General features: G+C 36.2%; 29 protein-coding genes (2 of these 29 cut by a window edge). 13 read left to right on the top strand and 16 right to left on the bottom strand.

Translation table 11 applies throughout. The annotated features are described in order from the left end of the window. The 3 genes from HGC4_RS16005 to HGC4_RS16015 form a co-directional block, all read left to right on the top strand. Positions 1-3,145, top strand: partial view of a glycosyl hydrolase gene (locus tag HGC4_RS16005; protein WP_050711144.1) — the 3' portion only. 236 nt of this gene lie to the left of the window's left edge; the window shows 3,145 of its 3,381 coding nt (coding positions 237-3,381); the start codon falls outside the window, past its left edge; the stop codon is at positions 3,143-3,145. A 25-nt stretch (positions 3,146-3,170) separates the two neighbouring features. Next, positions 3,171-4,604, top strand: coding sequence for a sialate O-acetylesterase (locus tag HGC4_RS16010; protein WP_050711145.1), 1,434 nt, complete (start codon positions 3,171-3,173; stop codon positions 4,602-4,604). A 101-nt stretch (positions 4,605-4,705) separates the two neighbouring features. Beyond that, the gene (locus tag HGC4_RS16015) at positions 4,706-6,955 is read left to right on the top strand and encodes a DUF5703 domain-containing protein (RefSeq protein ID WP_050711146.1); all 2,250 of its coding nucleotides are present in this window, start codon (positions 4,706-4,708) and stop codon (positions 6,953-6,955) included. 56 nt (positions 6,956-7,011) lie between these two features. Here the strand turns inward: HGC4_RS16015 and HGC4_RS16020 are convergent, their stop codons facing one another. Beyond that, positions 7,012-7,872 carry an AraC family transcriptional regulator gene (locus HGC4_RS16020; protein ID WP_050711147.1) on the bottom strand — a complete coding sequence of 287 codons (861 nt, stop codon included), beginning with the start codon at positions 7,870-7,872 and terminating at the stop codon, positions 7,012-7,014. A gap of 253 nt (positions 7,873-8,125) precedes the next feature. Between HGC4_RS16020 and fucI the strand changes: the two genes are divergently transcribed. The 4 genes from fucI (at position 8,126) to fucP (ending at position 13,560) form a co-directional block, all read left to right on the top strand. Continuing rightward, positions 8,126-9,913 carry an L-fucose isomerase gene (gene fucI / locus HGC4_RS16025; protein ID WP_050711148.1) on the top strand — a complete coding sequence of 596 codons (1,788 nt, stop codon included), beginning with the start codon at positions 8,126-8,128 and terminating at the stop codon, positions 9,911-9,913. Between the two features lie 187 nt (positions 9,914-10,100). Further along, the gene (locus tag HGC4_RS16030) at positions 10,101-10,745 is read left to right on the top strand and encodes a class II aldolase/adducin family protein (protein ID WP_050711149.1); all 645 of its coding nucleotides are present in this window, start codon (positions 10,101-10,103) and stop codon (positions 10,743-10,745) included. A gap of 6 nt (positions 10,746-10,751) precedes the next feature. Beyond that, positions 10,752-12,215, top strand: coding sequence for a rhamnulokinase (locus HGC4_RS16035; RefSeq protein WP_050711150.1), 1,464 nt, complete (start codon positions 10,752-10,754; stop codon positions 12,213-12,215). Between the two features lie 7 nt (positions 12,216-12,222). Next, positions 12,223-13,560 (top strand): L-fucose:H+ symporter permease, encoded by a 1,338-nt coding sequence (fucP, locus tag HGC4_RS16040; RefSeq protein ID WP_050711151.1) that lies wholly within the window; start codon positions 12,223-12,225, stop codon positions 13,558-13,560. A gap of 147 nt (positions 13,561-13,707) precedes the next feature. On the opposite strand, the gene HGC4_RS16045 is transcribed toward fucP, so the two are convergent. The 7 genes from HGC4_RS16045 to HGC4_RS16075 all read right to left on the bottom strand — a co-directional run bounded on the left by HGC4_RS16045 (position 13,708) and on the right by HGC4_RS16075 (position 27,722). Then, on the bottom strand, positions 13,708-14,265 hold the full coding sequence (locus tag HGC4_RS16045) for an NADPH-dependent FMN reductase (RefSeq protein ID WP_050711152.1): 558 nt from the start codon (positions 14,263-14,265) through the stop codon (positions 13,708-13,710). A gap of 172 nt (positions 14,266-14,437) precedes the next feature. Further along, positions 14,438-16,939, bottom strand: a complete 2,502-nt coding sequence (locus HGC4_RS16050) for a glycoside hydrolase family 2 TIM barrel-domain containing protein (RefSeq protein ID WP_050711153.1) — start codon at positions 16,937-16,939, stop codon at positions 14,438-14,440. A 23-nt stretch (positions 16,940-16,962) separates the two neighbouring features. Then, complete coding sequence (locus HGC4_RS16055; protein WP_050711154.1) at positions 16,963-18,435, bottom strand: cellulase family glycosylhydrolase; 1,473 nt, start codon at positions 18,433-18,435, stop codon at positions 16,963-16,965. A gap of 115 nt (positions 18,436-18,550) precedes the next feature. Beyond that, positions 18,551-19,909, bottom strand: coding sequence for a hypothetical protein (locus HGC4_RS16060; RefSeq protein ID WP_050711155.1), 1,359 nt, complete (start codon positions 19,907-19,909; stop codon positions 18,551-18,553). 26 nt (positions 19,910-19,935) lie between these two features. Continuing rightward, positions 19,936-21,552, bottom strand: a complete 1,617-nt coding sequence (locus tag HGC4_RS16065; protein WP_050711156.1) for a RagB/SusD family nutrient uptake outer membrane protein — start codon at positions 21,550-21,552, stop codon at positions 19,936-19,938. A 35-nt stretch (positions 21,553-21,587) separates the two neighbouring features. Beyond that, positions 21,588-24,767 carry a SusC/RagA family TonB-linked outer membrane protein gene (locus HGC4_RS16070; protein ID WP_050711157.1) on the bottom strand — a complete coding sequence of 1,060 codons (3,180 nt, stop codon included), beginning with the start codon at positions 24,765-24,767 and terminating at the stop codon, positions 21,588-21,590. Between the two features lie 126 nt (positions 24,768-24,893). After that, on the bottom strand, positions 24,894-27,722 hold the full coding sequence (locus HGC4_RS16075; RefSeq protein WP_050711158.1) for a TIM-barrel domain-containing protein: 2,829 nt from the start codon (positions 27,720-27,722) through the stop codon (positions 24,894-24,896). A 210-nt stretch (positions 27,723-27,932) separates the two neighbouring features. Between HGC4_RS16075 and HGC4_RS16080 the strand changes: the two genes are divergently transcribed. The 4 genes from HGC4_RS16080 (at position 27,933) to HGC4_RS16095 (ending at position 39,045) form a co-directional block, all read left to right on the top strand. Next, positions 27,933-32,054, top strand: coding sequence for a hybrid sensor histidine kinase/response regulator transcription factor (locus tag HGC4_RS16080; protein WP_082204213.1), 4,122 nt, complete (start codon positions 27,933-27,935; stop codon positions 32,052-32,054). A 142-nt stretch (positions 32,055-32,196) separates the two neighbouring features. After that, positions 32,197-34,386, top strand: a complete 2,190-nt coding sequence (locus HGC4_RS16085) for a glycoside hydrolase family 3 C-terminal domain-containing protein (RefSeq protein ID WP_050711160.1) — start codon at positions 32,197-32,199, stop codon at positions 34,384-34,386. A 47-nt stretch (positions 34,387-34,433) separates the two neighbouring features. Then, a complete protein-coding gene (locus HGC4_RS16090; protein ID WP_242047158.1) occupies positions 34,434-36,740 on the top strand; it encodes a glycoside hydrolase family 95 protein in 2,307 nt (768 codons plus the stop codon). Between the two features lie 103 nt (positions 36,741-36,843). After that, on the top strand, positions 36,844-39,045 hold the full coding sequence (locus HGC4_RS16095) for a glycoside hydrolase family 3 C-terminal domain-containing protein (RefSeq protein WP_050711162.1): 2,202 nt from the start codon (positions 36,844-36,846) through the stop codon (positions 39,043-39,045). A gap of 80 nt (positions 39,046-39,125) precedes the next feature. Here the strand turns inward: HGC4_RS16095 and HGC4_RS16100 are convergent, their stop codons facing one another. From HGC4_RS16100 to HGC4_RS16125, 6 genes are all read right to left on the bottom strand, one after another. Next, entirely contained in the window at positions 39,126-41,096 is a 1,971-nt protein-coding gene (locus HGC4_RS16100) for an alpha-amylase family glycosyl hydrolase (protein WP_050711163.1), read from the bottom strand. A 186-nt stretch (positions 41,097-41,282) separates the two neighbouring features. Next, complete coding sequence (gene glgP, locus HGC4_RS16105; protein ID WP_050711164.1) at positions 41,283-45,530, bottom strand: alpha-glucan family phosphorylase; 4,248 nt, start codon at positions 45,528-45,530, stop codon at positions 41,283-41,285. 33 nt (positions 45,531-45,563) lie between these two features. Continuing rightward, entirely contained in the window at positions 45,564-46,910 is a 1,347-nt protein-coding gene (locus tag HGC4_RS16110) for a glycoside hydrolase family 57 protein (RefSeq protein ID WP_082204214.1), read from the bottom strand. Between the two features lie 101 nt (positions 46,911-47,011). Continuing rightward, the gene (locus tag HGC4_RS16115) at positions 47,012-48,307 is read right to left on the bottom strand and encodes a glycosyltransferase family 4 protein (protein ID WP_050711165.1); all 1,296 of its coding nucleotides are present in this window, start codon (positions 48,305-48,307) and stop codon (positions 47,012-47,014) included. Positions 48,308-48,336: 29 nt separating this feature from the next. After that, positions 48,337-50,298 carry an amylo-alpha-1,6-glucosidase gene (locus HGC4_RS16120; protein ID WP_050711166.1) on the bottom strand — a complete coding sequence of 654 codons (1,962 nt, stop codon included), beginning with the start codon at positions 50,296-50,298 and terminating at the stop codon, positions 48,337-48,339. 213 nt (positions 50,299-50,511) lie between these two features. Then, positions 50,512-51,279: an RNA methyltransferase gene (locus HGC4_RS16125; RefSeq protein ID WP_050711167.1), complete on the bottom strand. Its 768-nt coding sequence runs from the start codon at positions 51,277-51,279 to the stop codon at positions 50,512-50,514. 219 nt (positions 51,280-51,498) lie between these two features. Here HGC4_RS16125 and HGC4_RS16130 point away from each other — a divergent pair, with 219 nt between their 5' ends. Next, on the top strand, positions 51,499-53,958 hold the full coding sequence (locus HGC4_RS16130) for a translocation and assembly module lipoprotein TamL (protein WP_050711168.1): 2,460 nt from the start codon (positions 51,499-51,501) through the stop codon (positions 53,956-53,958). 92 nt (positions 53,959-54,050) lie between these two features. On the opposite strand, the gene trmD is transcribed toward HGC4_RS16130, so the two are convergent. Further along, positions 54,051-54,731, bottom strand: a complete 681-nt coding sequence (gene trmD, locus HGC4_RS16135) for a tRNA (guanosine(37)-N1)-methyltransferase TrmD (RefSeq protein WP_050711169.1) — start codon at positions 54,729-54,731, stop codon at positions 54,051-54,053. A gap of 173 nt (positions 54,732-54,904) precedes the next feature. Beyond that, positions 54,905-55,645, bottom strand: coding sequence for a polyprenol monophosphomannose synthase (locus HGC4_RS16140; RefSeq protein WP_050711170.1), 741 nt, complete (start codon positions 55,643-55,645; stop codon positions 54,905-54,907). A gap of 168 nt (positions 55,646-55,813) precedes the next feature. Here HGC4_RS16140 and mfd point away from each other — a divergent pair, with 168 nt between their 5' ends. Continuing rightward, positions 55,814-57,671, top strand: partial view of a transcription-repair coupling factor gene (gene mfd / locus HGC4_RS16145; RefSeq protein ID WP_050711171.1) — the 5' portion only. The gene runs 1,475 nt beyond the window's last position; 1,858 of the gene's 3,333 nt are visible here — the first part of the coding sequence; the start codon lies at positions 55,814-55,816; its stop codon lies beyond the right edge, outside the window.

Consider the following 57,671-nt stretch of genomic DNA (forward strand, 5'->3'; position numbering starts at 1 on the left):
TTTTGTTACTCCTATAGTAGAACAACTTAGCCCACTTTGGTGGGAAATGGTCGAATTTGCGTTCAAAGAAGCCGACCGTGTAGGTGTAAAGATCGGATTTCATATCTGTGATGGATTTGCTCTAGCAGGAGGTCCTTGGATTACACCCGAATTATCTATGCAAAAAGTGGTTTGGAAGCAGACAAACATTAAAGGAGGAAAAACGATTAATCAGATGCTTTCTCAACCCGAAAGTTTCGAAGGATATTATAAAGATATTGCGGTATTTGCCTATCCTACTCCACAAGGAGAAGGAGTCTCGACAGAAACAGTAAAACCCAAAGTAACAACGAACATTCCAAATACTGATCCTCAGTTTTTGACAGATAAAAATAGCAAAGAGGTCTTCCGTAGTGAATCACCTTGCTGGATACAATATACATTTGATGAACCATTTACCTGTCGAACAATACAGGTACAAACTCCACCAAGGAGTTTTCAGGGGCAACGCCTAACTATCCAAGCCAGTGATGATGGTGTGAACTTTCGTAAAATAGTACAATTAGAACCACCACGTCAAGGATGGCAAAATGATGATTTTCCTATGACAAGTAGCATACCAAGCACAACTGCTCGCTATTTCCGTTTTTTGTACGATATATCAGGAACCGAGCCGGGAGCAGAAGATTTAGATGCAGCCAAATGGAAACAATCCTTGAAAATAAAAGGGATTTGGTTATCATCCGAAGCACGTATACATCAATATGAAGGTAAAAGTGCACAAGCATGGAGAATAAGTCCTCGCACAACCAATGAGCAAATAACTGCTGATTTGTGCATCAATCCTAAACAATTAATTGATATATCTCAATATGTAGATAAGGATGGAAAATTAAATTGGAAAGCACCCAAAGGAAATTGGACAATACTGCGCATGGGACATACTTCAACAGGGCATACTAATGCCACAGGCGGAAAAGGTATAGGCTTGGAATGTGATAAATTCAATCCCGAAGCTATCCGCTTGCAATTTAACTCTTGGTTTGGAAAAGCTGTGGAAGTGGCAGGCGAAGATTTAGCAGCTCGTGTCTTAAAAGTATTTCATGTAGATAGTTGGGAGTGTGGCAGTCAAAATTGGTCGTCAAATTTTAGGGATGAATTTAAGAAACGCAGAGGTTACGACATATATCCATATCTACCCGTAATGGCAGGTATTCCAATAGAAAATGCCGAAACATCGGAAAGAGTATTATACGATGTACGACAAACCATATCAGAGTTGGTCGTAGACAAATTCTATGCTGTGCTGAAAGAGGAAGCCAACGCTAAAGGAGCCCAATTCAGTGCCGAATGTGTATCGCCTACTATGATGAGCGATGGAATGATGCATTATAAGAATACTGATATCCCTATGGGCGAATATTGGTTGCAAAGTCCTACACATGACAAACCTAACGATGTTTTAGATGCTATTTCAGGAGGACATATCTATGAAAAAAATATCATTCAAGCCGAAGCTTTCACTCAACTCAGAGCAATGTTCGACGAGCATCCTGCCATGCTTAAGGCATTACAAGATAGACATTATGCATTAGGTATTAACCGTCTGAGTTATCACGTAAATGCGCTAAATCCATGGCTAGATCGTAAACCCGGTATGACTTTAGATGGTATAGGATTGTATTTCCAACGAGATCAGACTTGGTGGAAATTGGGTCGTGCTTGGGTAGACTATGCACAACGCTGTCAGGCATTACTCCAATTTGGTAGACCTGTTGTAGATATTGCCGTATTTACGGGAGAAGGGTTTCCTCGCAGGGCAATTCTACCCGATAGACTACTACCGTTTTTACCCGGAATATTCGGAAAAGAAAAAGTGGAATTCGAAAAACAACGTTTGGCTAATATAGGACAGTCTACCCGTCAAATGCCTGTTGGTGTAAATCATTCAGCTAATATAACAGGGGCCGAGGATTGGATAAATCCATTAAGAGGCTATCAATATGATAGTTTTAATCCTGATGTACTTCTTAATTTCGCAAAAGTAGTAGATGGACGTATTGTACTTCCTAATGGCATGAGTTATGCAGCACTTGTTATTCCAGGAAAGCATCCTATGCAACCCAATCCCGAATTCATATCAGAGCAGGTAGCAAATAAGCTTAAAGAGTTTGCTTTGCTAGGTGCTACCTTATTTATGGAGAATGACCTTAGAAGAGAAATATCTAATCAGACTAAAAGTGAAGATAAAATAATAAATTGGACAGAACAAGCTCCTAAAACGAAGAATCTTCCTTTAAATAACGATACATTTCTGAATATTGAACAAGATTTTATAGCTAAAGATTCGGGCTCTGAAGAATATGCACAAGATATAGCTTATACTCATCGACAAGGAGACGGAGTTGATATTTATTTTGTATCCAATCAAACCGATAAAATGAGAGATCTCAATATTTCGTTACGCGTCAGTGGAAAGACACCTGAAATATGGAATCCTGTGACAGGAGAAGTTTCTTCTATATCTACTTCTCATCATTTTAAAGATTCGGGGCATCGCTCAGATTTGCGAATATCATTAGATGCTTATCAGTCTTTATTTATAGTCTTTAAAGAAACAACAAAAGACATAAAAGAAAAAGTAACAAAAGAGGAAATGGGAAGGATTAGCGGCTACTCTCCTAAAAAAGCGTGGACAGTACAATTCGATCCTACACAACGTGGACCTGAAGAGCCTATTATATTTGAAAAACTTGCAGATTGGAGTACAAACTCAGATGATCGTATACGATATTATTCGGGTACAGCTATTTATAAGAATACTGTAAACCTAAAGGCTAACGCAAAAGATAAATTTACCATAGTATTCGACGAAATTTTCAATTTGGCAGAGGTGAAAATTAACGGAAAATCATGTGGTATTCTTTGGACTAAGCCATATAGTTTAGACATTACAGATGCTGTAAAAGATGGAGAGAATACAATAGAGATAGAAGTTGCAAATACATGGGCAAACCGTATTATGGGAGATGAAGATTTTGGAGCAGAAAAAGACGAGAGTAAGAAGATATGGACAAATGCACCTTTCCGTCTACCTGTCAAAGAATTGGTAAAAAGTGGATTAACAGGAAATGTAGTGATTCAAAAGTGGACTCCTATCCATTAATAAAAACCTTAACATTATATAAGTTATGAAGAATATATATATACTATTAATAACCTTTTTTGTCGTTATATCAGTTCACGCAGAACTAAAAACTCCTGCCATTTTCGGTAGAAACATGTTGCTTCAACAAAATACAGAAGTAAATATATGGGGATGGGCTGATAAGGGACAAACAATAACTGTAAGCCCCTCTTGGTCTACTCAAAAGTATGCTGGAAAAGCGGATAATGCTGGAAAGTGGATGATAAAAATTCCTACACCTGCAGCAAGTTATGAGACTTACGAAATAAATATATCTGACAATAAAAATAAGATAACTTTCGATAATATATTGATTGGCGAAGTATGGCTTTGTTCAGGGCAATCGAATATGGAAATGCCTATGAAAGGATTTAAGAACCAGCCTGTACTTGGTGGTAATGAAGCTATCTTAAAGTCTAAAAATAAAAATATACGGCTTATTACCGTAAAAAGAGCCTCCTCTTTAACCTCTCAAAATGACATTATCGGAGAATGGGCAGAAGCAACCCCCGAAACTGTAAAAGAGTTTAGTGCGACAGGCTATTATTATGGCAAATTATTAAATGAAATGTTGGATGTGCCTATTGGATTAATCCTTTCGTCTTGGGGAGGTTCTTCTATTGAAGCGTGGATGAGTAAAGATATGCTTGCTGAATTCAATGACATAAAACTTCCAACAACCAAAGAAGATATGAAAGTACCTAACCGTACTCCAATGGTATTGTACAATAGTATGATCAATCCAATTGCTGGTTATACCATTAAAGGCTGTATTTGGTATCAGGGAGAATCTAACTACGAACGATCAGATCAATACCCTCTGCTTTTCGGAAAAATGGTGAACGAGTGGCGAAAGGTCTGGGGACAAGGTGAATTTCCTTTTTACTATTGCCAGATAGCACCTTATAACTATGCATCTATTTCTACTCCTGATAAACAAGGAGGGAAATTCAATTCTGCATTTTTGAGGGAAGCACAATCTAAATCGGCAATACAAGTTTCCGACGTAGGAATGGTGGTATTGATGGATATTGGAGAAGAAAACTGCATTCACCCTCAAAATAAAAAAACAGGCGGCGAACGCCTTGCTATGATGGCTCTTGGTAAAACCTATGGATTAAAAGGATTTGCATACGAAAGTCCTACATTCAAAGAAATGGTACTCGAAGAAAACAAAGCTATACTTACGTTTGAAAATGCACCAATGTGGCTCACCGCTTTTGGAAAAGAGTTGAAAGAATTTGAGGTTGCAGGAGCAGACAAAGTTTTCTATCCAGCTAAAGCTGAAATTAAACGAAGCAAAGTAGAAGTATTCTCCGATAAGGTTAGTAAACCCGTTGCGGTTAGATACGCTTTCAAAGATTTCGTTGTAGGAGATCTTTTCAGTACAGAAGGACTCCCCCTATCCTCTTTTAGAAGTGATAATTGGGATAAATAAAAAAAGCTAAAGCTTCAACGTTTTAGTATAGATTCAGTAAGCATAGAAATATAACTATGAGATATAGCAATAAATATTTGATATCAATCACATTCTTTTTAATGTTCTGGGTCGTACAATCAATGGCTCAGAATATTTCAGATTACAATATTGTATGGCACAGTCCGAGTAAAAACTCATCGGAGAGTATGCCTTGTGGAGGTGGAGATATAGGAATGAATGTTTGGGTAGAAAACGGAGATGTGCTCTTTTATTTTTCACGAAGCGGTACTTTTGACGAAAACAATACTTTATTGAAACTAGGACGAGTAAGAGTAAGACTTACCCCGAATCCTTTTGGTGGGAATGATTTTAGTCAGGAACTAAAACTTGAAGAAGGTCATATTGTTATCAAAGGAAAAAACAATACTATTTCATCAGACATTCGTATTTGGGCAGATGTTTTTAATCCTGTTATTAATGTAGATATTTCTAACAACCAAAATCTAAAAGTGGAAGTCTTTTATGAAAATTGGCGTTACCAAGACAGATTATTGAGAAAAAACGAAAGTAATCAGAATTCTTATAAATGGGCAGCACCTAAAGATCTGGTTACAAAGAAAGACGAAATTCAATTTGAAGGGGATAAGATTTTATTCTTTCATCAAAATGATAAGCAAACTCTCTTTGATGTAGTTGTTCAGCAACAAGGACTAGAAGCTGTTAAATCAGAAATATTTAACCCAATAAAGAACCTTACTTTCGGTGGAGTTGTTGAAGCTAAAGGCTTTAAAGCATCCGATATATCAACAGGCATTTATGCTGATACGGATTATAAGGCATGGAAATTAGAAAGTAATAAACCAACTAAGAATGCTCAGATAAAAATAAAGCTACATACAGAACAAACAGAGAATATTGATGATTGGAAAACTAAGCTTTATAAGCCTATCGTATCTGATTTAACTAAGAATAAAACCTGGTGGAAAGCTTTTTGGGATAAGAGTTTCATACATATTCAATCTGAGAAAAAAGAGAGTAAAGGTTTCGAAATAGCCCGTAACTTTCAACTTTTTCGTTATATGCTAGGCTGTAATGCATACGGACAATATCCTACTAAATTCAATGGAGGATTATTTACTTATGATCCTGTTCATACAGACAGTACTTTAAATTTTACGCCCGATTTCAGGAAATGGGGAGGTGGCACACACACTGCCCAAAATCAACGGTTAGTTTACTTTCCTATGTTAAGAAGCGGAGATGCGGATATGATGAAACCTCAGTTTGATTTCTACAATCGTATACTTGCCACAGCAGAATTAAGAAGCAAAATCTATTGGGGGCATGAGGGAGCTTGTTTTACAGAGCAAATTGAGAACTTCGGATTACCTAACCCTAGTGAATATGGATGGAAACGTCCTGAATGGTACGACATGGGCATGGAATATAATGCTTGGCTCGAATACCAATGGGATACTGCCCTCGAATTTTGCTTTATGATTCTCGAAACTAAAAGATACACAGATAAGGATATTTCGACATACCTACTACTTATAGAAAGTACACTTCGTTTCTTTGATGAACATTATCAATATCTGGCAAAACAACGAGGACGAAAATCTCTAGATGAACAAGGCAAACTAGTCCTTTATCCGGGGTCGGCTTGCGAGACTTATAAAATGGCTTATAATGCAGCATCTACAGTTGCAGCATTACAAACCGTTAGTTCTCGCTTATTAGAATTGCCCCAAATACAATCTGATACTATTAAGAGTAAATATTTCAAGGAGTTTTTAACTAGAATCCCTGAAATTCGAACACGCGAAATTGACGGACAGACTACCATATCGCCTGCTTGGCTATGGGAGCGAGTTAACAATGTAGAAACACCTCAATTATATCCTGTTTTCCCGTGGGGTATTTATGGAGTAGGCAAACCCAATTTAGATATTGCTCTCAACACATGGAAATATGATAAGGATGTTATAAAATTCAGAAGTCATGTTGGATGGAAACAAGATGCTATTTGGGCGGCTAGGCTCGGTTTAATTAATGAAGCAAAGGAATTAGTTACAAAGAAGCTCGAAAGTGCTAAGACACGCTTTCCGACATTCTGGGGACCCGGATACGATTGGACTCCCGATCATAATTGGGGAGGAAGTGGAATGATTGCTTTACAAGAGATGTTACTTCAAACAGATGGAGAACGAATATTACTTCTTCCAGCGTGGGATAAATCATGGGATGTACATTTTAAACTTCATGCACCTTACAATACAATTGTGGAATGTAAACTCGAAAATGGTGAAATTACTTTATTGAAAGTAACTCCAGAAAATAGAAGGAAAGATGTAATTGAAGTCTTTTGATACTCATTTTTTAGATATATACTAAGAGAGCCGACAATTATAGTCGGCTCTTTTTGTTACCTATTATATTCCTCTCTATACTGAGTAGGAGTTTTTCCTATATGCTGTTTAAAGATTCTATTGAAATACGATATATTATCTATCGATAGATCAAAAGCAATACTTCGGATAGACATATCCGTAGTTAATAGAAATAGCTGAGCCTTTTCCATTTTCTTCAAATTGATATATTTAGTTGGTGTACAGTTCATCTCTTTCTTAAACAAACGAATAAAATGATCTTCTGTTATACAAGCTATATTCGCCAATTGATCGATAGAAATATCCTTATCTATATTTTCGTGTATATGAAAGAGGCTTTTATTGATACGAATATCTTTATTATTCGATTTCATCTTTATCAATTCGAGAAATTTCGACATCAGCATATAAAGAATGCCCTGTGTCTCAATATTAGAATGCAAAGCCATCTTATTGTTGTTTGCTATATACTGAGAGAATATAGGAGGATTGTCGTACAATTTCGGATCGAAATGATGTAAATACCTATCAGGATTTATTTCCAATAACCGTTGTGTTAATAATAAATCTAAAGAAGAGGCTTCTATTCCGATCGGAAAATCGTATTTATCAAATATGGATTCCTTGTTTAATACCTTTTCATAGAAATGGATATAGTATAGTGAGAAATAACTGTCGCATTCGTTATCGTGTAAAGTAAAGGGAGGTGTTAAATACAAATATCCAGGTTCTAAAATATATGTTTTATCACCAATCTTAGTTCTGGCTTTTCCCTCTTTTACATAATATATACGGGCAAAAGGGCTATGCACATTTTTCCAATTCCAGTTTGCATTAAGTTCAGAATAACCAACGTTGAGCAAAATAAGACTAAGGTCTTCATTAGATTTAAGCATATGGCATATCGTTTTAATATCATACCAAGAATGTGTAAATATACTTATATATAATTAATAACATATAATTCAAATATCAGAATATCGATATTGTATTAGTCGTCTGTCGAAATAGTGAAAGCGTTTCTAATATCTTAAACATATATTTGTCATATAAGTTATACCAATTTCTATTATTAAACCTTATTTATTATAAATGTCTCTAGCTACATAGTATCGGAGAGATTACTTTAACCTAACTATTGTAAATATCATGAAGAAAAACAGATTTCAAGGAGAATGGCCTAAGATCGGAATACGCCCAACTATAGACGGTCGTATGGGTGGTGTACGTGAATCGTTGGAAGTTCAAACTATGAACATGGCCAAAAGTGTAGCTACATTAATATCTGATAATTTAAAATACCCCGATGGTACTCCTGTACAATGTGTAATTGCAGACTCTACTATAGGTCGTGTACCTGAAAGTGCTGCTTGTGCAGAAAAATTCAGAAAAGAAGGTGTAGGTGTTACTATTACCGTTACTCCATGTTGGTGTTATGGTAGTGAGACTATGGATATGGATCCGCATACAGTTAAAGCTGTTTGGGGATTTAATGGAACAGAGCGTCCCGGAGCTGTGTATTTAGCAGCTGTATTAGCCGGACATGCACAAAAAGGATTACCTGCATTTGGTATATATGGTCACGATGTGCAAGAATCATCAGATACTTCTATTCCAAAAGATGTTACCGAAAAATTATTACGCTTTGCCCGTGCCGGAATGGCAGTAGCCACTATGAAAGGTAAATCATACCTATCAATAGGTGCTGTATGTATGGGTATAGCCGGTTCGATTGTGAGTCCAGATTTCTTCGAAGATTATTTAGGCATGCGTTGCGAAGGTATCGACGAAGTGGAAATAATTCGTCGTATGACCGAAGGCATATACGATAAAGAAGAATACGAAAAAGCACTAGCTTGGGCTAAAGCCAACTGCAAAGAAGGCGAAGATATTATCAACCGAAAAGACCTGATAAAAGACAGAGCCGGAAAAGATGCAGACTGGGAGTTTGTTGTAAAGATGGCTATCATTGTCAGAGATTTGATGGTGGGAAATCCAAAACTTAAGGAAATGGGATTTGGAGAAGAAGCTCTGGGACATAATGCTATTGCAGCAGGATTCCAAGGTCAACGCCAATGGACTGATTTCTATCCGAACGGAGACTTTGCAGAAGCAATTCTTAATTCATCTTTCGACTGGACAGGTGTTCGCGCTCCATATATGTTAGCAACAGAAAATGATGCTTTAAATGGAACGGTAATGCTATTCAGTTATTTGTTAACCAACACAGCTCAAATATTTGCCGATGTTCGTACTTATTGGAGCCCTGAGGCTGTAGAACGTGTTACAGGCAAAAAACTCGAAGGAGTAGCAGCTAATGGTATGATTCACTTGATAAACTCAGGTGCTGCAACATTAGATGGTTCGGGTCAGCAATCAGATAAAAATGGTAATCCGGCAATGAAAGCATTTTGGGATATTAGCGAAGCTGAAGCCAAAGCTTGTCTTGATGCAACTACTTGGATGCCTGCCAACCGTGAATATTTCAGAGGAGGTGGCTATTCTTCAAAATTCCTGACAAAAGGTGGTATGCCTTGTACTATGGCTCGTCTGAATTTAATTAAAGGACTTGGTCCTGTACTTCAAATAGCTGAAGGATGGACAGTAGACATTGATCCTGCAATTCATAAAATATTAGATGACAGAACAGATAAAGGCTGGCCTACAACTTGGTTTGTACCTCGTTTAACAGAAGACTCTAACTTCAAAGATGTATATTCTGTTATGAATAATTGGGGAGCCAATCACGGAGCAATCAGTTATGGACATATAGGTGCCGATATAATTACCTTAGCATCAATGCTTCGCATTCCTGTTTCTATGCATAACGTAGATAAAGAAGATGTATTCCGTCCTGCAGTATGGAGTGCTTTTGGAATGGATAAAGAAGGTGCCGATTATCGTGCTTGTAATACTTATGGACCTTTGTATAAATAAGGGCTGAGACCTTATTTCGGTTCATCTGAATACAACTATAATTGCACGTTATGAATTAAAAGTCCGAAGTCAAATTCGAGCTTCACTTTATTAACTGTTAAATAAGAACAAAAGTAACACTAATAATACACTAAAACGGATAGACTTTACGTTTATTCGTTTTAGTTGATATAAGCACATATATACCATGATAACAGACAAACATTTAGCTGAATTTATAGCACAAGCTCAAAGAGTAGGAAAAGAACGTCTACAACTTTGCAGCAGTGGCAACATATCCTGGAGAGTAGAAGAAGACTTAGCTTTAATCTCAGGAACAGGCTCTTGGCTTCCTCGCATTACCGAAAATAAAATAGCAACATGTCGCATTTCCGATGGCATGCCTGTACAAGGTGTAAAACCATCTATGGAAAGTTCTTTTCACTTAGGTGTGTTACGTAATAGAAAAGATGTTAATGTTGTTCTACACTTCCAATCTCAATACGCAACAGTAGTTTCGTGTATGAAGGATAAACCTACTAATTTTAATGTTATTGCAGAAGTTCCTTGTTATTGTGGTCGCGAAATATCGGTTGTGGACTATCATAGACCAGGATCTCCCGAACTAGCTAAGGCTGTAACAGCAGCTTTAACAAATAATAATACTGCATTACTCAGCAAGCACGGACAAGTGGTTTGTGGAAAAGACTTTGATGATGCTTTCCAAAAAGCAGTATTCTTTGAACTGGCATGTCAGATAATTGTAAATGCGGGAGCAGGCAATTATTTAACTCTTACGGAACAAGAAGTTGACGATCTTGATAAATATATTCTAGGCAAAACATCTAAATGACCACTTATGGCATATCTTGCTTTAGATCTGGGTGCTGGCAGTGGTCGAGCCATTGTCGGGACGATTGTTGATAGAAGGATTTGTTTAGATGAAATTCACAGATTTGAGAATAAGCCTGTACAATTGGGTAATACACTACATTGGAATTTCTTATCTCTATTTGAGAATATAAAATACGGTATATTTCTTGCCATAAAAAAAGGATATAACCTAAAAGGCATAGCTGTTGATACATGGGGTGTAGACTTTGGTCTTATAGATAAAGCAGGGCATTTGGTTTCCAATCCTGTAACTTATAGAGATCATCGTACCTTAGGTATGGCAAATGAGGCTACACAAAATATATCTAAAGAATATTTGTATGAAAGTACAGGTATTCAGCAGATGGAGATAAATACCATTTTTCAATTGTATAGTCTTCACTCTAAAGGCGATCCTTCTTTATGTTCCACAGATAAACTACTTTTTACACCCGATCTTATAAATTATTTCCTGACAGGTGTGGCAGCTAACGAATACACAATAGCTTCTACTTCTCAATTATTAAATGCAAAAACACAACAATGGGACGAATATATATTTCGTCAATTAGAGTTGCCTTTTTCTGTCATGGAAAAAATCATAAAACCGGGAGAAATTATAGGAAGTCTTTCAAAAACAATTGAAGAAGAAACAGGAGCCGGACATGCAAAAGTCTTTGCTGTTGGCTCGCATGATACAGCCAGTGCAATAGGTGCAATTCCGGCAGAATGTGATAATTGGGCATTCCTAAGTTCGGGTACATGGTCATTGTTGGGCTTGCTTACCGATGAACCTATTCTTACATCGGAAGCAATGCTGAACGATTTCACAAATGAAGGTGGAGTGAATGGCAAAATACTCTTTATGAGAAACATCACAGGTCTTTGGCTTTTACAGCAACTAATTGCTGAATGGGAAAAGAAGGATGAAAAGAAATACTCGTATGAATATCTATTGTCAGAAGCAATTCAAGCAGAAGCATACCAAAGCATTGTAAACCCAGATGATGTATCGTTTTCGAATCCATCTTCAATGAGTACTGCAATAGAATCTTATTGTGCTAATACCAATCAGGCTACACCTATAACCAAAGGAGAGTTTGTAAGGTGTGTTATGGAATCATTAGCATTAAAATATCATTTTGTTGCTAAGAAACTAAAAGAATGCTCTAGTAGGAAAATTGACCAATTATATGTTGTAGGAGGTGGTAGTCAAAATGATTTACTAAACCAATATACAGCAGATGCACTTAATGTTGTGGTATCAACAGGGATGACTGAATCTACAGCCATTGGTAATATTCTACAGCAGGCAATTGCCGATAAAACAGTCAAAGATTGGAATGAAGGGCATGAAATTATAAAAAACAGCTTTATCCTTAAATCTTATTATCCTAAAGACAACCAGAAATGGTTAGAAATTGCAGAAAATGTAAAACACTTATTTTAATTAAAGTATGAAAAAAAACTCGATGTTTACAGGAGAAAATGGAGTAAATTATTTATTTCCATTTATCCTTATCACCAGTCTGTTTTTCTTATGGGGATTTGCACATAGCTTGCTGGATGTTTTAAATAAGCATTTTCAGGATTCATTATCCCTAACGAAAGCCGAATCGGGAGCCGTACAAGCAGCTGCTTACGGTGCTTATTTTATTATGGCAATTCCTGCTGGAATTATAGCACGAAAGTTTGGTTATAAATTCGGAATTATAGTTGGTCTTTCTCTCTTTGCTGCAGGAGCCTTCTGGTTTGTACCGGCAGTTGGTATTAATACATTTTGGGCTTTCTTAATAGGTCTATTAGTGTTATTTTGTGGTCTTGCGTGCCTCGAGACTGTAGCCAACCCATATACAATAGTATTAGGTTCTCCCGAAAAAGCTGCAAGCCGAATTAATCTGGCTCAAACATTTAATGCAATCGGTTGGATTCTAGGACCTCTAGTTGGTTCTATACTAATATTTAATAATGAATCAGAAAAGTCGATATTAGAACTATTCGTTGAGGCTGTAAAGAAAGTATTCTTAGGAGCTACCGAGCAAGTTCAGAATATTACAACCTCGGCAAGTGAAGCTATAACAGATAACTCTGCATTAGTAGTACCATATGTAGGATTGGGAACAATTGTACTATTAGTTTTGGTACTATTTATTTTCGTAAAATTGCCAGAAATAAAATCGGAAACATCTTCGGTAGATGCTGTTGCAAGTCTTAATAATGAACGGATCTCAAATAGACCCTTGATACAACAACGACATTTTGTAATGGCTGTGATAGCCCAATTTTTGTATGTTGCGGCTCAAACTGGTATAGGTAGTTTTTTTATTAATTATACTGTTGAAATAGAAGCTCTGCAATTAAACGAAATGCAAGCAGGACTATTATTGGGTCTTGGTGGGATGGCTCTATTTGCAATAGGCAGATTGTCGGGTAGTATGATTATGCAAAAAGTAAAACCCGAGGTATTATTGGGTAGCTTTGCTCTTATAAATACACTATTGATGATAATTGCAATGGCAAGCCATACTCGTTTTGGGCTTATCGCTTTAATAGCAAGTTATTTGTTTATGTCTATTATGTTTCCATCTATTTTCGCTTTAGGATTAAGGCATCTGGGTGAAAAAACTAAGACGGCTTCTTCTATATTAGTATTCACTGTAGTGGGTGGAGCAATTGCTCCGACACTAATGGGACTGATAGGTGAAACAAATATGAGCATTGGCTTTATTGTTCCTTTAGTGTGCTTCCTATATATATCCTTCTTCGGATTCTTTGGTAGTTCAGTAAAGCAATAAGAGTTTAATTTTATATTTACTTAGATCATTGTCAATAGAATGCAAGCTATATAAAAAGAGGCTGTTTGTAATGAACAGCCTCTTTTTATTAGAATTACTCACTAAATAAAGTAAGGTTTCTTTATAAAACTATATTCAATTTGATTATTATTTATCAAGATGTTGATTAACCCATTCTTCATAAGAATTCATGAATTTCTGTAAGAATTTGATAGTTCTTTCCGATGTAATAACTCCATTCTGATCCATAGAATTCTGAATTTCACCTAGATAACACTCAGGTTGGTTCATCATACGTATATCAAGAAATGACGACACTTGACGAAGATGATGATTAGCTCCAAAACCACCAATAGCACCATAGGATTGACTGGCAATAGCTCCGGGTTTACCTCCCCAAACGCTTTTACCAAATGGTCGTGACCCTACATCTAAGGCATTTTTAAGTACTGCAGGTATAGAACGGTTATGCTCTGCTGTAACTATCAAAACAGCATCTGATTCTTTTACAGCTTCTCTAAATTTAGTATATGCTTCAATTGTCTCTTCATCATAGTCCTGATTATAAATAGGTAAATTTCCTATCTCTATAACGTTCATATCAAAGTACTCAGGTGCTAGACTAATAAGACAATTGGCTACACTTTTCGAATAAGCACCTTTTCTTAAACTTCCGACTAATACTGCAATCTTCTTTTTCTTCATAACTGACCTTTTTAAGATTTAATATTTCACATTATAAATATACATAAAATTCACCTAATATTTCATTTTTGGATGAAACATATTTAACTTAAATCTCTTATATTAATAATATTAAATACAATAAAAAGGTATTTGAATCACAATAATAAAGATGTTATTTTATTCTTACTTATCACCTTTTCTTGGAACTAATCTCAATGTAATTACTTTCTAAACCTTCTGAGCTTGCTTTCAAAACAATCTTTCCGTCTTTTCTTGTAGATTGAATTACTGCTATTGCTTTTCCACTAAACAACTGCCTTTCGGGTTTCTTTAGGGATAAAGAATCCGTAGGGTTTCCATTGTCAGTACCAGCAATAATACCATTACCATCTATCGAAAATTTAATTAGATTATCCGCAGTAGGAACAGCTAGACCATCGGCATCTAATACTTCAACTGTCACAAAAGACAAATCTTTACCATCAGCGGTTATCTTATTTCTGTCTGCGACTAAACGAATAGAAGCAGGCTTACCTGTTGTTTTTATTTCTCTGGATAATACTTCTTTTCCATTCTTTCGAGACACAGCTTTTAATGTTCCTTTAGTATATGGAACTCGCCAAAACACATGAAACTCTCCATCTTTTTTAGTTTTCGTGCCTAATGATTTTCCATTCAAATAAAGTTCCACTTCGTCTGCATTACTGTAATATGCCCAAACATCTACAAGTTGCCCTTCATTCCAATTCCAGTGAGGAAATAAATGTAATACGTCTTTATTAGTCCATTCGCTCTGATACATATAGTAAACATCCTTAGGGAAGCCTGCTAAATCTATAATTCCGAAATAAGAACTACGCGATGGCCACCAAAAAGGAGTTGGTTCTCCCAAATAATCAAAACCTGTCCACAAATATACTCCCGATATATGATCGTATTCTTTTATCAACCGCCAAGTATCCTCATGAGTTGTTCCCCAAGGCACATGATTATTGTCATACGATGAACACTGATATACGGGTCTGTCAAAAGGTTTATCCCAACGTTCTGGCCAAATATTCATACTGTCGGAAGGCATTATATAATAGCCCCGAGACATAAGTGCAGAAGTAGATTCGGTTATAATAAGCTTCTGATCGGGAAACTTCTCATGGAACTTCACCCAATTATTCTCATGATAATTAAATCCTATAATTTCCATCGCTCCCGAACGAAATATATGATTGCTTGGTTCAGTTTCATTATTACCCGTTGTTACAGGTCGCGTCGGATCCAGTTGTTTTACTATATCTGCCAACTTGAGAGTCAAAAGAGAGTTTACATGCAAATCTTTCGATGGAACAGACTTTTTATCTAACGTATTTGCAAAATTCAGCACCATATTAGCTTGCTGCAAATCCAGAGTATCAGCATCAATATGCGACCATTGCTCTAAAATTTCATTTCCAATGCTCCACATAAAAATAGATGGATGGTTACGATCTCTCAGAATAAGATCTGTTAAATCTCTCTCGTGCCATTCAGGGAAAAATTGAGAATAATCGTATGGGGACTTCTTCTTTCTCCACATATCAAAAGCTTCATCCATCACTATAAAACCCATCTTATCACATAAATCCAATAATTCGGGCGAAGGTGGATTATGAGCTGTACGTATGCCATTACAGCCCATTTCTTTCAAAATCTCTAACTGACGCTCAATAGCTCTCACGTTAACAGCTGCACCTAAACATCCTAAATCGTGATGATTACAGACCCCTTTTATTTTAACTGATTCTCCATTCAAAAAGAAGCCTTTATCTTTATCAAATGTAAAATAGCGTATTCCAATAGGAGTTTCATATTCATCAATAATTTTTCCGTTCTGTTTAATTTGAGAGACTACCTTATACATATATGGTTTGTCTACCGACCACAGATTAGGTTGTTCTACTTTTAACGCCTGTTCTGATGTTGCTACTCCCGAAGCTGTTGTATTCACAGAACTATTAGTCCTTGTAACCTCTTTTCCCTCTGCATCTACTAATATCGAATACAATTCTACATCTGATAGAGTATTTTCCGTAGTCCGAATAGTGGTCACAATCTTAATCTCAGCAGAATCTTTAGTTACTACCGGAGTCGTAATATACGTACCATTATAATCAACATGAACAGGATCTACAGTTACCAACCAAACATTACGATATATACCCGAACCTGAATACCATCGGGAATTAGGCTGTTGAGAATTATCAACTCGCACTGAGATGATATTCTTTTCGCCAAACTTCAAATACGGTGTAAGATCATATCTAAATGATATATACCCATTAGGGCGTTCACCTATTAGATGACCATTAACCCAAACTTTGCTATTCCAATATATGCCATCAAAATCTATGTAAACGGTCTTACCTTTTGACGATTTATCAAGGGTAAACTCTTTACGATACCATCCAACTCCTCCGGGAAGTGCTCCCCCACCCGGTGTTGCAGGATTTGACAGCGAAAAATCGGCTTCGATACTCCAATCATGGGGCAAATCTAAAGTTCGCCATTTAGAGTCATCATATTGAGCTTTATTAGCCAGAGAATCGTCTCCTAAGTAAAATTTCCAGTTTTCTGTGAAATCAGCTCTATCTCTTACTTTTACCTGAGCTGAACACCCACATAGAATAGAAATAATTATGAGCCCATATAATATTTTCATGGTCTGTTTCTTTATCCAAATAATTACTCTATTGTTGTTACTATTGCCTTTAAAGCATCTGCATGTACTTGATCACCCGTATTACGATTAAATAATGCAAAACCTTTATCGCCGACATTACCATTGTCCCAATAAACAGGAATAAGCCCATTATTCTTTGCTGCTTTAGTTACATAATTCAAGTAGTAGTTACGTGCCTCAATATGTTTTGTTTGTAATTCGGCAGATAATGATGTACGAAGAATAGCACCATATTCACCTAAGACAACGGGTATTCCTTTATTTACAAAGTTGGTTTTCATTTTACCAAAAGCTTCATTTATCCAAGCCTCTTGTCCCCAAGAAGATACATCTCCACCTACAAAAGGTTTTCCCCACTGAGTTTTATATGTACCATCTTCTTGTAATGCAAAATCATACGGATCATAGAAATGAACTTCCGACATTAGGCGACTTGCAGTAGCATCAGTAGGCATCTTTAAATAATTTACAGCATATTCTATATTTGTATTATAAGCTTGCACTACAAGATTACGCCAAGTATTTCTACCTCCCGTAGCACGCACTGCATCTACAAAGGTTTGATTATATGACATCTGAACTGTAAGGTTTTCAGTAGAAGGTGCATTATAGTCCTTATGCACTTCGTTTGTACCCGCAAACAACAAATGCTCATCATAATCGCGGAAATAAATAGCTATTTGCTTCCACAAGGCTTTCTGTTTTACGTTTACAGTCTCTTGTTTGTCATAGGTAGGATTATTTTCCAACCATCCACCATCCCAATGGATGTTGAGAATAACATACATATCGTTATCAATACAATAGTCTACAACTTCTTTTACACGTGCCAACCACGATTCTTTTATCTTATAAGTTGCTGCATCTTCTATATATCCGCTCCATGCACAAGGAATACGAACAACATTAAAACCTCCTGCTTTAACTGCGTCAATCAGTTTCTTAGATGTCATCGGATTTCCCCACATCGTTTCTCCTGCATTTGTAGCATCACACGATTCCATTGTATTGCCCAGATTCCAGCCCAGTCTCATCTTTGCAGCTAATAGCAAAGCATCGTTTGTCATTCCCGTTTTATCTGGATCAATATAGTCTGGTATGATTACAGCCGGATCTTTCGCTTTTTGTGTGATAGTCACCACAACATCCTTCATTCCTGTTGCCGAAAGAGTAAAAGTTTCACTACGATCTTCTTCTTTATCATTAGCATCTGCAGTTATAGTTACCTTAACGTTTCCTTTAGATGCTTGAATAGAAGGTCTGCACCAAGTAGACGTATAATTTATTTTCCAGTTAGAATTACTTACTATCTCAAGAGGGCTTGTACCGCCCACAGCTTCAAAAGAGATAGCCACAGAACTGACCGATACAATCGGAACTATTTCTTCTGGTATTATTTCATCTTCAGAATTACTACAACTCTGTAAGGAAAAGAATACCAATATAATAGGAATTAAGCATTTTAGTAGTTTCATATACAAATCGTATTAAAGAAAAGACTACCTCAGAGAGTTCATTTCGGTGAGCATCCGAGAGGTAGTCATTATTGATTTATTTTCGACAATAAGTTATCTAACCCATTTCTACGGCTTATTTACTGATAAAATGGAATACCATATATTCAGCTTTTGATGGATCTCTTTTTCCAAACCAGATACCGCTTACATTTCCTAAGGCATTATGATCTACTTTTACAATCTTCCATTGATTTTCGTCTGTTGTAGCAACACTTATCCAACCTGCAATAAGGAAAGAAGGTGTAACATCCTTGAATGTAATTGTATTGGTTGATTGAGTATTCTTATAAGTTCCGGATGTTTCCGTTCCATTATCTTGTCTTACAGTTACTTTTCCATCTTGAGTAAAAGTGATAGAACAACCATCAATATTAGCAACCGACGAATCGTCATAGCCAGTCCATCCCGCAGATATAATATCAGCTCTGCTATTCCATTCATTCAATAGTTTACCATTGATATCTGCCCAGTTAAAAGGAACCTCAGTATCTAAGTACCATGTTTTAGTCGTATTTACTGCAAGGATTTCCGTTTGATTTCCTAAATCGAAATTAGGATCTTCTACATCTTCAGGAACATATTTTTCAGCATACTCTTCAGATACAAAATTCCAAACATATAAATAATCACCTTCCGAGTTGGTACGTCTAACACCTACCATCAACTGATTTTCGGTAAGAGAAAGTACAACCAAGTCTTTGTTCCAATTAGTTGCGTTTGCAATAAAACTTTTCGAACGGAGGATAGTTGCGTCTGTAGTTGTCAATGTATGATTGTTAACATCTAAAAAGAATGTACCCGATTCATTTACACCCTCAGTTACTTTATGAGTTTTCATATAAGCCCCACCTTTGAGACTAAAGGTCATACGACTTTCTTTATCTGCTTCCTCAATAATCCACTGATTATCATTCCAAGATGGAGCCCAACCCACTTCGGCTGTACCAGCTTGCCACTGAGTCCAAGTTGTTAGAGGAGCACAATAGGTCAAAGGCCCTGAGTTCAATCCATACATTCCATAATCTAATCTCCATACTTTTTCATTGCCTACACCACCTGTTAGATTTGTCCATAACTGATCATCTACATAACTTAAATTAGTAGTTGTGATAGTCAATTCAAAAGGATCGGCTTGTGTAGCTCCTCCGCTCGAAAGAGCACCATAAGTAAATGTATAGGTCCCGGGGAAAGCAATCCTTACAGTATCTCTTACATGAGTAGAACGACCTAAAGGTGTAGTCCAGAATGGTGAAGCATTAGGCGTAAGACTTTCCAATATCACCATATTAGGATCATCTGGATTTTGTGTAATGCTAAATTTTAATTGATCTTTTGCCAAAGTAGACCCTAGTTGCGGATTGTCTGGAGAACAAGCCGTAAAGAGCAGTACCATACTTAAAATAGCTAATATCGATTTATATATATTTTTCATAACGTTTCAATATTAAATGTTGATTATTACCATCCTGGATTTTGGATCAGAACATCGTGAGATATTATAATCTGCGTATTTGGTATCTGCATAAAGCCTCTAGTCTTTCTAACATTATCTGCAGTAATAACCACTTCATCATCGGCTGCACCACTTTTTACTTTTTGTGTTTGTGCAATGGTAGAAGCCGCAACATCTAAGCCCTGGCGAAGCAAATCCCAATAGCGAATACCTTCAAAAGCAAACTCCAAACGACGTTCTTCCTGAATATTAGCTAATGATACTGATCTACCATTCAAGCCTGCACGTTTACGTACACTGTCATAATAAGTCTGAGCATTAGGAGAGCCCAATTCTGCTGCCATTAGCAGCACATCTGCATATCTTATAAGAACGTAATCCTGATCCTGAGATATTTGATTATCCTTAGAACCACCTGTATCAGAAGTACCATCGGGTAAAGCTGTCGGAGTATATTTTTTAGTTGAATAACCTGTATACTCACGTGCATCTTTCAAATCGAATGTTTTGATGCCTTCACCTACAATATCAATTATAGAAGCTTTCTTACGTGTATCGTTGTCTGAATAAGCTGCTACCAACTTAGGATTCACAGTACAAGCGCCCCACCCTTTTCCATATGGAGACCAGTTGGTATTACGCATACCCATCATTACCAACCAGCGATTGCCATCGATATTACCATTATAATCGGTAGTACTATTAAACTTCTGAGCAAATACTGTTTCTTTGTTTCCTTCACCTATATATCCCGATTTGTCAAGGGTATTAGCTGTTTCTGAAGGAATATAACTAGCTGCAGGCCATAGAGATTTGTAAGAATCTATTAAACCATACTCACCACTACTAATCACATTTTCTAAACCTGCCAATACTTCTGATTTAGTGATACCCAAATCATCAGCTTTATAATATCCTGTATAAAATAAATACACACGTGCCATCATCGATTTAGCTGCATAAGGAGTTACCCTACCATCATTTTCACTTGCTTTTGATTTCGGATAAGCATCTGCCGGAATATTTTCAGAGGCAAACTTCAAGTCTTCCACTATCAGTTTATATGTTTCAACAGGTTCTGCTTGAGGAAGATTTTCTGTTGTAGGAACCTTTAATAATGGAACTCTTTCAAACAAGCGAACTAAGTCGAAGTATAGAATTGCTCTCAGGAAACGAGTTTCTCCTTCAATACGATTTCTTGTATTTGTTCCCTCTTTGAAAGGAATACCATCTAATTTGGATAATAGTGTATTGCAACGGAATATTGCAGCATAATAGTCTGTCCAAGTTCCGTTAAACAAATTAGCATCCGATGGTGATTGTGACAAATCAAAACGGTCTAGTGCCTGATAACCGCGTCCATCGGTATTACCAGTTCCTCCAAAACAGTTATCGGAAAGAACTTCAGAAACTACATAAATAGATAAGTTACCATTAGATGATGTACGTTGAAATCCATCATAACATCCTACCAGAGCCATTTCGGCATCACTAACTGTTTTATAGTAATTGTTATCAAGAATACTGGTTCCGGGTTCAACATCTAAAAAACTTTCGGAGCAAGAAAATAAGCCTAAACTCACTCCCATTGCTAATAATATATTTAATTTAAACTTTTTCATTATTTTCTCTTTTTTTAGTAAATACATCTATCACCTTAAAATTTAAGATTTACCCCAAATAAGAAGGTTCTTGGACGAGGATAATAACCCACATCAACACCAGATACCCATGCACTTGTTCCATATCCAATTTCAGGATCCATACCATCGTATTTAGTGAACGTAAATGCATTCTGAACAGCACCATAAATTCTCAACTGACTAAGATTTTTCCATTTGATTACTTGTGCAAGGTCATATCCGAGCATAATATTATTTATCCTAAGGAAATCACCTTTTTGGATATATAAATCAGAAAACTGCCAGTTAGTATTGGTTTCTGTAACACGAGGCATTCTGTTAGATGTTCCCTCACCAGTCCAACGATTAAGTATAGCCGTAGTATAATTGGCTTGTTTATTGGCATGATTACGATAAGATTGTACAATCTTATTACCGGCAACACCATTTGCATTTACCGAGAAATCGAAATGTTTATAGTCAACAGCGATATTGAAACCAAAAGTAAAATCGGGCATACCATTGCCTAAATCAGTTTTATCTAATTTATCTATTTTACCATCTTTATTCATATCTACATATTTTACATCACCTGGGCGTACATCACTTTGAAGTATACCATTTCCAGCTGCTTTCCAATCCGCTATTTCTTGTGTATTCTGAAAAATTCCAGATGTTTTAAAACCATAGAAATAGCCAATAGGATACCCGTTTTGAGCACGGTAAAATTCTACCGAACCATCATAAAGCATATTTTCAGCTCCATTTATAGTACCTGCTTCTCCCGGAATATTACCTACCTTGTTTTGATTGTAAGCTCCGTTTGCTCCAATACTATAACCAACCTGACCAATATTGTCTTTCCACGATACAGCTAACTCAAAACCTGTATTCTTAACATCACCACCATTGATATAAGGAGCTCCTGCCCCTGCTGTTGCTAAAATAGGAGCTTCAACTAACCAATCTTTGGTTGTTTTTACATAAAAGTCCATATTAATACCTAAGCGATTGCTCAACATGAAAGCATCCAAACCAATATTTGTTTGCTCAGAAGTTTCCCAAGTCAAAGCGGGATTAGATAAGCGATTAGCGTATGCACCCGGTACATTTACTTTGTTTGTGCCAAACGTATAATAGGCAGCAGGGTTATCTGCGCTGTATCCCGTAGAGGTATTTATGGGTGATGCATATTGAAAGTCTTTGATATCTTGATTACCTACTTGTCCCCAACTTGCTCTCAATTTCAACATATCCAACCATGATCCTTTTGTAAGATCTTCCATGAAAGATTCTTTCGAAATAATCCATCCTGCCGAAACTGATGGGAAATATCCCCAACGATGTCCTTGAGCAAATCGTGAAGAACCATCGGCACGCAATGTTGCATTAATCATATATTTCTCAGCATAGTTATAACCTATACGTGTAAAATACGACATACGGCGATATGCGTTTTCGGGTCTTCCTCCTACTGTTTTAGTTTCTACAATATTTCCTTTTTCATCTAAATGTGCCTGACCTGTTGTATTATCCAGATAAGCATGAGAAAAGTCATTGAACTGAGACAAAAGATTCCAGTTCGAACCAGATAAATAAGTTCCTTGATAGCGAACAGCTTCTGTACCAATTAAAGCACTAAAAGCGTGATCTTCTCCTATATTAAAATCGTATCCGGCTGTATTCATCCATGTTAAAGTATGTCCTTTACTCATGTTTTGATTTACAGTAGTATGATCGTTATTGTATGAGTAAATAGAGAATTGATACAATGGATCGAAACTACGGTACTCAGATGAATAGTAGTTGATACCTAAAACCGATTTTATCTTTAAGTTCTTTATAGGTTCAAGTTCAGCATAAACATCGGCTAATAATTTTTGAGCATCATTAGCATTGTTGCTATTAGTCATCATAGCTCCATAAGGGTTACCATCACCTTTATACCAAAGAGAATTGCTGGTATCATTAAATGGACTATCGTAGATATTATTATCACTATATACAGGAGAAAGAGGTGAAGTTGCAAAAGCTCCTCTTAAAGTATTATTATATTGATTACCAACATCTATACCTCTACTTTTAATATAGTTAAAGTTTAGGTGTTGCCCTACTTTCAATACATCTTTATACAGTTTATGTTCGGTATTTACACGAAATCCATAACGCTCGTAATTCGAAACATCACTACCTCCAATAATACCTTCTTGAGATAGGTAGTTTAAAGACAAGGCATAAACCGAGGTTTCTGAACCACCCATAACATTTAATGAATAGTTTTCGATCTTTGCATTGTCCTTAAACATCTGGTCTATCCAATTAGTATTAGCAAGTTCACCCATCGCATCAAAATCATACATTGCAGAACCCGAGTTTATAGCTTGCTCGTTCATTATAACTTTGTAAGCATTAGCATCAAGCATATTAGCCTTACGTGCTACATTCTGAACTCCGTAGAAAGCATCAAAGGATACTTGTCCTTTTCCTTTTTTACCACCTTTTGTTGTTACCAAAACCACACCATTTGCAGCTTGAGATCCGAAGATTGCTGCTGATGCTGCATCCTTAAGTACATCAATAGATTCTATGTCAGCGGGATTTAGGACAGTAATATCACCTTCGATACCATCTATAATATAAAGAGGTTGAGAATTCCCCACAGTTCCCAATCCACGAACGGTCACTTTCATATCAGCACCCGGTTGTCCCGAAGTAGATGAAATTTGTACCCCTGCAGTTTGTCCTTGTAAAGCCTGAAGTGCATTAGTTGTATTCAACTTAGCCAATTCATCTCCTTTTACTTGTATAGTTGCACCTGTATTTAATTTTTTCTTTTGAACACCATATCCAATTGCAACTACTTCATCAAGCATATTACTATCTTCCTGTAATTGAATGTCCAATTGTTTTTGGTTATTAACCGATATTGTTCGGGTTGTATATCCCAAGTAAGTAACTACCAGAGAAGCATTACCGGCTACATTAAGAGTAAACTTTCCATCCAGATCGGTAATAGTTCCATTGGTTGTACCTCTTTCTACTACCGAAGCTCCCACAAGAGGCTCTCCGTTACTAGTTACAACCCCCGAAACTTCCTGTATAGTCTGAGCTTGCAGATTGAGCATCAATCCAAAGCTTAGTATAATCATCAAACACAGCTTCAAAAAGCCAAAATGAGATGATTGGTTAACTAATAATTTTAATTGTTTATTCATGGTTTTGAAATTTTAAGAAATTATTAAGTTTTCAGAACTATTTATTGTGCTTTGGCTAGTAAAACAACAATAGATAGTTATGATTCTAAAACATAGTATCAAATATTTTATTTTACTTTACTTTTTTCATACAGTTACAGATAACTTCTTACCTGAGTATTCTACGATTTTAGGATTTTGTTTTTTGTTGTCTTTAGTTATTAATTCAATTTCAAAAGTTCTGGTATTAGGCATTCCCGAGTATTCTCCCTGAATGTCTGCAATGGTTACAGTTTTGGTTTTCTCCTCATAGTTGATTTTTATTTTAGCAAATTGTCCTTTTTCATAATTATAATTTACGCCTTCATCTTCGTAAATTGTAAACTCTCCGTCTTTACCTTCATATATTTTCAGTTGAATATTATCTGCCTGAGATTGCTTTGTATTTTGGATATCCTTACCAAAGGGCAGAATAGCTCCTTCTCGAACAAACAAAGGAATACGTTCGTATGGTGCTGAAATCTTCTCCGTTTTTCCACCTGTGATATATCTGCCCGATTCAAAATCGTACCAGTTTGTATTAGCAGGGAAATAAACATCACGCGAAGTAGTTTTGTAAGTATATACAGGACAAACCATAAGATCGGGTCCAAACATATATTGATCGTCAATATTGTAAGTCTTAGCATCACGACCAAAATCCATTACCATAGCCCGCATGATAGTATAATCGTCAAAATGTGTCATTCCTGCAACCGAATATATATAAGGCATCAAACGATAACGAAGCTTATCATAATATACCATACTCTTATATGCAGGATGGTTTTCGGGAGCAATATTATAAATCTCACGATATGGGTATTGTCCATGACTACGGAACAGAGGGCAAAAAGCACCAAACTGAAACCAACGTGTATTCAACTCACGCCATTCGTTCAGATCTTCCGATCCTTCTTTGGCTTGTTCGTAACGTTTCTCTACACAGAAACCGCCAATATCCATAGTCCAATAAGGAATACCCGACATAGCAAAATTTAGTCCTGCTGAAATCTGAGCTTTCATATCTTCCCAACGAGTACCAATATCACCACTCCATGTAGCTGTTGAATAGCGTTGTAGCCCTGCGAATCCCGAACGGGTCAAAAGGAATACACGACTATCAGGGTTAACCGAACGTTGCCCGTTATATATAGCCATTGCATTCACTAAAGCATATGCATTAAAATATTCGGTTGAAGAACCCAAAGCAGTAGGAGTACTCAACTCCTTACGATATTTCATACTTGCATTCGACAAAATATCTGGTTCTGAAGCATCCATCCACCAAGCATCAATACCTTTCGAGTAAAGCTTCTCGTTCATTTGATCCCAAAACATTTTACGGGCATCTTTACTGTATGCATCATAAAAACCGGCTATATAACCCTGACCAATCCAATCTCTGATACTGTCTTTTACAGCACGGTTATACATCCATCCTTTTTCATCAAACGCTTTATAATTATCAGTAGTATGATAGAATTTTGGCCAAACTGAGATCATGATACGTGCGTCCATCGCATGTACACTATCAATCATACCTTTTGCATCTGGAAAACGGGTAAGATCAAAATCATGGCTTCCCCATGCATCCTGAGGCCAGTAAGACCAATCTAAAACAATATTATCTAAAGGAATCTCTCTTTTACGATATTCTTTTACTGCACTTAATAATTCATCCTGAGTTTTGTAACGCTCGCGGCTTTGCCAGAATCCCATAGCCCATTTAGGCATAATCTGAGACTTTCCTGTAACTGTGCGATATCCCTTGATAACATCATCCATATTATTTCCTCTGATGAAATAATAATCAATTTCGTCACCCATTTCCGACCAAAGAGATAATTTGTTCTGATCTATCTCATTTTTGGAATCTAAAGCTTTAAGGCTTATGTAAGATATACCTCCATCGGGTTTCCAATCCAGTTTAATTTTATGCTTCTCTCCGGCTTTTAAATCAATAGCAAATTTGTAGCTGTTAGGATTCCAGGCTGTACGCCATCTTTCGGGAACAATCAATTCATCATCAATATATACTTTGGTATAACCCGCATAGTATAATATAAATCGGTGAGTACCCGATTCTTTTGATTCTATCTCACCTTCCCATGTAATTCTCGAATTATTGAAAGGAAAATCTTTGGGAAAGTTCTTCACAGTCTCCAAATTTTCATAATCTATTGTAGTTTCTGTACGTTCAGTAAATATATGTGTGGGATCGTTACTATCCATGTATGTAGCAGTAAGACCTCCCTCTTTTCCATTCTTGTCATATAATTTGAACTGATCTAGGTTTTCGTAATCTCTAGGATCTCCAAACTTAGTCAACGAATAATTATCCCATAAAACACCGTAGTTTTTAGAGGATACAACAAAAGGAACAGATACCTTAGTATTATACTGGAACAGTACTTCATTTTTTCCTTTGTAGTTAAATTCATCCGATTGATGCTGACCTAAACCATAAAACGCTTCATCATCGGGCGAATCAAACACCTGACGTAGTGTATATGCTTTTTTGCCTTCAACTTCAATGTCTTTAAAAGATTTCCCTCCACCTTTATTTTCAGATAGTAATATATTACCTTGTAAATCGGTAAATACTATTTCTCCTGTTTTTAGAGAAACCTTTGCTATTGTTGTAGCAGTTTTAAGTATAACATCGTCTCCCTGTTCGGAAACGTCCCAGCCACTTGTTTGAGTTTTGTCATAAACGCTTATTAAACTCTCTCTATCTGAAAATTTGTCTTTAGGAGTTGCACTAACGCGAATAATATCGTCAGTGATAACTTGCAATCTAATTTGTTTTGTTGCATTTGTAGAATCATTCTTCAGGCTTACAATAATTCCGTCGCGAGTCTTCTCATAAGAATCATTACAACTAAAGAACAGAGCAGGTAATAACACCATTATTAATAATAGATGCTTCTTCATGGTCAATTATATTTTTAGATTTTAGTAACAATACAAATGTATGCCATCAAATAACAAAAGTTCTGTTTAAATGTTTTGAAAAGAAGGTGTTCTTGAACAAAGGAGGGGTGTATATGTTTCTATATGGAGGCTAAATTTGTAATAAATCCTCTATAATTATATAATTTATCTAAATTTGTTAGAGAAAGAACCAATGTTAGCCAAATCTTCATGAAAATAATTATTTCCTTGCTACTACTAGCACTCAATAGTGCAGTAAGCATTATTTATTCACAATCCTTTGACTTCTCTCACTTAGATAACAGAAACGGTTTATCTAACAATCAAGTGGAGTGTATTTTCAAAGACAGCCGTGGTTTTATGTGGTTTGGAACTAATCAGGGTTTAAATCGTTACGATGGTCAAAACTTCAAAGTATACAAACATAGCCGTAATGATCTTTCTAGCATTCCTTTCGATAGAGTTACCAATATTCAGGAAGATGCACAAGGCATGCTATGGTTGCAAATAGGAAATACGGGGTATATTATATATGATTTTAAAAGTGAAAGTTTCACTCAGAACATCGATTCTTTAGTTATTAAAATGGGGCTGCCTCCTTCTCCTTCACTTGTGGAAATAGATACACATATGAATCTCTATCTTTACTACAAAGAGAAAGGAATATATAAATACAATATCGAAACCGATAAGTATGTAATATTTAACCAGTCGAAACAAGGACAAACTTTAAGTTCCGGAGAAATTATTGATTTAAAAATACACAACCAATACATATGGGTATTATACAGAGATGGTCTGATCGAAAGATTTAATGAGAAAACTAATCTTGTAGATATACGAAATACATTTTTTAGAGAAAACTCTAAAAATTCTACTATTCAGAAATCTTTATTTGTAGATGCTGATAACGATGTATGGGTTTATCCCGGAGTAGCCGACAAAGGCAGTGCTTACTATGATACAAAAGCAAATAGTTGGGTTTTCTTAAATAAAGATTCGGAGATTGCTCTCTCCAGCAATTTCTTTCGGTGTATGGATCAAGACAAAGAAGGCTTAATTTGGATAGGAACAGATCATGGAGGCTTAAATATCTTCGACAAATCAAAAAAGAAAATTACTGTTTTACGTAACAATATATATAATAGCAATTCAATTAGTCAGAATTCTATTATCAGTATATTTTGCGACAACGACGGAATTATTTGGATAGGAACATATAAAAAAGGTATCTCTTATTATCACCCTAATATGTTTAAGTTCAAGAAGTCTCCCCTATTCTATCACTTAAAAGAAGACTCGGATACCTTTGATTGTAACAGCTTGTATAAAGACGACAACAATAATCTATGGATAGGTACAAATGGCAGAGGCTTAATAAAGTATAATGAAGAAAAACAAAGCGTAGAAACATTCAATTACAATGCGAATAATCCCAAAAGCATTTCTGCTGATATAGTTACATCTCTCTTAGAAGATCATTCAAAAACTCTATGGATCGGAACTTTCTTAGGTGGGCTAAATTCCTTTGATGGAAAAAGCTTCACCCGATATCAGATTAATGAAACAGACTCTAATTCAATCTCGGGCAAAAGCGTATATGGACTTGCAGAAGATAAAGATAACAATCTATGGATAGGCACTTTAGGAGGTGGCGTAAATAAGTTAAATGATGACCGTACTCATTTCACAAGATATACAACTCTAAATACAAAAGCTCTATACTCCGACTATATTCTTTCCGTATATACAGATATTAATAAGAATATATATCTGAGCACAGACAGGGGTGTAAATATTATAGATGCCAATAGTAAAGCAATAAGTACTTATTTTAAAGACCAGATACAACAAGATTCGTTATCTAATATTTCGACCAATAACATTTTAGTTGATTCCCGAAATTTGACATGGATAGCCACTGATAATGGTCTGAATATATATAATCCTCTAACCAAACGGTTTGTATATATAGCCTCAAAGCAAGGGTTACCGAGCGACGAAGTAGTATCTCTTATAGAAGATAATAACAACAATATTTGGGCAGGTACACGCAATGGATTAGCATGTATCCATTGTCAGTACACAAATAATATTCTCGATTATACGATCACTTATTTCGACTCTAAAGACGGCTTGCCCAGTTCTATCTGTAATCAGAATGCTATGTTCAAAGACAAAAGTGGAATTATTTATGTAGGAAGTACAAATGGGTATGTGAATTTCGACCCCAATAATATAGTATTCAACGAATACATTCCCAAACCCCGATTTACGGAGTTATTGATTGCCAATCAGGTAATCAGCCCCAACGAAAAGTATAATAATCGGGTAATTATAAATAAATCAATTACCTATCTCGATCAAATAACTCTTAATTATAAAGAAACCAATTTTACATTACAATTTTCGGCACTTAACTATATACATCCTGAGAAAAATCACTACAAGTATATGCTTGAGGGCTTAGATACCGATTGGATAGAGGTTAAAAATGGAGTTGGAGCAGCTTCATACTCGAATCTTAATTCGGGAACATATAAATTGATAATATATGCAGGAAACAATGATGGTGTATGGAGTGATACTCCATTGATAATGAAAATAATTGTAAAACCTCCATTTTGGCTTACATGGTGGGCATTCTTTATTTACTTCATTATATTCGTTATTGTACTGAGATTCTTTATTCTATATAAATTAAATAAGCAAAAGCACGAATTCAAGCAGGCTCAGAAAATAATGGAAGCCGACAAAATTCATGAAGTAGACGAACTCAAATTTCGCTTCTTTACAAATATAAGTCACGAGTTTAAAACACCGATTACGCTTATATTGACTCCTCTCGAAAAACTGATGAAGGAGCCACATTCAGAGGAACAAAAGACTTTACTGAACATCATGCGCAAAAATGCTTTGAGCCTTTTGAACATGGTTAATGAAATTCTGGATTTCAGAAAACTGGATTTGAATAAAATGAATTTGAGTGTTTCAACTGGAGATATAATACCAATAGTAAGAGAAATATGTCAATCATTTTCGTCTCTAGCTGCTGATAAGTCCATAAAGTTCACTTTTACAACTTACCTCAAAGAACTTCAGGTGGATTTTGACCCTGAAAAGATGAGTAAAATAATTATTAATCTGATTTCTAATGCCTTCAAATATACTGAAGAAGGTCATATTGATGTAAGTGTAGGCATTACCGAAGAAGTTCAAAAAGATGCAAAGAAGCAACTATGTATCAAAGTTTCAGATACCGGTATAGGAATAGAAAGTAAATATCTGGAGAAAATATTCGACCGTTTTTATCGTATAGAACAATCTCAAAAGAATAATCAGGCTGGTACCGGAGTCGGATTACATTTAGTTAGTGAATATGTAAAGCTACATAATGGAGAAATTTCGGTAGAAAGTACAGCTGGCAAAGGCTCTACTTTCACTGTATTAATTCCCATGGACAACTCTACTTATAAAGAATCTAAAAGTCAAGATGTTATTTATTCGGGAGATATTCAAGACACTCTATTAACAGAACCAGAAACTTCATCTGTCACACCTAAAGATTCAAAGTTGCCTCTATTACTTATAGTTGATGATAATGAAGATTTCCGTGAGTTTATTAAGAGCCTGTTCATTCATTCCTATCGAATAATTACCGCAAACGATGGTGAGGAAGCCTCTCAAATAATATTAGATCAATTACCCGACATTATTTTATGCGACGTAATGATGCCTAGAATGGATGGTTATGAACTGTGTCGGAAGATAAAAGCTGATATAAGAACTTCTCATATTCCGATTATTCTTTTAACTGCAAAATCATCCGAAGAAAATCAATATTCAGGTATAGAAGCTGGTGCGGACGACTATATCTCCAAACCGTTCAATATAGATATGTTGACCTTGAAAATTTCAAAAATAATAGAACGTCAAAAGAAAAATCAGAACAATTTTAAAAAGAAGATAGAAATATCTCCAAGCGAAATAGAGATAATGACAATGGACGAAAAGTTTGTAAAAAAGGCCATCTCTATTGTAGAAGAGAATATTGGAAATGCCGATTTTCTGGTGGAAGACCTATGCCGTGAAATGGCTATGAGCCGAGTTTACTTCTATAAAAAAATATTGGCACTCACCGATAAATCGCCCTCCGAATTTATTCGTTTTATAAGATTAAAACGTGCAGCCAATCTATTAGAAAAAAGCCAGATGTTTGTAAACGAAGTAGCCTTTCAGGTGGGATTTAATGACCCTAAATACTTCCGAAAATATTTTAAAGATGAGTTCGGAGTAACACCAAACGAATACAAGAAAAAGTTTACAAATTAGCCTAAAGAAACATATTAGCACCCCATAGTTAGCATACAACCCCTATGATGATTTAAGGGATACCCTTAACGGAAACACAGGTATAGAGCGACTTACTAATTAAACAATAACTTTGCATAGTTAGTCTAAGAAACCTATAGCCATGAGAAAAATTGTTATGCTCGTAATGTGCATATTCAGTCTGAATATTGCATCATTTGCTCAATACATACACCCTTTTCAAGATACTGCTCTTTCGGATGAAGAGAGGATATCTAATTTATTGTCATTAATGACAATCGATGAAAAAATCAATGCTCTATCTACTAATTTGGGTGTTCCACGTTTAGGAATACGCAATACTGGGCACTCCGAAGGTTTACATGGAATGTCACTCGGGGGTCCTGGCAATTGGGGTGGTTTCCAAACTATCAATTATCAACAAGTACCTGCTGTATTTTATACTACCACCTTTTCTCAGGCGTACGGTTTGGGTGAAACATGGGATACTCAATTAATAAAGAAAGTAGCCGAAATAGAGGCAAACGAAGTACGCTTTTATACTCAAAACGAAAAGTATAAAAAGGGAGGTTTAGTTATGCGTGCCCCCAATGCCGATTTAGCACGTGATCCACGATGGGGTCGCACTGAAGAAAGTTTTGGAGAAGATCCGTTTCTAGTCTCTCAACTGAGTGTCGCATTCATAAAAGGCTTACAGGGCGATAATCCTAAGTATTGGAAATCCGCATCACTTATGAAGCATTTCTTAGCTAATAGCAACGAAGATGGAAGAGACTCTACATCTTCTAATTTCGATGAACGATTATTCCATGAATACTACGCTTACCCTTTCCAAAGAGGAATCGAAGATGGAGGCTCTCGAGCCTTTATGGCTTCCTATAATGGTTGGAACGGCACAGCAATGACAGTACATCCCGTGCTAAAAGAAATTACCCGTCAACAATGGGGTAACAATGGTATAATATGTACCGATGGAGGAGCATTAGACTTGCTTATTACCTCACATAAGGCTTATCCCTCTCATGTTGAAGGAGCAGCTGCAATAGTAAAAGCCGGAGTCGGACAATTCTTGGATAATTATAAACCTTATGTGTATGAGGCTCTAAAGCAAAACATTCTATCTGAAAAAGATATAGACGAGGCTATAAGAGGAAACTTTTTTGTCGCTTTACGATTAGGGTTATTAGATGGAGATCAAACACATCTACCCTATTCCAATATCGGAGTAACAGACACTGTTTCGCCTTGGCTAAATAAAGAAGTGCAAGATTTCGTACGCCTTGTTACCGCGAAATCGGTAGTATTACTTAAGAACGAAAAGAAATTACTACCTCTTGATAAAAACAAAATCAAATCAATAGCAGTTATTGGTCCTCGTGCCGATGAAATACTTCTCGATTGGTATAGTGGAACCCCACCCTATACAGTAAGTATTTTGCAAGGAATAAAAAATGCAGTTGGTAATAATATCGAAGTATATTACGAAGCATCTAACGAAATAGATAAAGCCTCCATTGCTGCACAAAAAGCAGATATTGCGATTGTTTGTGTAGGAAATCATGTGTATGGAACCGACCCAAAATGGAAATATTCGCCTGTACCAAGTGATGGAAGAGAGGCAGTTGACCGAAAATCATTATCTTTAGAACAAGAAGATCTAGTAAAGATAATCAACAAAGTTAACCCTAATACTATCATGCTATTAGTCAGCAGTTTTCCGTTTACGATCAACTGGTCGCAAGAAAACATACCTGCCATATTACATGTAACCAATAATAGTCAAGAGCTTGGCAATGGAATAGCCGATGTTCTGTTTGGTGATTTTAATCCCGCAGGACGTACCAATCAAACATGGGTAAAGTCAATAGCTGATCTTCCTCCAATGATGGATTACAATATCCGCAATGGGCGTACTTATATGTATGCAAAAGAGAAACCTCTCTATCCGTTTGGTTATGGATTGAGCTATACTGATTTCTCATACTCTAAGATGAGTACATCTTCCTCTACATTAAAAAAGGCTGAGAATATCACTGTATCAGTAAATGTAAAAAACACTGGTAAATTAAACGGAGAAGAAGTTGTGCAACTCTATGTATCTTTTCCTAATTCCAGAATAAGCAGACCAATCAAACAGCTTAAAGGATTTGAACGAATTATGATCGAATCAGGTAAAACCGAAACAATAAAATTCAATATAAAAGCATCTGATTTAGCTTATTGGGATATGGATACACATTTATATGAAATAGAAGCAGGAAAAGTTAATCTAATGATTGGCAGTTCCTCTGAAAATATTCAATTAACCCAACAAATAACTATTACAGAATGATCTCAAAAATCTCATCTTGCATTATCTTATGCCTGTGTACATTATCAATGTCCGCACAAAATTCGTGGCAATACTATTTTGACAGTCCCGCTTCAATCTGGGAAGAATCTATAGCTCTCGGCAACGGACGTATAGGAATGATGCCATGGGGCGATGTCGATAAAGAACGAGTTGTATTAAATGAAATATCACTCTGGTCAGGTAATAAACAAGATGCAGACAATCCCGAAGCCTATAAATATTTAGGAGAAATACGCAGGCTTCTTTTTGAGAATAAGAACAAAGAAGCACAAAACCTAATGTATAAAACCTTCACTTGTTTAGGTAAAGGTAGTGCTGATACATCGGCATATGGTAATTTTCAGAACTTTGGAAACCTACAAGTAGATTTTATATATCCAAATCAATCGGCACCTATATCCAATTACAAGAGAACATTGGATATGAATAATGCCTTATCTACTACTTCATACACAAAAGGAGGAATAACCTACGACAGAGAATATTTCACTTCGTTTTCTGATGATATTGGAGTTATCAGATACACTGCAAGCCAAGCAAAAGCTCTGAACCTTACAATATCACTTCAAAGAGACGAAAATTACGAAGTTTCAACCGAAGGCAATACCTTATCTATTTATGGACAAATGAAAGATAATGTAAAGAACGATGGAATGAAATACTTCGGTCAAGTGAAAGTCATACACAAAGGAGGAGCTTTAGTTACCGGAAATAAAGATATTCAGATACAAAATGCAGACGAAGTTATCTTGCTTGTCTCTCTGGCTACGAGCTACAAGGGCAAAGACGAAAAGGCTATAGCCACCCAATTAATAAAAAGTACCGATACTAATTATTCTACACTAAAGAAAAATCACATATCAAAATACCAGTATTTATTTAATCGTGTTGATCTAACTCTGAATAAAAATAAAAACTCTGACCTGCCTATTAATAAAAGGTTAGAAGCTTTTGCTTCCGATAAAAGCGATTTCGATTTGGTTGCCCTGTATATGCAATACGGACGCTACTTGCTTATATCATCTACACGTGTAGGTGGCTTACCTCCAAATTTACAAGGATTGTGGGCTCCTCAGATTCTTACACCTTGGAATGGCGACTATCATTTGAATATCAATCTACAAATGAATCTATGGGGTGCAGAAGTTGGTAATTTATCTGAACTGCATTTACCTATGATCGAATACACAAAAAGCCTAGTTGAACCTGGAGAGAAAACTGCTCGTATCTATTATAACAGCAGAGGATGGGTTACTCATATTTTAGGTAATGTCTGGGATTTTACCTCTCCTTCAGAAGACCCATCATGGGGAGCTACTAATACAGCAGGAGCTTGGTTATGCCAACATCTCTGGGAACATTACTTATATACACAAGACTTGGATTATCTACGATCGGCTTATCCGACTATGAAAGGTGCAGCTCTATTTTTTGAAGATATGTTGATTGAAGACCCTAACAACGGTTATCTGGTTACAGCTCCTACCACTTCACCCGAAAACAGTTACTTCACTTCAACGGGAGAAGCCGTTAGCATCAGTGCAGGTTCTACAATGGATAATCAAATAATCAGAGAACTATTTACCAATGTCTCGGAGGCTGCTAAATTATTGAATATTGATCAGGATTGGACTCAAACAATAGAAGCCAAAAATGAAAGACTTGCACCTACTTCTATTGGTAAATACGGACAAGTGATGGAATGGTTACAAGACTACGAAGAGGTGGAAATACACCATCGCCACGTATCACAATTATATGGATTATATCCCGGATACGAATTAAATGAAGCGACCTCTCCTCAGTTAATGGAAGCTGCAAAAGTAACATTAGAAAGACGAGGAGATGAGTCAACAGGATGGTCTATGGCATGGAAAATAAACTTCTGGGCTAGACTTAAAGATGGAAACAGAGCTTATAAATTGATCGGTGATTTGCTTAAACCTGCCGGAAATGGAAGAGGTACCTACCCTAACCTATTCAGCGCTCATCCACCGATGCAGATAGACGGCAACTTTGGAGGTTCTGCCGGAATTATAGAAATGCTTATACAGAGTCATGCCGGCTATATTGAATTATTACCTGCAATACCTACAGAATGGAAAGATGGCTCAGTTAAAGGCTTAAAAGTAAGAGGTGGAGCCGAAGTGGACTTTTCTTGGAAAAACGGAGTTGTTGATTTTATTGAGATTAAATCTAATGTACCAAACAATTTTACACTTAAGCTACCCCTGGGGAGACCCTCAATTAAAGGTGTAAAAGATTATACACTCAATGAGGGTAAGTTAAATTTCCAATTAAAGAAGGCAGAAAAGATAACAATACAATTCTGATAAGGTCTCAGACCTCTTTATGCTTTGATAAGCACAAGTTAGAATAATAGAAATACATTGATAGATAATCAAATTACTTAAATACAAAATCAAAGAAGAGGATATGAAAAAACTGTTTTTCTGTAGTATACTAGCTTTGTTTACTTCTCAAAGTCAAGCACAAACTAAATCGGTGCCTGTTTATTTGGACGAAAGTAAACCTATAGAGGTAAGAATAAACGATGCTTTGTTGAAAATGACGCTCGAAGAAAAGATTGCCATGATACATGCACAATCTAAATTCAGCACACCCGGATGTCCTCGTTTAGGCATCCCCGAGATTTGGATGAGCGATGGACCTCACGGAGTTCGTATGGAAATAGATTGGGATACATGGGGACACGCAGGATGGACAAACGATTCGTGTACTGCGTTTCCAGCTTTAACTTGCCTAGCAGCAACTTTCGATCCAGAACTATCTCTCGAATATGGAAATGCATTAGGAGAAGAGGCACGTTTCAGAAAAAAAGACATTATTCTAGGTCCCGGAGTAAATATTTATCGTACTCCTATGAATGGTCGTAACTTCGAGTACTTAGGAGAAGACCCTTATTTGGCATCTAAAATGGTAGTTCCTTTCATCAAAGGAGTTCAACAAAATGGAGTTGCTGCCTGTATGAAGCACTTTGCTCTTAATAATCAAGAATTGTGGCGTGGACATATAGACGTAGAAGTAAGCGACAGAGCACTCTATGAAATCTATTTGCCTGCATTTAAAGCAGGAGTTGAAGAAGGAAATGTATGGGCTGTTATGGGATCATACAATAAATTCAGAGGGCAATATTGTAGCCATCACGAAATACTTGTAAATAAGATTCTAAAAGGAGAATGGGGTTTTGATGGTGTTCTGGTAACAGATTGGGGCAGTGCTCATGATACCAAAGAAGCTGCTTTAAATGGTTTGGATATAGAAATGGGTAGTTGGACAAATGGATTAACATGGGGTGAGAGTTTCGCCTATGACAACTATTTTATGGCTCAACCCTATCTAGATATGATAAAAAGAGGCGAAGTTTCCGAATCGACATTGGATGATAAAGTGAAAAGAGTTCTTCGTCTAAACTTCAGAACCAATATGAACCGCAACCGTCCTTACGGAAGTTTTGCAACTCCTGAGCATGCAGATGTAGCTCGTCGTGTAGCAGAACAAGGTATTGTATTGATGAAGAATGAGAAAAACTTCTTTCCTATTGCAAAAAACAAATACAAAAAAATTGTAGTTATAGGAGAAAATGCAACCCGATCGTTAACCGTTGGCGGAGGTTCATCCGAACTTAAAGTAAAGCAAGAAATTTCTCCATTAGAAGGTCTTAAAGCTAAGTATGGCGAAAACAATGTATCCTATACAATGGGATATGGTTCTGGTCCTACTGTGTATGACAACTTTGTACCATCACCTTACAATACTGATTCGTTAAAGAAACAAGCTCTTGCTCTTGCTAAAAATGCAGATGTAGTTCTTTTCTTCGGAGGATTGAATAAAAATTTCCAACAAGACTGCGAAGGAGCAGATCGTATTACATATGATTTGCCTTTCGGACAAAACGAATTGATTGATGACCTACTAAAAGTGAATAAAAACTTAGGTGTAATACTTGTCAGTGGTAATGCAGTTTCGATGCCTTGGCTCGATAAAATTCCAGCCCTTATGCAATCTTGGTATTTAGGTTCAGAAGCAGGTAGTGCAACAGCAAATATTATTGCTGGCGATATTAACCCATCGGGTAAGTTACCTTATAGTGTACCTCGCAAATTAGAAGATAATGGAGCTATCTCGTTCGGTACGATATCATATCCCGGAGACAGCATCAAACAAATCTATAAAGAAGATATTCTGGTAGGTTACCGTTGGCACGATACTAAAAATATTCCTGCTTTATTCCCTTTTGGTTATGGTCTTTCATATACAACATTTGAGTACGGAAAAGCCAATACTGACAAAAAAGAATATGGAAAGGATGAAACAATCAAAGTTTCTATTACTGTAACCAATAAAGGTAAAGTAGATGGTGCTGAGTCTGTGCAAGTATATGCCTCTCAATCGAAACCATCTGTAGAACGTCCAGAAAAAGAACTTAAGGCATTCAAAAAGGTATTCTTAAAAGCGGGTGAGACTAAAACTGTAGAATTAGCTGTTCCTGTTAAAGATTTAGCCTTTTTTGATGATAAAGCTCATAATTGGACTGTAGAGTCAGATCAATTTACATTGCATTGTGCAGCATCTTCGGCAGATGTAAAAAGCTCAGTAGCTGTAAAAATAAAATAAATACTATAATCTTAATTCGTATAATAAAATAAGGTTGCCCTAATTGAGCAACCTTATTTTTATTTATATTCTAATGCAACTTACTGCTTCTCCAAAACAAAGGCAGTACGTGCAGGAATATATACTCTCAACACATCTTTTCCTTTAATACTAAGAGTTGAATAATCGTAATTATCGTCTACCCTGTCGAAACCATCAAATTCGGAATCATCAGAGTTTAGAACAATTTTATATTGTCCTTTATCTACCTCAAAACCATAATCAGTAAACGATTTTGTCGGATTGAAATTAAAAATAAACACCAAGTTATTACGCTTAAATATCAATACCTGATCGGGCGTACTTTGTATAATAGCAAAAGGTCTGAACAAAAATATATCCTGCTTATTTATCAAGCCTAACATTTCTTTCTCAAACTCAGCTAGAAATCGATACCTCAAATTTGTATCAGTAAGCAAAGACCATTGACGACGAGCATATTTATAAGACCAATCGTTACCTAATCGAGGAAAATCGATCCATTCGGGATGTCCAAACTCATTTCCCATAAAAGTAAGATAGCCATTTCCCGCAGTGGCTAGTGTAGCCAATCTGATCATCTTATGAAGAGCCAAACCCCTATCTACTTTAGTATTACGTTCAAAAACGTTCATATTTGTGTACATCAAGCTATCAAGCAGATTGAAAATAAGAGTTTTATCTCCCACCATTGCCTGATCGTGACTTTCTACATAGCTGATTGTCTTTTCTTCTTTTCTTTTATTGGTTAGTTCATAAAACATATCTCCGACGTGCCATTCTTCATCTTTCTTATCTTTGAGTATTTTGACCCAAAAATCGGCAATTCCCATCGCCATACGATAGTCAAAACCTATACCAAAATTCTCTATTGACGAAGCTAATCCCGGCATTCCGCTAACATCTTCGGCAATTGTAAATGCCAGAGAGTTCACTTCATGTATCAGCTTATTAGCTAAGGTCAAATAAACGATCGCATCTTCATCCTGATTACCATCGTAATACATGGAATAGTTAGTGAAATCACGACCAATACCATGATCGTAATACATCATACTGGTAACACCATCGAATCTAAAACCATCAAATTTGAATTCCTCTAACCAATATTTACAATTGGATAATAGAAAAGCCAGAACCTCATTTTTTCCATAATCAAAACAACGTGAATTCCACACCGAATGGGTTCCACGCTCTCCTGAATGAAAATAAAGATCAAAAGTTCCATCAAAACGGCTTAATCCATCAGCTTCATTAATTACGGAATGTGAATGTACGATATCCAAAACAACTCTAATATTTAATTTATGAGCTGTATCAATCAATTCCTTTAACTCCTCGGGAGTACCGAAGCGTGAACTCGGAGCAAAAAAATTAGAAACCTGATAACCAAACGAACCATAATAAGGATGCTCTTGTATAGCCATCAATTGTATGGTATTGTAACCCATATCAGCGATATAAGGTAATACCTTCTCCCTAAAATGATTGTATGTGGCTACATTTTCCTCTTCTCCCGACATCCCGATATGAGCTTCATAAATAATAGGAGCTATTTCTTCCTTAGGCTGATCGTATTTCCAAACATAAGGTTCGGGTTGCCATACTTGAGCCGAGAATATTTTACTGACATCATCCTGCACAACTCTCCGAATATAAGCAGGGATGCGCTCTCCTGCCCCATCTTCCCATTTTACCCATAGTTTAAACAGCATGCCATGCTGCAAGGTCTCCAAGGGTAATTCTAATTCCCAATTACCTCCTGGTATTGGATAGAAAGCATACTTAAGATCTATTTGCCAATGATTAAAATCACCCATCAAATAAACAGCTGTAGCATTAGGAGCCCATTCTCTCAATACCCATTTATCAGGATATGCATGCAATCCATAAAACAAGTATCCATTAGCGGCATCACTCAGATCCGAACCGCTTGTCAGTTCAGCCACTTTTAACTGATATTTTTCATGTCTGCGCAAAATAGTAGATCGATATTTTTCGAGTCCACTATCACCATATATTGAAGCTTTCATTTATAATGTCAGGTATTAGTTTAAGTAAAGTTATCTATTGTTATCCTTTATAGCATGCCTTTATATATAAGAATAACCAAATCTATAAAAAGGTCTGCGACCTTAAATATTATATGGCTAAATTGGATTACAAAATAGCCATATAATTATCATTATTATTGTCTTAATTTTAAAACAATAAGAGTATTACATCCATTTCACTAAACCTGAATCTTGTTGATGTGCTAACAAATCGTTTTTAGCAAAAATACGAAGTCCCATGTTAAATGTTCCGGCTTGTTCACTGGTATGCTTCAAGCGATAAGTAGCAACACTACTATCCTGTGATACACAAGTAAATGCATGTTTAATCAAGAATTCTTCGCCTTTACTAGTTGGATCGTTAGTGATAACCAACTCAACACCTATATCTTCAGCAGAAAGTGAACCGCAAGTAAGTCTTATTTCCATTTCGTACTCTTGTCCTAGTACAATTGGCTCTTTATAGACACTTGGCATTTTTGTTGAAATAATCTCAACGCCATCCCACTCTCTCGACATTTTATGTTTCCAAGTAACGATGTCTTTTGCCATGGCGTAATCATTCTCTCTGATCTCATGTGCACGTTTGCTCAACTTATTATAGAAACGATCCTCATAATCAGTCAACTGACGGTTCATGGTGAAGTTTGAAGCAACTTTATCAATAGAGTTCTTTACATGCTGTACCCATTCTGAAGGAATACCTTCTGAATTGTGTTGATAATACAACGGAGCTATTTCATTTTCAATAGTATTGTAAATTATCTCAGCATCCAATTCGTTTTGGTAGTCGTTGTTTTCATAAACCTGCTCAAGAGGTAAAGCCCATCCAGCATCTTTTTGATAACCTTCAACCCACCATCCATCAAGCACACTAAAGTGCATAACACCATTCATAACGGCTTTTTCGCCACTCGTGCCCGATGCTTCCATTGGCCTTGTAGGAGTATTCAACCAAATATCAACACCTTGAACCAATTTCGAAGCCAACTCCATATCGTAATTCTCTATAAATAAGATTTTACCTAAGAATTGAGGATATTTAGATACTTCAACAATCTTTTTGATTAAGTCCTGACCTGCTTTATCCGCGGGGTGAGCTTTTCCGGCAAAGATAAACTGAACTGGTCTTGTCGGATGATTTACGATCTCATTTAATGTGTCAATATTCTTAAACAATAGTTGAGCACGTTTATAAGTAGCAAAACGTCTAGCAAAACCGAATGTTAATTTGTTAGGATCAAGTCTTTCAACTATCTCTACAATCTCACGAGGGGTATAGTATAATAACTCATTATTACTAGTGATACGCTCTTTGATATGCTCAATCATAGCTCCACGTAATTTTCGACGGATATCCCAGATCTCTTTATCCTCAACATCTTGAATATTAGAGAAACAAGATTTATCATAATGATGCGTTGCAAAGTCTGCACCAAAAACACGTTCATGTAGAGTTTTCCACTCTGGAGCAGCCCATGTAGGATAATGCACACCATTAGTTACATAGCTGATATATGATTCCTGAGCTAAATAACCAGGGAACATATCTTTAAACATTTCCTGAGAAACTTTCCCGTGTAACCAGCTTACACCATTCACTTCTTGAGAAAGATGAACTGCAAGATTACTCATTGAGAATTTCTCATAAGAATTATCGGCATGTACACGCCCCAATGCCATTACTTGTTCCCAAGTTATTTGGAAGCGATCAGGGTAATGCGATATATATTTACGTAACAATCCTTCATCAAAAGCATCATGTCCTGCAGGTACAGGTGTATGAGTTGTAAATAATGAAGAAGAGCGAATTGCTTCTCTCGCTTCTTCAAAAGATAGTTTTCTATTAACCATCAATTGATGAATACGCTCTAATCCTGTAAATGCTGCATGTCCTTCATTACAATGGTATACATCAAAATGACGTCCTATTTTTTGAAGAACTCTAATACCACCAACTCCTAATAGAAGCTCTTGTTTTAGTCTGTTTTCCCAGTCGCCACCATAAAGATGATGTGTAACCGAACGATCTTCTGGTAAGTTATCTTCAATATCAGTATCCATCAAGAATAGCTCAACACGTCCAACATTTACTTTCCAAACACGTGCATGTAAATCACGTCCAGGTAATGCTATTTTTACAGTAACCCAATTGCCATCTTCATCACGTACCGCTGATACGGGTATTTTATCAAATAGTTGAGCTTCATAAATATTTTCTTGTTCTCCTGATGTTGACAAACGTTGAGTAAAATAACCATAGCGATACAAAAGACCAATACCTGTCATACGTACCCCTTTATCACTAGCTTCTTTCAAGTAGTCTCCGGCAAGAATACCAAGTCCACCCGAATAGATTTTAAGAGATGTATGCAAACCATATTCCATACAGAAATAAGCAACAGAAGCTTCGCTCAAATCGCTCTTATTGTTCATGTATGTCTGAAAATGATTATATACAGCAGCAAGTTTAGCTACAAACTCATCATCATTTTCTAACTCCTGATAGCGTTGTAAGCTAATATTATCTAACAACACGATAGGATTATAATATACTTTTTTCCATGCAACTGGATCTAGTGATTCAAACAGGTCTTTTGCATCTTGATTCCAAGACCACCAAAGGTTATTAGCTAATTCTTCTAAAGCATGAAGTTTTTCAGGTACATTACGATGTACAATAACGTTAAACCAGTTAGGTGTTGTATGTTGAGACATTTGTGGAATATAATTATTTTGTGGTTCTTCTATAATAAAATCACTTTCGGTATAGCGTGTAGCTACTTTATCAAGAGCTGTGCTATAAGCTTGCATGTAATAAGTTATCAGATTATCCCAAAGGGCAATCTTAGATATTTCAAGAGCATTTTGCTTAGCTGCCTGATATTCTGCTTCACTATTTTTAGCATGACGGATTATGTGAGCTTCAATACGATCAATAACCTCCGCATCATTTGTATCCGTACGATTTATAACAGCAATACCGGGACGTTCACCTTCACTATGAGTTTTTACCCATAATCCAAATCCCGCTAATGTTGTAGTAATAGTAGGAACTTTAAATGCAACACTCTCCAAAGGTGTATAACCCCATGGTTCATAATAAGAAGGGAATAAAGAAAGGTCGAGCCCAGCAAGCAAATCATAATAGGGAACATCAAATACTCCATCATTACCATTCAAATAAGAAGGAACGAAGAATATTTTCACCTTATCATTTTTCGTATTATAAAGCTCATTCTGTCTTACAGCATTCAATACCGGATCGTAATTCTCATCATTTAAATCATGGGTCAAATAAGGATTTGCAAGAGGAGATATTGCCTCCTTGCTCTGTAGATTATGTAAAAGAGCTTTAGATGGTCCATGATGTCCTGCGGGTACTAATATAAAACCTACAATCTCTCTATTTAGAGCATCACTCTTATTCAGTTTACCCAAAGCTTCGATAAATACATCTATCCCTTTGTTTTTGTATTCGTATCGTCCACTGATACCAATTAATAAAGCATTACTGTCAATTGGTTCTGCTAAAATTGCCTCAGCAGCAGTTATTAACCTTTTACGTCCATCTTTTTGCTTTTGAGCAAATTCAGCCTCATTGGTTATAAAATCCTGAAATCCATTAGGTGTCACTATGTCAACCGATCGACCTAAAAATTGCTCACATTCTTTAGCTGTAATATCACTTACCGTTGTAAAAACGTCAGCTTGTTGTGCTGCAATTTTCTCAAGAGACTGCTTAGCTGTTACATTAAAGTTATGAGCGATATTATCCGGATTATAAGTTTTCAAGCTATCGTAAAGAGGTAAATTATTACCAGCAATACATCTACCCAGTGCTGTTGCGTGAGTGGTAAACGCACATCCAATCTGAGGAACTGCCGATTTCAGATATAATAGACCTGTACCAGTCATCCACTCATGGAATTGAGCAATAATCTTATCACTTGGCGAGCAATGGTATTTTACATAACTCTCGATAACTTTACCTGCTGCATAACCAAACAATGCAGGTTCGATATAATCCCATTGTCCTGAAAGAGAATCTAGTTTGTATTTCTCCCACATGAATGATAGAATATCATCTTTCTGAGAAAAAAATGGAGTGAAATCTACCAATATTGCAATAGGTCTTTCTGCTATATTCCAGCGACCTACACGAATGCGTAATCCATCATTAGCAGCTCTGGCTCTCCACGATTTTAACAACAGAGAATCTTCTATAAACTCTGGATTTGTCTCATTTTCCTTTACTACATCCGGACCAATCAAAATGTGAGGTTTTCTTAAAACCTTTTCCAAAGTAGGAACCTTAGTCGCAATAACGGTATGTATACCTCCAACTTTGTTACATACTTCCCAGCTTACTTCAAATAAATAATCCGGCGTTAGTAATTTTTCGTTTTGCATAAAATTATTATTAATATACTAATCTATATTCAATTAATTTGACTCTAAAAGAGATTTTCCAGCTTTTTGACCTAGTAATTCAACTATTTTTTTTATTTGTAATGATGAATATTCAGTTTCATGAGGTATAACAAATTTAGAAATTTCATTTGCATAATGGCTATCTTTCATTAACAAATCGACCTTTTCTGCTACTGCTTCATTAACCCGAGATATTAAATCACTTAAAACATTCATATAATTAATATATGCATCGTAAGGGCTTGAGTATACACTCTTAAATCTGCGAGAAGCAGCATCCGACATCCATTTGGTACACATATAATAATAATGGTCACTATCTTGTAAACGTTCCCAATCTTGTGTTAATGAGGCATCATCTACAAAACGAACTTTCTCGCCCAAATCGCAGAGGGATGTAAAAGCATCATTTTGTAAATCGTTACCAAGCCATATACTTAAATCCCGCTCTTCTTCCGACCACGAAATGGGATAAGGTACATGCACTGGTCCTACGGGTTTATGTTTCTTAATAACTTCCGAAGGTGTAAGGAATTCAAATTTATCATGACTAAATACCTCTTTGGGTAAGTAGCGCATGAATTCAAATATTCCTGTAGCGCGCGAGTGACGATTTCCGAATGTAATATAATCCATGAAAAGATTTATAACCTCTTCATTTTCATTAACAACATCCAGCCAATTTACAAACTTCTCGCTTGTTACAGGCCATTCGCTCCAACTTCTATCCGAAAAACGATAAGCAATATCATCACTCAAATGGAAATTACGGAGTAATACATTTAAATCGGGATTGTTGACATTACTATACACATAATTAGGACTCTTCCACCCTAGCACATGTTTAGCTCCTTCCGTAACAATGGCTTTAAAGCCTAGATTAGCAACTCTTTCTCCAATTTGGTCAGAGTACATAAGTCCTGTGAGACGAGCAGTAACAGGCTCTTGATTAAAATATTTCTTAATCGTTGCAGCTTGTTTCTTCAACTGACGCTCCAATTCCTTTTCATCTTTCAAAAAAGCCAGAGAGTGTGCATAAGTTTCACATATAAATTCAACAGAACCTGTTGCAGCCAATTCTTTAAAACTATCTAACACCTGAGGTGCGTATTGTTCTAATTGTTCTATAGTTTCGCCCGTAATAGAGAACGCTACTTTAAATTTGCTACCATGTTCTTTAATGATATCTAACAGCACTTTATTCATTGGAAGATAACACTGTTCTACTATTTTATTCAAATAGTTTCGGATATTGAATTCATCGTAATACTGATGAGAATTTCCTATATCAAAAAAGCGATATCTTCTTAATTGAAAGGGTAAGTGTATTTGAAAATAAAAGCATAAAGTTTTTTTCATGACTAATTATGTATGTCTGTTATATTTTGCGTTTTTTAAATCGTTGTATTCATCTAAGCATATAGTGTTCAATTCTATATGAATACAAATCCTAAACTATATTATCCTAAATTAGAGTCTGCTAACATCTTTTCGTACACTTCTTTTACTCTTATCGCACTATCATCCCAATTCAAAGAATTAACTTCTTCGGTGCCTCTTACCTTGAGTGTATCTGTTAAAGTTGGATATGCCAAAAGACCATACATGGCATCTGCTAAAGCATCTATATCCCAAAAATTAACTTTCATCGCATGTTCTAATACTTCCGCCACTCCAGATTGATTTGATATAATGACTGGAACTCCTGTGCGCATAGCTTCCAATGGAGATATACCAAAGGGTTCGGATACTGATGGCATCACATATACATCGCTTTGAGCATACATTTGATTTACATCATCACCTGTAAGAAAACCTGTAAATGAAAATTTAGACCCTATACGCAATTTAGCTACACGTTGTACCATTTTGTTCATCATATCGCCACTACCAGCCATTACAAAACGAACATTCGGATAACGTTTTAACACCTTACTTGCAGCCTCTATAAAATATTCAGGTCCTTTCTGGTAAGTAATACGTCCCAAGAAAGTTATTACCTTCTCTTTAACAGCCTTCTTTACCTCAATCTCCTTACGTCCCGAAAAATCCACAGCATTATGTACCGCAAATACGCGAGATTTATCTATTCCGTATCGGTTTATCACAATATTGCGAGTAAGATTACTTACGGCTACTACGGCGTCAGCCTGCTCCATCCCTAGACGCTCCAGATCATAAACCACTCGGTTTACATTCTCACCACTTCGGTCAAACTCAGTAGCATGCACATGCACTACCAAAGGTTTTCCTGATATTTTTTTCGCAACTATACCTGCTAGATAAGTAAGCCAATCATGAGCATGAATTACATCAAAATCATTTTCTCTGGCTATTTTAGAAGCAACGTAAGCATAGTTTCTTACTTCTTCCATCAAATTAGTACCATACTTTCCCGAAAATGGAAATTTACCTCCTAAGTGAGTAAAAGATCGTTGACCTCCTCCATTTTCAGTTTCGGTTACATATTGTTCGTATTCTTCCAAACCTAAATACGGGATAAGACCTGAGCTGACAGGTAGAAAACTTACATTCTGCCAAAAATCATCTACATAAGATGTCGTTGTTGGCATCTCAACATCACTAGCATTGATTATTTTTCCAATACTAGAATCTTCATCACCTACAGCCTTAGGCATAACAAATAAGACCTCGACACCTTGTTGTGCCAAACCTTTTGTCAATCCATAACAGGCAGTTCCTAGCCCTCCCGATATATGAGGAGGAAACTCCCAACCAAACATTAATACTTTCATATTATATCATAGCATTTAGGTTGTTCATATTATTTTTTGTCTTGTTTTTTGTGTTGTTCTATCATTTGCATAATACGAAGCACCTCGCTTACACTCCAAGCTTGCGAAATACTTCCTCCGGCATGGTGAGGCGGATTACCGTCGTAAACTTCGGCTATACTACAAATTCCATAATCGGTCATATCTTCTTCAAAATGCTCCACAATCCATTTGGCATCACCATAAAAGGCATCACCATAAAGTTTGAAGTTAGCTTCTATATAATGGCTTAATTGCCATACCCATACTGTACCTTGATGATAAGCCAAATCTCGCGTTCTTTGATCGCCACTGTATATTCCTTTATAATCGGGATGTCCGGGTGATAATGTTCTCAAGCCTTTAAGGGTTAATAACTCTCTCTTGATCACATTCAACACATGACTTTTAATCTCGTCATTAATAGGGCTATATGGTAATGATGTTGCTATAACCTGATTGGAACGAATATCCAGATTCTGACCATTCTCATCTACATAATCAGCCAAATATCCTAAATCTTCATTCCAGAATGTTGAAACATAGCTCTCTTGTATACGATTAGCCAGATCTTTCCAATCTTTGGCAAACTCTTTATCTCCGTTCGCCTCAGCCAATTCTATTGTAAATTGAATGGCGTTGTACCACAAAGCATTTATTTCAACCGCATAGCCTCTACGAGGCGTAACAGGCCCCTCTGCAACTACCGCATCCATCCATGTTAGAGCTTTACCTTCTTGTCCAGCCCAGATAAGTCCGTTTTCATGCATAAGGATATGCTCATTTACTCCTGATCTGAAAGCAGACAATACCGATTTCATTTTCTCACCATATGATTTCCAGATAGCCTTTTTATCATTTATTGCCTCTGCATATTTCTGAATAGCCCAGAAATACCACATAGGAGCATCTACCGAGTTGTAAGCTGCATGATCACTCTTTCCGATATTAGGGAAAAGCCCGTTGTTCACTTCTCCTGACATTGTATCTAGCACACCTTTGCAACTCTCTAAGTCGTAATTAGCAGCTAAAGTAAGTCCAGGTAAAGCTATAAATGTATCACGCCCCCAACGTCCAAACCAAGGGTAACCGGCTATAACCTCCATATCGTTACCTTGCTGAACTATAAATTGAGTCGCTGAATTTTTCAAACAATTGAGGAAACTATCTTTTGGCTGACGCGATGCAACTCCTTTATCGAAAGCATCTGCTAACGTCTTCACTTTTTCTTCTTTTAATGAAGCTGAAAAAACAATACTTTCTCCTTTCTTTATTGGCATTTCGAGGTATCCGGGAGTAAATAAATCCTCCTGAAATTCATAACCTCTTTCTTTCTCTTCCGAATATTCGATATTATAGTACCAATCGGGATTTTCTACAAATTCATTCTTTTTACTCAACTGCATGTTAAGAATTGGAAATCCATCGTATAATCTCGAAGCGATACCATTTTCGATACGATCTGTATCTGTATTAACAAATAAGTTTGCTTTACTTAGTTTATGTCTGTTTCTGAAGGCTAGAAAAGGTCTTAAACGTAATTTTGTGTCAGAGTGAGCTTCTAATAGAGTGTATTTTATAAGTATACGATCTGCATTGTGTTCCATCAGGAATTCTTTCTTGAGGACTACACCTCCTACACGATACACCAGAGTTGGTGTCGGCTCAAACTCAAAGTCAATAATATATTTGTGCCCACGAGGATTATATATACCTCCCGGATACTGATGTATCCCCAAATTGAATGACTTATCGTGCTGTATCACTGTTTCATCCAAAGAGGACAGCAATACATAACTTTCGCCATTGAATTTCTCAATGGGACAAACTAATAGACCGTGGTATTTACGAGTATTACAACCTACGATAGTTGTACTCATATAAGCACCTGCTCTGTTAGTACTCAAAATCTCTCGATGCAATGAATATTGTAGATTAACTAATTCATCTTTATTAAAATTAAGATAGCTCATAGTATATAATAGTGTTTTGTTTAGTAATGCGAAATGACAAAAAGTAAACACATCCTAAATTTAAGAATTTTCTTAATTAAAATCTTAAAATCTAGAATGTTTTATAACATTTTATCGAAATGTACATAACCTATATCAAGACCAAAAAAAATCAGCCTCAAACAATCTTGAGCAAATTGATTACTCTAGTTAATTACAACACTTCAAATATCATTATTGTTTTTGCAAACCTCGTCTGAATTCAGTACAAATTATAGCAGTTGCAATTGCTACATTTAAAGACTCGGATGTTTCTCTGTCTTGGGGATAATTGGGGATGAAAAGTTTGTTTGTAATAAGTGTTTCTATTTCTGTGCTGATACCATTGCCCTCATTTCCCATGACAATAATACCCGTTTGTGTTAATTCTTGTTCGTACATATTATTACCATCCAAAAAAGTGCCGTAAAGAGGGATTCCTTCCGTATTTTTCAAATATGCATATAAATCTACATAATGGACTTTAACTCTCGCTAAAGCTCCCATAGTAGCTTGTACAACCTTAGGATTATAAATATCAACAGTATCAGTAGAGCATATTATATTTTCAATGCCATACCAATCGGCCAATCTTATTATCGTACCAAAATTTCCGGGATCTTGAATACAATCTAAAGCTAAACTTAACTGTTCTTTCAAATGTTCTTTATCAAGAGCATAATGTGGCTGATAAAATACAGCTAAAGTTTGTTGTGGATTTTTTAAAAAGCTGGCTTTTGATAGTTCAGGTTTGGATACCTCTATAATTTCGTCTATATTGGCTTGTTGAATAAAATTTGATTGAATAAAATCGGGAGTCGCAATTAGTAATTGACATTTCATCACGTTTAATAATTCAGCTACCATTTTATCCCCTTCCACAACAAAAGTTCCATGCTCTTCGCGAGACTTTTTATCTTTCAGGGATTGTATATATTTTATTTTATTCTTACTTAAATTCATTCAACTATGATAACCAACATTATTTAATAATTCTTTGTTAGGCAAATCTACAAAAAAGATACAATTATATCCTAAATTTGTCGTTTTTTAAACAATCAATAGTCTCTTAAGGTCACAAACCTTATTCTTACTTTGGCAAGTAAATAACTAGAGGCAGTTATAATTATAAAATGTAGCAATATTATTTATTGTTATAATGTTACCTATACATACAGATAAATGAAACTCAGACCTCAGAATATAATTTTCATAATAGGCACTTTATTAATATTGGGCTATTCTTGTAGCTCTACCAAATATGTCCCCGACAACGAATATTTACTCGATGTAGCCACTGTAAAAGTGGATGCAAAAGATGTTTCGTTTTTTGATTTAGAGCCCTATGTGAAACAAAAAGCCAATTTCAAAACATTTGAAGTATTTAAGTTCCCTTTATTTATGTATAATCTATCAGGGCGAGACTCTACCAAGTGGTACAATAGAGCTTTAAAGAATGGAGGAGAACCTCCCGTTTTGTATGATAGTACACAAGTAGAGCCAACAATAGTAAACCTTGAGAGAATAATGAATAACAAAGGATATCTACAAGCAGAAGTAGCTCCTAAGGTTATACAAAAAGACAAAAAAGCAAAAGTAATATATGAAGTAAAATCCGGAGAACCTTCTAGTATCGAAAGCTATACTATAAATATAAGTGACACAGTATTTTCTCCCGAAGTCATAGATAAATCATTTCTGTCTAACAGACGAAGAAGAGCACAATCAACCTTAGACTCTACCCAAATAAGCTTAAACAAATACTTAAGCAGAGGAAACCTCCTAAAAGAAGGAGATCGATTCGACTTAGATCTACTAGATGAAGAACGTAACCGTATCACCTCTATTTTGAAAAGAAATGGCTACATGGCTTTCAATAAAGAATATATAGGCTTTGTGGCTGATACTTTAGAGAAAAAAAACAAAGTAGATTTAGAACTTATCATTTATCCCTTTACTCAACGTATCGGCAATAACGAATCAATAGAAGTACCTCATCGCCAATACTATGTAGGTAAAATAGATATATATGTTGATTATGACCCTATTGCAGATGGTGACATAAGCAATTATAACGCCACAGATACTGTAACCAGAGGAAAATACAAGATATATTATGGCACACGAGGTAAATATATAAAGCCTTTTGTAATTTTAGATAATTGCTATATCCAACCTCAGGCATTATATAATGAGAATCAGGTTTCAATGACTTACAATTCATTGTCGCAACTACATATTCTTAAAAATGTAAATATCAAATACGAAGAATATTTAGAGAATGATTCAACCAAACTCAGATGTATTATAACCGCAGTGCCTGATAAAAGACAAGGTATATCTGCGGAAGTAGAAGGAACAAATTCAGCCGGTTTTTTTGGTGTTGGTGCTAGCTTAGGCTATGTACATCGAAACGCCTTTAAAGGCTCAGAGGTATTCAATGCTAAAATATTAGGTTCGTACGAGGCGGTTACACCTAACTTCTCGAGCTTCAAAGACAATTATTTTGAAATAGGTGGAGAAACATCACTAACATTCCCTCGGTTTCTATTTCCATTCTTAGATCACGATCTAAGGCGTAGGTTAAGAGCGTCAACACAAGTAGTCTCAAGCTATACATACCAACGCCGTCCAAACTACTTTACAAGAACGGTTTTTTCTACCGGAGTAAAGTATATATGGGAAAACAGAAATAATAACACTGTACGTCACACTCTTGATCTTGTAGAGATAAGTTATGCTCATATACCTCACCTAGATCCTAGATTCGAAAATACGTTATCGCCCAATGCCAAGCTATATAGTTTTACCGATCAGTTTATACTAGCCACAGGATACACCTACTATAAAACGAATAGTATAATTCCGGGAATCATCGCTTCAAACCGAAGAAATACCAATAGATCTACATACTCATTAAGAGCATCTATCGAGACAGCAGGTAATGCACTTGCATTAGCAGCTGCATTAGCTAACGTAAAGAAAGATCCTGAGACCGGATCGAGAAAAGTATTTGACACGTTCTTTGCTCAATATATACGTGGTAATTTTGATTATAGCAAATCGATACGTATTGATGAGAAAAATGCTTTTGCTTGGCGATTAGGTGGCGGTATAGCCTATGCGTATGGTAATAACACACAAGTGCCTTTCGAGAAACGTTTCTTCTCTGGAGGAGCTAATAGTGTAAGAGGATGGGCTGCCCGTGAATTAGGTCCCGGAGCATTTTATCGTGCTGATGCCAATTTCAATGATCAATCAGGAGACATCAGATTTGATGCAAACATTGAATACCGAAGCAAAGTATTCTGGAAACTCGAATTAGCTACATTTCTGGATGCCGGAAATATATGGACTGTAAGAGGGAGCGATCGTCAAGAAAAAGGAGAATTTAAAGTAAATAGCTTCTACAAACAGATTGCATATGCTTGGGGAATGGGGGTAAGACTCGATCTCGAATTTGTAATCATTCGTCTCGATTGTGGATGGAAACTATATAATCCGGCTGATATTCCTAATTATAGAATGGATGATAGTGGATATCAAGTAGTAGATGGTTATCAATCGAAATGGTCTATCTTAAAACCTCTTAAATTCAGGGAAAATACAGCTTGGCATATTGCTGTAGGATATCCATTCTAATGTATCAGACTTCTCTTGTGAATAAAATAATAATATAGGTTATTTGTTACAACTAAAACCAGTGTAATAAATAACCTATATCATTTAATTACCTATTTATCTTCTAACAAATCAGGCCTAAGCTGTTTAGTTCTGGCTATGGCTTGCTTCAACTTCCACTCGTCTATTTTAGCTTCATGACCAGATAGTAATATATCGGGAACTTTCCAACCTTTATATTCTGCAGGGCGTGTGTAAACGGGTGGAGCGAGTAGATTATCTTGAAATGAATCGGATAAAGCCGATTGCTCATCGCCGATAGCCCCCGGAATTAACCGAACTATTGCATCCGTTATGATAGCTGCAGCAAGTTCGCCTCCGGTAAGGACATAGTCTCCTATTGAGATTTCTTTAGTTATGAGGTGTTCTCTGATTCTATAATCTATACCTTTATAATGACCACAAAGGATAATTATATTTTCGAAAGACGACATTCTGTTTGCCATCTTCTGATCGAAGCGCTCACCATCGGGCGATGTAAAGATTACTTCATCATACGATCTTTGGCTTTTTAAAAGAGATATAATATTATCAATAGGTTCAATTTGCATCACCATTCCGGCTTCTCCACCAAAAGGGTAATCATCAACCCGATGATGTTTATCTGACGAATAATCACGAAGGTTATGAATTTGTATTTCGACAAGTTCTTTATCTTGTGCTCTTTTTAGAATGGAACAATTCATTGCTCCTTCGAGCATTTGTGGAAGTACGGTTATAATGTCTACTCTCATTCTTGTATCTGTAATGTTAGAGGGATTGAGCCCAATCTCTTTTCAGAAGACAAAAATAATCAAAAATAAACGATTATACGCTATATGTAATTGGAGTGTACTCGTGTAAAGGGCTTCGACCCTCAGTATTGGTTCGTTGTAAGTTAGTGTGCATATATTTTATTGAATATCAATTACTGGGATTGACCCTTAATTTTACCCATCATTTTATTGAGACGAAGTCTTATTACACCATAAAAAGCTTCTCCGAAAATGCCTGCATTCATTTTCGATTCGCCTAAAACACGATTGACAAAAATAATAGATACTTCTTTCAACTTAAAGCCTAAAGTATAAGCAGTGTATTTCATTTCAATCTGGAAAGCATATCCTTTAAATCGAATTTTATCTAAGTCTATAAACTCTAATACATTTCTCTTATAGCAAACAAAACCTGCTGTTGCATCATGTATATCCATTCCAGTCACCAGTTTTACATACTTCGATGCATAAAACGACATGATAACCCTTCCCATAGGCCAATTTACGACATTAACGCCTGTAGAATATCGTGAACCGATTGCCATCTCTGCACCATCTATCACACACGCATTATAGAGATGTATCAAATCATTCGGGTCGTGCGAAAAATCAGCATCCATTTCAAAAACGTACTGATAATCGCGAGCCAAAGCCCATTTAAAACCTGCAATATAGGCAGTACCCAACCCTTGCTTACCCTTTCGTTCGAGTAAGAATAACAAATCAGAATACTTTTCCTGCAATCGCTTAACAATAGCAGCCGTACCATCGGGAGAACCGTCATCGACTACCAGAATATGAAAAGATTTCGAAAGAGAAAACACCGTTTCGATCATTTTTTCGATATTCTCTTTTTCGTTATACGTTGGGATAATAACAATAGAATCCGACATCACATTATATTTTTACCCAAAATTAGCTATTCCATAATTCAGTTTATGCATAGATTCTCCGATTTTTAAACATTTTTCATCAAAAAGTTGTGATTTCTCTTTTATTCACATCTATATTGCTGCTATCTTCAATTATTATTACCTTTGTAGGCATAAAACAACTCTATTTTGGAATCGATTTCTCCTCTCCATCTTTTCGATGGACATAAAAGCATAAAAGCGATATCAAGCACTCTAAATAAAGACAAAAACTTACACATAAAAGGCTTACTTGGCTCTTCATGGTCAGTTTTTGTATCAGCTTTATTCAATCAAAAAAAGGGGCAATATCTATACATATTAGACGATCTTGAAACGGCCGGATATTTTTATCACGACCTCAATCAGCTATTAGGATCAAAAGATGTACTTTTTTTCCCTTCTGCATACAAAAGAGCAATTAAGTATGGACAATCTGATCCAGCAAATGCCATACTCAGAACCGAAGTTTTGAGCCGATTGCAAGGAGAAAATACGCCACTTATTATAGTTACGTATCCCGAAGCTATAGCTGAGAAGGTAGTATCGAAAGATACGCTTAAAGAAAATACTTTGCGAATTGCAGTAGGTGAGAAAATCGATTCGGCATTCGTTTCAGAAGTTCTCGATTCCTATGGTTTCGAATACACTGAATATGTATATGAACCCGGCCAGTATGCAATTAGAGGAAGTATTCTCGACGTTTTTTCGTACTCCAGCGAATACCCTTTTCGCATTGATTTCTTTGGAGACGAAGTAGAGACCATACGACGTTTTGATATCGAAAGTCAATTATCAAAAGAACAACTGACATCTATACAAGTTATACCCGAAATGTCTAAAGCCAGCCAGCTTCAAGACTCGTTATTGAGCCTTCTACCTGCTGAGACGGTGATCGGATTTAAAGATTATTCTTGGATACAAGGACGCCTAAATTCGATATATGAAGACAGTGCTATATTAGACAACCCCGAATACGAAGCCGATGTCCAATCGAAAGTAATATCCGAGCCACTCTTTACAAGCGAACTTGTGAAGTTTAAGCAAATGCAATTCGGCAATACTTGCTCTGGAGTTCCCGATGCTTCTTTTGAATACAATACTGCATTACAACCTATTTACCATAAAAATTTCGATTTAGTCAGCAAAAGTTTGCACGAATTTATAGCACAAGGATATACAATCTATATTCTGAGCGATAGCATGAAGCAAATAGAGCGTCTGAAAACAATTTTTGAAGACCGAGGCGATAAGATACCATTGGTACCTATAAACAAAACCTTACATGAAGGTTTTTACGACCAGACTCTAAAGATATGTTGTTTTACCGATCATCAGATATTCGATCGTTTCCATAAATACAACCTAAAATCAGACAATGCTCGTACCGGTAAGATTGCATTAAGCCTAAAGGAATTAAAGCAATTGCAGGTTGGCGATTTTGTTGTTCATAACGATCATGGAGTCGGTAAATTCGGAGGACTTGTAAGACTCATTGTAAACGAGAAGCTACAAGAACACATCAAAATATCGTATCTGAATAATGATGCCATATTTGTTCCTATCCATTCTTTATACAAGATCTCTAAATATCGAGGAAAAGATGGAGAACCTCCACGCCTAAACAAATTAGGCTCGGGAGCATGGCAAAAGATGAAGGAGAACACGAAAAAACGTCTTAAAGACATTGCTCGTGATCTAATTGTCCTTTATTCGAAACGTAACGAAGAAGAGGGCTTCAAGTTTTCTCCTGATACCTTTATGCAAACCGAGTTGGAAGCTTCGTTTGTATACGAAGATACTCCCGACCAGATAACTGCTACGGCTGATGTAAAAAAAGACATGGAAAACCATCGTCCTATGGACAGACTTATCTGTGGGGACGTCGGTTTCGGGAAAACAGAGGTTGCTATCAGAGCAGCTTTTAAAGCTGTTGCTGATAACAAGCAAGTAGCAGTTCTTGTGCCTACTACAGTATTAGCTACTCAACATTTCCATACTTTCAGAG

The sequence above is a fragment of the Dysgonomonas sp. HGC4 genome (genome assembly GCF_001261715.1).
Lineage (GTDB): Bacteria > Bacteroidota > Bacteroidia > Bacteroidales > Dysgonomonadaceae > Dysgonomonas_A.

What these genes read in the sequence shown, in the direction of transcription:
- HGC4_RS16010 (WP_050711145.1), top strand. Translation starts at nt 3,171, where the DNA reads ATGAAGAATATATATATACTATTAATAACCTTTTTTGTCGTTATATCA.
- HGC4_RS16015 (WP_050711146.1), top strand. Translation starts at nt 4,706, where the DNA reads ATGTTCTGGGTCGTACAATCAATGGCTCAGAATATTTCAGATTACAAT.
- HGC4_RS16020 (WP_050711147.1), bottom strand. Translation starts at nt 7,872, where the DNA reads ATGCTTAAATCTAATGAAGACCTTAGTCTTATTTTGCTCAACGTTGGT.
- fucI (WP_050711148.1), top strand. Translation starts at nt 8,126, where the DNA reads ATGAAGAAAAACAGATTTCAAGGAGAATGGCCTAAGATCGGAATACGC.
- HGC4_RS16030 (WP_050711149.1), top strand. Translation starts at nt 10,101, where the DNA reads ATGATAACAGACAAACATTTAGCTGAATTTATAGCACAAGCTCAAAGA.
- HGC4_RS16035 (WP_050711150.1), top strand. Translation starts at nt 10,752, where the DNA reads ATGGCATATCTTGCTTTAGATCTGGGTGCTGGCAGTGGTCGAGCCATT.
- fucP (WP_050711151.1), top strand. Translation starts at nt 12,223, where the DNA reads ATGAAAAAAAACTCGATGTTTACAGGAGAAAATGGAGTAAATTATTTA.
- HGC4_RS16045 (WP_050711152.1), bottom strand. Translation starts at nt 14,265, where the DNA reads ATGAAGAAAAAGAAGATTGCAGTATTAGTCGGAAGTTTAAGAAAAGGT.
- HGC4_RS16050 (WP_050711153.1), bottom strand. Translation starts at nt 16,939, where the DNA reads ATGAAAATATTATATGGGCTCATAATTATTTCTATTCTATGTGGGTGT.
- HGC4_RS16055 (WP_050711154.1), bottom strand. Translation starts at nt 18,435, where the DNA reads ATGAAACTACTAAAATGCTTAATTCCTATTATATTGGTATTCTTTTCC.
- HGC4_RS16060 (WP_050711155.1), bottom strand. Translation starts at nt 19,909, where the DNA reads ATGAAAAATATATATAAATCGATATTAGCTATTTTAAGTATGGTACTG.
- HGC4_RS16065 (WP_050711156.1), bottom strand. Translation starts at nt 21,552, where the DNA reads ATGAAAAAGTTTAAATTAAATATATTATTAGCAATGGGAGTGAGTTTA.
- HGC4_RS16070 (WP_050711157.1), bottom strand. Translation starts at nt 24,767, where the DNA reads ATGAATAAACAATTAAAATTATTAGTTAACCAATCATCTCATTTTGGC.
- HGC4_RS16075 (WP_050711158.1), bottom strand. Translation starts at nt 27,722, where the DNA reads ATGAAGAAGCATCTATTATTAATAATGGTGTTATTACCTGCTCTGTTC.
- HGC4_RS16080 (WP_082204213.1), top strand. Translation starts at nt 27,933, where the DNA reads ATGAAAATAATTATTTCCTTGCTACTACTAGCACTCAATAGTGCAGTA.
- HGC4_RS16085 (WP_050711160.1), top strand. Translation starts at nt 32,197, where the DNA reads ATGAGAAAAATTGTTATGCTCGTAATGTGCATATTCAGTCTGAATATT.
- HGC4_RS16090 (WP_242047158.1), top strand. Translation starts at nt 34,434, where the DNA reads ATGTCCGCACAAAATTCGTGGCAATACTATTTTGACAGTCCCGCTTCA.
- HGC4_RS16095 (WP_050711162.1), top strand. Translation starts at nt 36,844, where the DNA reads ATGAAAAAACTGTTTTTCTGTAGTATACTAGCTTTGTTTACTTCTCAA.
- HGC4_RS16100 (WP_050711163.1), bottom strand. Translation starts at nt 41,096, where the DNA reads ATGAAAGCTTCAATATATGGTGATAGTGGACTCGAAAAATATCGATCT.
- glgP (WP_050711164.1), bottom strand. Translation starts at nt 45,530, where the DNA reads ATGCAAAACGAAAAATTACTAACGCCGGATTATTTATTTGAAGTAAGC.
- HGC4_RS16110 (WP_082204214.1), bottom strand. Translation starts at nt 46,910, where the DNA reads ATGAAAAAAACTTTATGCTTTTATTTTCAAATACACTTACCCTTTCAA.
- HGC4_RS16115 (WP_050711165.1), bottom strand. Translation starts at nt 48,307, where the DNA reads ATGAAAGTATTAATGTTTGGTTGGGAGTTTCCTCCTCATATATCGGGA.
- HGC4_RS16120 (WP_050711166.1), bottom strand. Translation starts at nt 50,298, where the DNA reads ATGAGCTATCTTAATTTTAATAAAGATGAATTAGTTAATCTACAATAT.
- HGC4_RS16125 (WP_050711167.1), bottom strand. Translation starts at nt 51,279, where the DNA reads ATGAATTTAAGTAAGAATAAAATAAAATATATACAATCCCTGAAAGAT.
- HGC4_RS16130 (WP_050711168.1), top strand. Translation starts at nt 51,499, where the DNA reads ATGAAACTCAGACCTCAGAATATAATTTTCATAATAGGCACTTTATTA.
- trmD (WP_050711169.1), bottom strand. Translation starts at nt 54,731, where the DNA reads ATGAGAGTAGACATTATAACCGTACTTCCACAAATGCTCGAAGGAGCA.
- HGC4_RS16140 (WP_050711170.1), bottom strand. Translation starts at nt 55,645, where the DNA reads ATGTCGGATTCTATTGTTATTATCCCAACGTATAACGAAAAAGAGAAT.